The 53,908-nt window shown below is 64.2% G+C and carries 61 protein-coding genes and 3 tRNA genes (2 of these 64 running past the window's edge); 48 read left to right on the top strand and 16 right to left on the bottom strand.

Translation table 11 applies throughout. The features are described 5' to 3' along the window. The 11 genes from ACZ1JC_RS23545 to purT form a co-directional block, all read left to right on the top strand. Window positions 1-1,876: the 3' portion of an intermembrane phospholipid transport YdbH family protein gene (locus ACZ1JC_RS23545; RefSeq protein ID WP_465137862.1), read on the top strand. 1,361 nt of this gene lie to the left of the window's left edge; the window shows 1,876 of its 3,237 coding nt (coding positions 1,362-3,237); the start codon falls outside the window, past its left edge; the stop codon is at window positions 1,874-1,876. Further along, window positions 1,873-2,160, top strand: a complete 288-nt coding sequence (locus tag ACZ1JC_RS23540; protein WP_465148438.1) for a YnbE family lipoprotein — start codon at window positions 1,873-1,875, stop codon at window positions 2,158-2,160. The genes ACZ1JC_RS23545 and ACZ1JC_RS23540 overlap by 4 nt, the downstream gene beginning before the upstream one ends. Beyond that, window positions 2,160-2,555, top strand: a complete 396-nt coding sequence (locus tag ACZ1JC_RS23535; RefSeq protein WP_465137864.1) for a YdbL family probable chaperone protein — start codon at window positions 2,160-2,162, stop codon at window positions 2,553-2,555. Before ACZ1JC_RS23540 ends, ACZ1JC_RS23535 begins: the two co-directional genes overlap by 1 nt. Window positions 2,556-3,007: 452 nt before the next feature. After that, entirely contained in the window at window positions 3,008-3,328 is a 321-nt protein-coding gene (locus ACZ1JC_RS23530) for an AtpZ/AtpI family protein (protein WP_465137865.1), read from the top strand. A gap of 54 nt (window positions 3,329-3,382) precedes the next feature. Continuing rightward, window positions 3,383-4,165 carry a F0F1 ATP synthase subunit A gene (locus tag ACZ1JC_RS23525; protein ID WP_465137866.1) on the top strand — a complete coding sequence of 261 codons (783 nt, stop codon included), beginning with the start codon at window positions 3,383-3,385 and terminating at the stop codon, window positions 4,163-4,165. A gap of 42 nt (window positions 4,166-4,207) precedes the next feature. Then, on the top strand, window positions 4,208-4,432 hold the full coding sequence (locus ACZ1JC_RS23520; protein ID WP_142632765.1) for a F0F1 ATP synthase subunit C: 225 nt from the start codon (window positions 4,208-4,210) through the stop codon (window positions 4,430-4,432). A gap of 101 nt (window positions 4,433-4,533) precedes the next feature. Further along, window positions 4,534-5,028, top strand: coding sequence for a F0F1 ATP synthase subunit B family protein (locus tag ACZ1JC_RS23515; RefSeq protein ID WP_465137867.1), 495 nt, complete (start codon window positions 4,534-4,536; stop codon window positions 5,026-5,028). After that, window positions 5,021-5,596 (top strand): F0F1 ATP synthase subunit B family protein, encoded by a 576-nt coding sequence (locus ACZ1JC_RS23510; protein ID WP_465137868.1) that lies wholly within the window; start codon window positions 5,021-5,023, stop codon window positions 5,594-5,596. The genes ACZ1JC_RS23515 and ACZ1JC_RS23510 overlap by 8 nt, the downstream gene beginning before the upstream one ends. Before the next feature lie 196 nt (window positions 5,597-5,792). Then, complete coding sequence (locus ACZ1JC_RS23505) at window positions 5,793-6,623, top strand: hypothetical protein (RefSeq protein WP_465137869.1); 831 nt, start codon at window positions 5,793-5,795, stop codon at window positions 6,621-6,623. Window positions 6,624-6,909: 286 nt separating this feature from the next. Beyond that, entirely contained in the window at window positions 6,910-8,271 is a 1,362-nt protein-coding gene (gene mgtE, locus ACZ1JC_RS23500; RefSeq protein ID WP_465137870.1) for a magnesium transporter, read from the top strand. A 190-nt stretch (window positions 8,272-8,461) separates the two neighbouring features. Continuing rightward, entirely contained in the window at window positions 8,462-9,628 is a 1,167-nt protein-coding gene (gene purT, locus ACZ1JC_RS23495) for a formate-dependent phosphoribosylglycinamide formyltransferase (protein ID WP_465137871.1), read from the top strand. Between the two features lie 175 nt (window positions 9,629-9,803). Here purT and ACZ1JC_RS23490 read toward each other — a convergent pair whose 3' ends face one another. The 7 genes from ACZ1JC_RS23490 to aroA all read right to left on the bottom strand — a co-directional run bounded on the left by ACZ1JC_RS23490 (window position 9,804) and on the right by aroA (window position 16,069). After that, window positions 9,804-10,352 (bottom strand): nucleoside 2-deoxyribosyltransferase domain-containing protein, encoded by a 549-nt coding sequence (locus ACZ1JC_RS23490; RefSeq protein WP_465137872.1) that lies wholly within the window; start codon window positions 10,350-10,352, stop codon window positions 9,804-9,806. A gap of 16 nt (window positions 10,353-10,368) precedes the next feature. Further along, on the bottom strand, window positions 10,369-11,127 hold the full coding sequence (gene gloB, locus ACZ1JC_RS23485) for a hydroxyacylglutathione hydrolase (RefSeq protein WP_465137873.1): 759 nt from the start codon (window positions 11,125-11,127) through the stop codon (window positions 10,369-10,371). Window positions 11,128-11,504: 377 nt separating this feature from the next. Continuing rightward, window positions 11,505-13,220, bottom strand: a complete 1,716-nt coding sequence (gene rpsA / locus ACZ1JC_RS23480; RefSeq protein ID WP_465137874.1) for a 30S ribosomal protein S1 — start codon at window positions 13,218-13,220, stop codon at window positions 11,505-11,507. Between the two features lie 240 nt (window positions 13,221-13,460). Next, window positions 13,461-14,084 (bottom strand): (d)CMP kinase, encoded by a 624-nt coding sequence (locus ACZ1JC_RS23475; protein ID WP_465137875.1) that lies wholly within the window; start codon window positions 14,082-14,084, stop codon window positions 13,461-13,463. A gap of 42 nt (window positions 14,085-14,126) precedes the next feature. Then, window positions 14,127-14,345, bottom strand: coding sequence for a hypothetical protein (locus ACZ1JC_RS23470; protein WP_465137876.1), 219 nt, complete (start codon window positions 14,343-14,345; stop codon window positions 14,127-14,129). A 77-nt stretch (window positions 14,346-14,422) separates the two neighbouring features. Beyond that, the gene (locus ACZ1JC_RS23465; protein ID WP_465137877.1) at window positions 14,423-14,689 is read right to left on the bottom strand and encodes a CBU_0592 family membrane protein; all 267 of its coding nucleotides are present in this window, start codon (window positions 14,687-14,689) and stop codon (window positions 14,423-14,425) included. Window positions 14,690-14,746: 57 nt separating this feature from the next. Beyond that, a complete protein-coding gene (gene aroA, locus ACZ1JC_RS23460; RefSeq protein WP_465138510.1) occupies window positions 14,747-16,069 on the bottom strand; it encodes a 3-phosphoshikimate 1-carboxyvinyltransferase in 1,323 nt (440 codons plus the stop codon). A gap of 204 nt (window positions 16,070-16,273) precedes the next feature. Here aroA and ACZ1JC_RS23455 point away from each other — a divergent pair, with 204 nt between their 5' ends. The 5 genes from ACZ1JC_RS23455 (at window position 16,274) to rimM (ending at window position 19,675) form a co-directional block, all read left to right on the top strand. Then, window positions 16,274-16,594 (top strand): TIGR02300 family protein, encoded by a 321-nt coding sequence (locus ACZ1JC_RS23455; protein WP_465137878.1) that lies wholly within the window; start codon window positions 16,274-16,276, stop codon window positions 16,592-16,594. A gap of 378 nt (window positions 16,595-16,972) precedes the next feature. Beyond that, a tRNA-Ala gene (locus tag ACZ1JC_RS23450) sits at window positions 16,973-17,048 on the top strand. 200 nt (window positions 17,049-17,248) lie between these two features. Beyond that, a complete protein-coding gene (ffh, locus tag ACZ1JC_RS23445) occupies window positions 17,249-18,688 on the top strand; it encodes a signal recognition particle protein (RefSeq protein ID WP_465137879.1) in 1,440 nt (479 codons plus the stop codon). Between the two features lie 30 nt (window positions 18,689-18,718). Continuing rightward, the gene (rpsP, locus tag ACZ1JC_RS23440; RefSeq protein ID WP_086493416.1) at window positions 18,719-19,147 is read left to right on the top strand and encodes a 30S ribosomal protein S16; all 429 of its coding nucleotides are present in this window, start codon (window positions 18,719-18,721) and stop codon (window positions 19,145-19,147) included. An 18-nt stretch (window positions 19,148-19,165) separates the two neighbouring features. After that, complete coding sequence (gene rimM, locus ACZ1JC_RS23435) at window positions 19,166-19,675, top strand: ribosome maturation factor RimM (RefSeq protein WP_465137880.1); 510 nt, start codon at window positions 19,166-19,168, stop codon at window positions 19,673-19,675. Between the two features lie 53 nt (window positions 19,676-19,728). Here rimM and ACZ1JC_RS23430 read toward each other — a convergent pair whose 3' ends face one another. Continuing rightward, window positions 19,729-20,046 carry a hypothetical protein gene (locus tag ACZ1JC_RS23430; protein WP_465137881.1) on the bottom strand — a complete coding sequence of 106 codons (318 nt, stop codon included), beginning with the start codon at window positions 20,044-20,046 and terminating at the stop codon, window positions 19,729-19,731. Between the two features lie 102 nt (window positions 20,047-20,148). Between ACZ1JC_RS23430 and ACZ1JC_RS23425 the strand changes: the two genes are divergently transcribed. The 4 genes from ACZ1JC_RS23425 to ACZ1JC_RS23410 all read left to right on the top strand — a co-directional run bounded on the left by ACZ1JC_RS23425 (window position 20,149) and on the right by ACZ1JC_RS23410 (window position 22,929). Beyond that, window positions 20,149-21,063, top strand: coding sequence for a LysR substrate-binding domain-containing protein (locus ACZ1JC_RS23425; RefSeq protein WP_465137882.1), 915 nt, complete (start codon window positions 20,149-20,151; stop codon window positions 21,061-21,063). Window positions 21,064-21,124: 61 nt separating this feature from the next. Next, window positions 21,125-21,871, top strand: coding sequence for a tRNA (guanosine(37)-N1)-methyltransferase TrmD (gene trmD, locus ACZ1JC_RS23420; protein WP_465137883.1), 747 nt, complete (start codon window positions 21,125-21,127; stop codon window positions 21,869-21,871). Continuing rightward, window positions 21,868-22,236 (top strand): 50S ribosomal protein L19, encoded by a 369-nt coding sequence (gene rplS / locus ACZ1JC_RS23415; RefSeq protein ID WP_465137884.1) that lies wholly within the window; start codon window positions 21,868-21,870, stop codon window positions 22,234-22,236. The genes trmD and rplS overlap by 4 nt, the downstream gene beginning before the upstream one ends. A 420-nt stretch (window positions 22,237-22,656) precedes the next feature. Then, window positions 22,657-22,929 (top strand): HU family DNA-binding protein, encoded by a 273-nt coding sequence (locus ACZ1JC_RS23410; protein WP_465137885.1) that lies wholly within the window; start codon window positions 22,657-22,659, stop codon window positions 22,927-22,929. Window positions 22,930-23,059: 130 nt separating this feature from the next. Here ACZ1JC_RS23410 and ACZ1JC_RS23405 read toward each other — a convergent pair whose 3' ends face one another. Then, the gene (locus ACZ1JC_RS23405; RefSeq protein ID WP_465137886.1) at window positions 23,060-23,896 is read right to left on the bottom strand and encodes a hypothetical protein; all 837 of its coding nucleotides are present in this window, start codon (window positions 23,894-23,896) and stop codon (window positions 23,060-23,062) included. Window positions 23,897-24,032: 136 nt separating this feature from the next. Further along, window positions 24,033-24,848: a TrmH family RNA methyltransferase gene (locus ACZ1JC_RS23400; RefSeq protein ID WP_465137887.1), complete on the bottom strand. Its 816-nt coding sequence runs from the start codon at window positions 24,846-24,848 to the stop codon at window positions 24,033-24,035. A gap of 173 nt (window positions 24,849-25,021) precedes the next feature. On the opposite strand from ACZ1JC_RS23400, the gene ACZ1JC_RS23395 reads away from it, so the two are divergent. From ACZ1JC_RS23395 to ACZ1JC_RS23385, 3 genes are all read left to right on the top strand, one after another. Then, window positions 25,022-25,107: transfer RNA gene (locus tag ACZ1JC_RS23395), tRNA-Tyr, on the top strand. A 173-nt stretch (window positions 25,108-25,280) separates the two neighbouring features. Beyond that, window positions 25,281-26,030 (top strand): phosphatidylserine decarboxylase, encoded by a 750-nt coding sequence (locus ACZ1JC_RS23390; protein ID WP_395394313.1) that lies wholly within the window; start codon window positions 25,281-25,283, stop codon window positions 26,028-26,030. Next, window positions 26,027-26,866 (top strand): CDP-alcohol phosphatidyltransferase family protein, encoded by an 840-nt coding sequence (locus tag ACZ1JC_RS23385; RefSeq protein ID WP_465137888.1) that lies wholly within the window; start codon window positions 26,027-26,029, stop codon window positions 26,864-26,866. The genes ACZ1JC_RS23390 and ACZ1JC_RS23385 overlap by 4 nt, the downstream gene beginning before the upstream one ends. Here the strand turns inward: ACZ1JC_RS23385 and ACZ1JC_RS23380 are convergent. Continuing rightward, a complete protein-coding gene (locus ACZ1JC_RS23380; RefSeq protein ID WP_465137889.1) occupies window positions 26,796-27,068 on the bottom strand; it encodes a hypothetical protein in 273 nt (90 codons plus the stop codon). The two genes, ACZ1JC_RS23385 and ACZ1JC_RS23380, sit on opposite strands and share 71 nt — an antisense overlap. A gap of 727 nt (window positions 27,069-27,795) precedes the next feature. Here ACZ1JC_RS23380 and rpsB point away from each other — a divergent pair. After that, window positions 27,796-28,548 carry a 30S ribosomal protein S2 gene (gene rpsB / locus ACZ1JC_RS23375; protein WP_142632790.1) on the top strand — a complete coding sequence of 251 codons (753 nt, stop codon included), beginning with the start codon at window positions 27,796-27,798 and terminating at the stop codon, window positions 28,546-28,548. Window positions 28,549-28,667: 119 nt separating this feature from the next. Further along, the gene (gene tsf / locus ACZ1JC_RS23370) at window positions 28,668-29,591 is read left to right on the top strand and encodes a translation elongation factor Ts (protein ID WP_465137890.1); all 924 of its coding nucleotides are present in this window, start codon (window positions 28,668-28,670) and stop codon (window positions 29,589-29,591) included. A 76-nt stretch (window positions 29,592-29,667) separates the two neighbouring features. Here tsf and ACZ1JC_RS23365 read toward each other — a convergent pair whose 3' ends face one another. Then, window positions 29,668-30,276 (bottom strand): NAD(P)-dependent oxidoreductase, encoded by a 609-nt coding sequence (locus ACZ1JC_RS23365; RefSeq protein WP_465137891.1) that lies wholly within the window; start codon window positions 30,274-30,276, stop codon window positions 29,668-29,670. Between the two features lie 54 nt (window positions 30,277-30,330). Here ACZ1JC_RS23365 and ACZ1JC_RS23360 point away from each other — a divergent pair, with 54 nt between their 5' ends. The 11 genes from ACZ1JC_RS23360 to rpmE all read left to right on the top strand — a co-directional run bounded on the left by ACZ1JC_RS23360 (window position 30,331) and on the right by rpmE (window position 40,555). After that, window positions 30,331-30,774, top strand: a complete 444-nt coding sequence (locus tag ACZ1JC_RS23360) for a winged helix-turn-helix transcriptional regulator (RefSeq protein ID WP_465137892.1) — start codon at window positions 30,331-30,333, stop codon at window positions 30,772-30,774. A gap of 132 nt (window positions 30,775-30,906) precedes the next feature. Then, a complete protein-coding gene (pyrH, locus tag ACZ1JC_RS23355; protein WP_395327081.1) occupies window positions 30,907-31,629 on the top strand; it encodes a UMP kinase in 723 nt (240 codons plus the stop codon). 3 nt (window positions 31,630-31,632) lie between these two features. After that, the gene (gene frr / locus ACZ1JC_RS23350) at window positions 31,633-32,190 is read left to right on the top strand and encodes a ribosome recycling factor (protein WP_465137893.1); all 558 of its coding nucleotides are present in this window, start codon (window positions 31,633-31,635) and stop codon (window positions 32,188-32,190) included. Window positions 32,191-32,221: 31 nt separating this feature from the next. Then, window positions 32,222-32,911: a polyprenyl diphosphate synthase gene (gene uppS, locus ACZ1JC_RS23345; protein WP_465137894.1), complete on the top strand. Its 690-nt coding sequence runs from the start codon at window positions 32,222-32,224 to the stop codon at window positions 32,909-32,911. Further along, on the top strand, window positions 32,898-33,683 hold the full coding sequence (locus tag ACZ1JC_RS23340; protein WP_465137895.1) for a phosphatidate cytidylyltransferase: 786 nt from the start codon (window positions 32,898-32,900) through the stop codon (window positions 33,681-33,683). The genes uppS and ACZ1JC_RS23340 overlap by 14 nt, the downstream gene beginning before the upstream one ends. A gap of 7 nt (window positions 33,684-33,690) precedes the next feature. Beyond that, window positions 33,691-34,851, top strand: coding sequence for a 1-deoxy-D-xylulose-5-phosphate reductoisomerase (locus tag ACZ1JC_RS23335; protein ID WP_465137896.1), 1,161 nt, complete (start codon window positions 33,691-33,693; stop codon window positions 34,849-34,851). 49 nt (window positions 34,852-34,900) lie between these two features. Further along, window positions 34,901-36,289, top strand: coding sequence for an RIP metalloprotease RseP (gene rseP / locus ACZ1JC_RS23330; RefSeq protein WP_465137897.1), 1,389 nt, complete (start codon window positions 34,901-34,903; stop codon window positions 36,287-36,289). Between the two features lie 172 nt (window positions 36,290-36,461). Then, entirely contained in the window at window positions 36,462-39,116 is a 2,655-nt protein-coding gene (gene bamA / locus ACZ1JC_RS23325) for an outer membrane protein assembly factor BamA (RefSeq protein WP_465137898.1), read from the top strand. Further along, window positions 39,116-39,721 (top strand): OmpH/Skp family outer membrane protein, encoded by a 606-nt coding sequence (locus ACZ1JC_RS23320; protein ID WP_465137899.1) that lies wholly within the window; start codon window positions 39,116-39,118, stop codon window positions 39,719-39,721. The genes bamA and ACZ1JC_RS23320 overlap by 1 nt, the downstream gene beginning before the upstream one ends. A gap of 18 nt (window positions 39,722-39,739) precedes the next feature. Further along, a complete protein-coding gene (fabZ, locus tag ACZ1JC_RS23315; protein WP_395394329.1) occupies window positions 39,740-40,192 on the top strand; it encodes a 3-hydroxyacyl-ACP dehydratase FabZ in 453 nt (150 codons plus the stop codon). A gap of 135 nt (window positions 40,193-40,327) precedes the next feature. Beyond that, window positions 40,328-40,555, top strand: a complete 228-nt coding sequence (rpmE, locus tag ACZ1JC_RS23310; protein ID WP_465137900.1) for a 50S ribosomal protein L31 — start codon at window positions 40,328-40,330, stop codon at window positions 40,553-40,555. Window positions 40,556-40,676: 121 nt separating this feature from the next. Here the strand turns inward: rpmE and ACZ1JC_RS23305 are convergent, their stop codons facing one another. Continuing rightward, window positions 40,677-41,030: a PilZ domain-containing protein gene (locus ACZ1JC_RS23305; RefSeq protein ID WP_465137901.1), complete on the bottom strand. Its 354-nt coding sequence runs from the start codon at window positions 41,028-41,030 to the stop codon at window positions 40,677-40,679. Between the two features lie 269 nt (window positions 41,031-41,299). Between ACZ1JC_RS23305 and ACZ1JC_RS23300 the strand changes: the two genes are divergently transcribed. Continuing rightward, entirely contained in the window at window positions 41,300-41,857 is a 558-nt protein-coding gene (locus ACZ1JC_RS23300) for a superoxide dismutase family protein (protein WP_465137902.1), read from the top strand. 52 nt (window positions 41,858-41,909) lie between these two features. On the opposite strand, the gene ACZ1JC_RS23295 is transcribed toward ACZ1JC_RS23300, so the two are convergent. Continuing rightward, window positions 41,910-42,542 (bottom strand): prolyl hydroxylase family protein, encoded by a 633-nt coding sequence (locus ACZ1JC_RS23295; RefSeq protein WP_465137903.1) that lies wholly within the window; start codon window positions 42,540-42,542, stop codon window positions 41,910-41,912. A gap of 198 nt (window positions 42,543-42,740) precedes the next feature. Here ACZ1JC_RS23295 and ACZ1JC_RS23290 point away from each other — a divergent pair. From ACZ1JC_RS23290 to ACZ1JC_RS23240, 11 genes are all read left to right on the top strand, one after another. Next, a tRNA-His gene (locus tag ACZ1JC_RS23290) sits at window positions 42,741-42,817 on the top strand. 138 nt (window positions 42,818-42,955) lie between these two features. Beyond that, window positions 42,956-43,684 carry a heme ABC transporter permease CcmC gene (ccmC, locus tag ACZ1JC_RS23285; RefSeq protein WP_465137904.1) on the top strand — a complete coding sequence of 243 codons (729 nt, stop codon included), beginning with the start codon at window positions 42,956-42,958 and terminating at the stop codon, window positions 43,682-43,684. Window positions 43,685-43,688: 4 nt separating this feature from the next. Continuing rightward, window positions 43,689-43,829 (top strand): hypothetical protein, encoded by a 141-nt coding sequence (locus tag ACZ1JC_RS23280; protein WP_465137905.1) that lies wholly within the window; start codon window positions 43,689-43,691, stop codon window positions 43,827-43,829. Continuing rightward, window positions 43,829-44,296 (top strand): cytochrome c maturation protein CcmE, encoded by a 468-nt coding sequence (gene ccmE, locus ACZ1JC_RS23275; RefSeq protein ID WP_465138511.1) that lies wholly within the window; start codon window positions 43,829-43,831, stop codon window positions 44,294-44,296. The genes ACZ1JC_RS23280 and ccmE overlap by 1 nt, the downstream gene beginning before the upstream one ends. Beyond that, the gene (locus tag ACZ1JC_RS23270; protein WP_465137906.1) at window positions 44,293-46,269 is read left to right on the top strand and encodes a heme lyase CcmF/NrfE family subunit; all 1,977 of its coding nucleotides are present in this window, start codon (window positions 44,293-44,295) and stop codon (window positions 46,267-46,269) included. Before ccmE ends, ACZ1JC_RS23270 begins: the two co-directional genes overlap by 4 nt. Then, on the top strand, window positions 46,266-46,832 hold the full coding sequence (locus ACZ1JC_RS23265) for a DsbE family thiol:disulfide interchange protein (RefSeq protein ID WP_465137907.1): 567 nt from the start codon (window positions 46,266-46,268) through the stop codon (window positions 46,830-46,832). Before ACZ1JC_RS23270 ends, ACZ1JC_RS23265 begins: the two co-directional genes overlap by 4 nt. Beyond that, entirely contained in the window at window positions 46,829-47,251 is a 423-nt protein-coding gene (locus tag ACZ1JC_RS23260) for a cytochrome c-type biogenesis protein (protein WP_465137908.1), read from the top strand. The genes ACZ1JC_RS23265 and ACZ1JC_RS23260 overlap by 4 nt, the downstream gene beginning before the upstream one ends. Then, entirely contained in the window at window positions 47,248-47,937 is a 690-nt protein-coding gene (locus ACZ1JC_RS23255; RefSeq protein WP_465137909.1) for a tetratricopeptide repeat protein, read from the top strand. The genes ACZ1JC_RS23260 and ACZ1JC_RS23255 overlap by 4 nt, the downstream gene beginning before the upstream one ends. 165 nt (window positions 47,938-48,102) lie before the next feature. Further along, window positions 48,103-50,058, top strand: a complete 1,956-nt coding sequence (locus ACZ1JC_RS23250; protein ID WP_465137910.1) for a potassium transporter Kup — start codon at window positions 48,103-48,105, stop codon at window positions 50,056-50,058. A gap of 247 nt (window positions 50,059-50,305) precedes the next feature. After that, window positions 50,306-51,280 (top strand): TonB family protein, encoded by a 975-nt coding sequence (locus tag ACZ1JC_RS23245; RefSeq protein WP_465137911.1) that lies wholly within the window; start codon window positions 50,306-50,308, stop codon window positions 51,278-51,280. A gap of 107 nt (window positions 51,281-51,387) precedes the next feature. After that, entirely contained in the window at window positions 51,388-52,311 is a 924-nt protein-coding gene (locus tag ACZ1JC_RS23240) for an HAD family hydrolase (protein ID WP_465137912.1), read from the top strand. Between the two features lie 13 nt (window positions 52,312-52,324). Here ACZ1JC_RS23240 and ACZ1JC_RS23235 read toward each other — a convergent pair whose 3' ends face one another. Both ACZ1JC_RS23235 and ftsY read right to left on the bottom strand, forming a co-directional pair. Beyond that, the gene (locus tag ACZ1JC_RS23235; RefSeq protein WP_465137913.1) at window positions 52,325-52,978 is read right to left on the bottom strand and encodes an inner membrane-spanning protein YciB; all 654 of its coding nucleotides are present in this window, start codon (window positions 52,976-52,978) and stop codon (window positions 52,325-52,327) included. Continuing rightward, window positions 52,978-53,908 carry the 3' portion of a signal recognition particle-docking protein FtsY gene (ftsY, locus tag ACZ1JC_RS23230; protein ID WP_465137914.1) on the bottom strand. 11 nt of this gene lie beyond the right edge of the window, so only the last 931 of its 942 coding nucleotides appear in the window; its start codon lies beyond the right edge, outside the window; its stop codon occupies window positions 52,978-52,980. The genes ACZ1JC_RS23235 and ftsY overlap by 1 nt, the downstream gene beginning before the upstream one ends.

The following is a 53,908-nucleotide window of genomic DNA, read 5'->3' as shown; positions in this document are numbered from 1 at the left end:
TGGTCGCCTCGCGCTCAGCGTCTCGATGCCCGAATACCGGGCCGGCGATGCGCGCCTTGCGCTGCCACAACTCTCGCTGCTCCAGTCCGCCGATGGCGCGATCACTTTCGCGGGAGAGGCACGCCTTTCGGGCGCCCTGCCGGGCGGAAAGGCCGATGGGCTGGTCATGCCGGTGGAGGGGCGCTGGGCGGCGGACGGGGCAGTGCTGCTCTGGCCGCGATGCACCACGGTCGCGTTCGACCGGCTGGCACTGGCCAATGTGACGATCGACAAGCGCAAGCTGTCGGTCTGCCCGGCCAAGGGGCGACCCATCATCGCGAGCGACGCACGCGGGCTTTCGATCACCGCCGGCTTCCCTGCGCTGGACGTGACCGGCCGCATGGGCGGCACCCGCATCCGCGTGGCGAGCGGCCCGCTGGGCTATGCGCAGTTTCCCGGAAAGCCGGGCGCGCTGACGGCCAAGGCGGTGTCGGTGGAGCTGGGCGCGGCGGATGCACCCTCGCGCTTCCGCATCGCCCACCTTGATGCGACCATCGGCAAGGAGATAGGCGGCGCTTTCGACGAGGGCGACGTGATGCTGGCCGCCGTGCCGCTCGATCTGCATCAGACCGCCGGGCACTGGCGCTATGCTGGCGGCGTCCTGGCCGTGGACGATGCGCACTTCACGCTGGTCGACCGCCAGCAGGCGCCGCGTTTCCAGCCGATGATCGCGCGCGACGCCACTTTGCGGCTCCAGAACGGCACGATCACCGCGCAGGCCCTGCTGCGGGAGCCGAAGAGCGATCGTGGGGTAGTGCGCGCCGATATCGTGCACGACCTCAATGCCGCAAAGGGGCATGCCGACCTCGCGGTGGACGGCATCGTGTTCGACAACAAGGTGCAGGCCGAAACGCTTTCGCCGATGCTGCTGGGCATCGTCTCCAACCTCGACGGCACGGTGCGCGGCACTGGCCGGATCGACTGGAATGGGGACAGGGTCACCAGCCACGGCCGTTTCTCCACCGATGCGCTGGCCTTCGCCGCGCCGTTCGGGCCGGTGAAGGGGCTGTCTGGCGATGTGGTCTTCACCGACCTGCTGGGCATGATCACCGCGCCGGACCAGAAGCTGAAGATCGCCTCCCTGAATCCGGGTATCGAGGTGACGGACGGCGTGCTCTCGTTCCAGATGGAGCCGAAATACCTGCTCCGCATCAATGGTGCGCAGTGGCCGTTCATGGACGGGCAGTTGACGCTGGAACCCGCGACGATGACCATCGGCGCGTCGGAAACGCGGCGCTACAAGCTTACCGTCAAGGGCCTGAACGCCGCGACGTTCGTGCAGCATCTGGAAGTGGGCAATGTCAACGCCACCGGCGTGTTCGATGGTGAACTGCCGCTGGTGTTCGATGAGAACGGCGGCCGGATCGACAATGGCTACCTGCGCTCACGCGCGCCGGGCGGCAATGTCAGCTATATCGGCGCGCTGACCTACAAGGACCTGTCGGCGATGGGCAACTTCGCCTTCGGGGCGCTGAAGTCGGTCGATTACAAGCAGATGGAGATCGGTCTCGACGGATCGCTCTCCGGCGACATTCTCACGCGGATCAGCTTCGACGGGCTCAGCCAGGGGGCGGAGGCTTCGAAGAACTTCATCACCAAGCAAGTGGCGAAGCTGCCGATCCACTTCATCGTCAATATCAAGGCGCCGTTCATGAGCCTGTTCGGCAACATGCGCTCTCTCTACGACGCCACCTACATCAAGGATCCGCGCCTGCTCAGTGTCGAGGCGGCGATGCAGGCGAAAGCGAAGGCTGCCGCAGCGGCGGCAGCGGCAAAAACCACGGTTGATCCCACGCAACACACCATTCAGCCTTCAGACAGCGAGAAAAAACCATGATCGGCCCGCAATTGACCGGAAGCGTTCCGGCTGCGACAAGCCCGGCGATGAAGTCTATCGCCCACTCTTTTTCGCAGCATATCGCCCCCCGGTCCGGCAGGCGCGCCGTTCGCGCCGCGGGGATGGTGGCGATTTTCGTCCCGATGCTGGCGGGCTGCATTCAGGTTACGGCGCCCGACAAGCCGATCGTGATCGAACTCAATGTCAACATCCGTCAGGAAGTGATCTATCAGCTTTCCGCAGACGCGGAAAAGACGATCAAGGACAACGAAGGCGTATTCTGATGACCAAGACCCGTTTCAGCAATTCCGTCGCCCTGATGGGTGCAGTCGCGCTGGTTCTCGGCGCAGCAGGTGTCGCCGTGGCGCAGGAAGCCCGCGATCCGGCCTATGCCGCCGCGCGCGCCGCCGGGCAGGTGGGTGAACAGCGCGATGGTTACCTTGGCGTCGTCGGTGGCCAGTCAGCCGCCGTGCAGGCGATGGTGCGTGACCTGAACAACAAGCGCCGCGCGATCTATACCGATAAGGCAGCCGGCAAGGGCACGATCGAGGAATATGCCTTCGCCACGGCCTGCCGTCTGATCTCGCAGACCAGCCCGGGGGAGAAGTATCAGGCCCCCGATGGTTCGTGGCAGACCCGCACGGCCGCGCCGCCCCAGCGCGATCCGCGCTGCCCGTAACGTCGCTCCTGCAGTCTCGACCCGTTTTCGGGCCGGTATCACCAGAGGTGGTGCCGGCCCGAGTTATTTGTAGGGTGCGCCCGTTACATCCATGACGAGTGGGTCGGAGCCGTGCAGAGGGCAGCGCAGTGATCTGCGCCTCCCGTCTCGCTGGCGGGACACTCTTTCACTCTTTCGACAGGGTTGTGACGGGGCTCTGACAGCATGATTCGCAAATCATCGTTGACGAATGGCACCACGCATCGCCCTTGCGCTTTTCCTTTTCCTGGCGAATGCTGTGCCGGCACGGGCACTTGGGCCAAAGGCTTATTGCGCGGGAATGCGTGTGAACAAGAGGCGCCGGCAGCGCCCGGCCAAGGTTGACTCGGGATAAGCCCCACCCTAAGGGGGCGGCGCCCTCGGCAGGGAGCCGTTGAACGCGTCAATCGTCCTTTGATGGAGGAGGACCTGACATGAACGACGAGCCTTCTGCACGGGATCCCGTTGGCGAGGATGCGCGCCTGGAACGGCTCGACGAAAGGCTGAAAGCCCTTCGCGGCCGTGAAGAGCAGCGCAACAAGCCCAACGCAGGCACGGAAACGGACGATTCCTATCGCGCCGGTAACCGTGTTCTGGCCGATCTTCTCGGCGGGGTCATCGGCGGCCTGTTCATCGGCTGGGTGATTGATCACTTTGCCGGAACATCGCCCTGGGGTCTGTTGGTGATGTTGTTCCTTGGAATATTCGTCGCCTTCAGGAATATCATACGGAATTCGAACCAGCGCCCGGATTGACCCAAAGGGGGGTGGATTAGGGCGCTGTCGTTCATTGGCGACAGGGATATTCGCGTGGCTGCCGAAGCTAAGCTCGATCCGATGCACCAGTTCCAGCTGGAAACGCTGGCCGGTGCGAATTGGAACATTGCCGGATACAACATCGCCTTCACCAACAGTGCGCTGTGGATGGCGATCGCAACCGTGGTGCTGATGGTGTTCGTCGCCGGCGGCATGAAGCGCCAGCTGGTGCCCGGCCGCTGGCAGATGGCGGTGGAAACCTTCACCGGCTTCATCGACGGCATGCTGGCCGCCAACGTCGGCCCCGGCGGCAAGAAGTACGTTCCGTACATCTTCTCGCTGTTCATGTTCATCCTCTTCGCGAACTTCCTGGGCCTGCTGCCGCTCGGCGTCCTGGGCATGCACGCTTTCACGTTCACCAGCCACTTCTCGGCCACCGGTGTCCTGGCGGTGCTTTCGTTCGCGATCGTTCTCATCGTGGGCTTTGCCAAGCACAAGCTGCACTTCTTCTCGCTGTTCGTGCCGCACGGTACGCCGGTGGTGATGATCCCGCTGATCTTCGTGGTCGAGCTGATCTCCTTCCTCGTGCGTCCGTTCAGCCTTGGTCTTCGTCTCTTCGTCGCGATGATGGCCGGCCACGTGCTTCTTGAAGTGCTTTCGAGCTTCGTGATCAGCTCTGGCAACGCCGGTATCGGCCTGTTCGCCATCGCCGGTCTGCCCAGCTTCATCCTGATGATCGGCATCTGCGCGCTTGAGCTGCTGGTTGCCGGTATCCAGGCCTACGTTTTCGCTCTTCTCACCTGCGTCTATCTGAACGACGCCGAGAACCTTCACTGATTTTCAGTCTCTTATTAGACTTTTCCAAAGGGAGTTTTTGTAATGGAAGCAGATGCTGCAAAGCTGCTTGGTGCCGGTCTTGCTGCGATCGGTTGCGGCCTCGCCTCGATCGGCGTGGGTAACGTTTTCGCGAAGTTCCTCGAAGGCGCGCTGCGCAACCCCGGCGCTGCCGACGCCCAGCAGGGCCGTCTCTTCATCGGCTTCGCGGGCGCCGAACTTCTCGGCCTGCTCTCGTTCGTCGTTGCCGCGCTGCTGATCTTCGCCTGATCCAGCGCACTGATCCGATCCGGCCGCGCGAACCCTTTGGTGCCGCGGCCGGGCCACCGGATGCAAGATTTTTACCGGCTACCTCGGGACAGGGCTGACACATGCCTCAGATCGCACAGCTAGGCGAATATTACGCCAGCCAGATCTTCTGGATGCTGATCTTCTTCGCCATCACCTTCTTCGTCGTTGGACGCGGCATGGTGCCCAAGGTGATGGATACCGTCGCATCGCGCGACAAGCAGATTGCCGAGGACCTCGCCACCGCCGAAAAGCTGCGCGAAAGCGCCGACGCGGAAGAGGAAGCCTGGCGCACGCGTGAAAACGCGAACCGCGCCGAGGCCCAGGGCCTCATCGCCGCGGCCCGTGGCAAGGCCGGCGCCGCCACCGCGGACCGTCTGAACGCCGCGCAGGTCGGCATCGACGCCGATCTGGCCGCCGCCGAAAAGCGCATCGACGAGGCGCGCCGTTCGGCCGCTGCCGAGATCGAGAGCGTTGCCGCCGACGCCGCGCGTGATATCGTCAGCCGCGTTGCCGGCCTCTCGCTGGACGAGACCGCCGTGCGCAGCGCCGTGAAGGAGAGCCTCGCTCATGGCTGAGAACACTGCCGCTGAATCGGGCGCCGCACCCGTCGCTCACGAAGCCGCCGGCAATCAGGCGCACACCGCCGTCGAGCACGCGGAACCCGCGCTGCTGGGCGTTGCCCCGCCGGTTGCCGTCGTCAGCACTTCGATGCTGGTGCTCATCCTGATCATGATCTGGAAGGGCGTGCCCAAGCTGATTTCGGGTGGTCTGGATTCGCGGATCGCTCAGATCAAGGCGCACCTCGAAGAGGCCAAGACCCTGCGTGCCGAGGCGGAAGCCCTGCGCAAGGAATATGCCGACAAGATCGCGAACGCCGAAAAGGACGCCGCGGCCATGCTTGAGCACGCTCAGCATGAAGCCGAAGCGATCGTCGCTAAGGCTGAAGCCGACACCACCGAACTGATCGCCCGCCGTCACAAGATGGTGGAAGAGAAGATCTCGGCGCTGGAATTGGCCACGATCACCGACCTTCGCCGCAAGGCCGCTGCTGCTGCCGCGCTGGCCGCCGGCGATCTGATCAAGGCCAACCACTCGGCCGATGCCGACAAGGCACTGGTCGACAAGGCGATCGCCGGGATCTGATCCCGCCGCCTGCCGGTAACCGGACAAGATAAAGCCCTCGTGTTCGCACGGGGGCTTTTTTCATGTCGGTCTGACGCCATCCGGGGCGATGAAATTGATGTAATCGCGGCAAACGCAGGATCCCGTTAAGTTGACAATTACCCCGCCTCCTTATTGAGCGAGGGCAGGCCCATCGGGCTTGCAACAAGGGGGAAACATGAAAATTGCTGCGACTATCGCGGCCGGCTTGATGCTGGTCGCAACACCGGTGCTTGCCGCCACGCATCCGCTGAGCAAGCAGGACGCGCTGCAACTGACCCAGCTCGGGCTGGGAGACGACGCCATCGTCGCCAAGATCAATGCCGACAAGGTGGACTTCGACCTTTCGACCGACGACATGATCGCGCTGCGCAAGCAGGGCGTCTCGTCCGCCGTGATCGCGGCGATGATCGCCAATCGCTATCAGGCAAAGGCAGAGCTTTCGCTCGATTCGCCCGATCCCCGCGTGCCGCATCCGGCCGGGCTCTATGCGCTTCAGGACATCGGCGGCCCGCACATGAAGCGGATGGAGCCGACCGTCACCAACCAGGCCAAGACAGGGGGCATCCTGGGCTACGCGCTCACCGGCGGCATCGCCTCGATGAGCGTGAAGGCGGCGATCCAGAAAGAGACGTCGATCGTGCCGGTGTCGCGCCAGCCGCGCTTCTACTTCTTCTCGGCTGAATCGAACGGCAGCGATGCCAGCGCATGGGCCAGCGGCACCAACACTGTGGTCGCATCGCCGGCCGAACTGACGCTCGTTCACCTTACCCGCAAGGACGGCCGCCGCGAAGCCCGCGTCGGCAGCATGAACATTGCCGGCGCCAAGTCCGGCGTGATGGACAAGGATCGCATCGAGTTCCGCCACGAACTGGTGCGTCCCGGCGTCTACAAGGTCGAACTCGCGCAGCCGCTTGAGCCCGGCGAATATGGCTTCATCTACTCGCTGGCCGGCGGCGGTTCCTCGGGTGCGATGACCGCGCGTATCTTCGATTTCACCGTGCAGTGACGAAGGATTGACCCGGTTGATCCGGGTCGGATCGAGAGGGCCTCCGCGCAGCTGCGCGGAGGCCTTTTTCGTGCCGTAACGGGAACGTGTCGCAGTCATGTGCAATCGAGGTTGACCTTGGCGCGGTTTGGGATCAGAGCGGCGCCCGCACGGCCAATCGTGCCGCGCAAGTTTCAGGAAGCGAGGACATGTCAAGCGACAGTTCCAGTAGGACCGCACGCCCCAAGGGCGCTGGCTAGTTCTCGCTGGCCATCGTCCGCCCGGGTCGTGCGGACGAAAGGTTTGAATGATGGTGAACGACCTGCTCGCCGGCGTGATGGCCGGCCCCCGGCCCGTGAAGCGCGGGCTCTACATTGCCGATATCGTCGAGATGCTGGAGGCACTGTCTCCCGCCGAGGCGGCTGCCAAGCTGGGCCGCATGGCGGACGTGCGCGCCGTGGCGGCGCTGGACCGGCCGGAATTCTCCTGCGCCCCTGAGGTGCTGGAACTGCTGCCGTTCCCGCGCGCGGTCCGGCTCGTCTCGCAAATGGCGGAAGACCGCGCGGCCGACGTTCTGGCGGAAATGGACGAGGATCTGGCTGCGCGCTTCCTCGCCGCGCTGGCGCCCGATGTGCGCACCTCGCTCTCCAAGCTGCTGGCATGGCCGGAGGATAGCGCCGGCGGCATGATGACGACCGAGTTCGTCGCCGCGCCCGCCGATGCCACCGTCGGTGATGTGCTGCGCCTGATCCGCACGGTCGAACGCAGCCGCGAGACGGTCTATTCGGTGTTCCTGGTCGACAAGGCGGGGCGGCTCGAATCGACCATTTCGCTGCGCCGCCTGATCGCCGCAGAGCCTGACGATCCCGCGCTCGATCTCGGACGCGACCGCGAACCCGTGGTCGTCGCGCCCGATACCGATCGCGAGGAAGTGGCGCACCTGATCCGCCGGCACGACCTTCTGGCGCTGCCCGTGGTGGACGAGGAGGGCCGTCCGCTCGGCATCGTTACCGTGGACGACGTGCTCGACGCGCTGGTCGAGGAGCATACCGAGGATGTGCAGAAGTTCGGCGGCGTGGAGGCGCTGGACAAGCCCTACCTCGAAACCGGCTTCTTCGCGATGATCCGCAAGCGGGCAGGGTGGCTTAGCGTGCTGTTCCTCTCCGAAATGCTCACCGCCAGCGCCATGCAACATTTCGAGGACGAACTGGCACGCGCCGTGGTGCTGACGCTGTTCATCCCGCTCATCATGAGCTCTGGCGGCAACAGCGGAAGCCAGGCGACCTCGCTGATCATCCGCGCCCTCGCCGTCGGGCAGGTGCGGCTGCGCGACTGGTGGCGCGTGGCGCTGCGCGAATTGCCGGCCGGCATGGTGCTGGGCGGTATCCTCGGCGTGGTCGGCTTCGCGCGCATCGCGCTGTGGCAGCAGCTCGGCTTCTACGACTATGGCGAGCACTGGGTGCTGATCGCCACGACCGTATCGGCCGGGCTGGTGGGCATCGTCACCTTCGGGTCGCTGGCGGGTTCGATGTTGCCCTTTGCGCTACAACGGCTCGGCTTCGACCCCGCCAGCGCCTCCGCACCGTTCGTGGCGACGCTGGTCGATGTTACGGGTCTGGTGATCTATTTCAGCATTGCGCTTGCCATTCTCTCCGGGACGCTGCTCTAGCCGCTTACGTCATTTGATCAGTCTACGCTTTCCTCCGTCATTGCGAGCGGAGCGAAGCAATCCAGAGCCGCCTAAACCGCCCTGGATTGCTTCGCTCCGCTCGCAATGACGAAGAAGCGGAAACTTCTTGTGCGGGCGAGCATGCAGAATATGGGGCAGATCTTGCCTCCAAACGAAAGGAACGGCCGTCATGGCATATACCGCGAAGATCCTGCTGCTCGGCTCGGGCGAGTTGGGGCGCGAATTCGTCATTTCGGCCAAGCGCCTGGGCTGCGAAGTCATTGCCTGCGACGCCTATGAAGGCGCGCCGGCGATGCAGGTGGCGGACGGCTTCGAGGTCTTCTCGATGCTCGACGGCGAACGCCTGCGCGCCGCGATCGAGAAGCACAAACCGGACTTCATCGTGCCCGAGGTCGAGGCGATCCGCACCGAAGTGCTGGCCGAAGTGGAGGCGGAAGGTTTCTGCGTCGTGCCGTCCGCGCGCGCCACGCAGATGACCATGAATCGCGATGCCATCCGCGAAGTGGCCGCCGTCGAACTGGGCCTGCGCACCTCGCGCTATCGCTATGCCGAAAGCCTGGACGAAGTGCTGGCCGGTGCCGAGCACACCGGGCTGCCCTGCGTCATCAAGCCGGTGATGTCCTCATCGGGCAAGGGCCAGAGCACGGTGCGCAATGCCGCCGATCTGGAGAAGGCGTGGGACTACGCCGTCGCCAACATGCGCGGCGACCGTAAGCGGGTGATCGTCGAGGAGTTCGTCGCTTTCGATTACGAGATCACCCTGCTGACCGTGCGCAGCCGTGAGGGCGTGTCGTTCTGCCCGGCGATCGGCCACCGGCAGGAGCGCGGCGACTATCAGGAATCGTGGCAGCCGACGCCGATGGCGCCTGCCGCCATTGCCGCCGCGCAGGACATGGCGCGCAAGGTGGTGGACGATCTGGGCGGCTATGGTCTGTTCGGCGTCGAGTTCTTCGTGAAGGGCGAAGAGGTGATCTTCTCCGAACTCTCGCCGCGTCCGCACGATACGGGCATGGTCACGCTGATCTCTCAGAACCTGTCCGAATTCGACCTCCATGCGCGGGCGATCCTTGGCTTGCCGATTCCGGAAGTCACGCTCCATGGCCCCAGCGCCTCGGCGGTGATCCTCGCCGATCGGGATAGCGTTTCCTTCGCCTACGAGGGGCTTTCCGATGCCTTGGCGACGCCGGGTGTCCAAGTAGACCTGCGCGTCTTCGCCAAGCCTGTAACGCGCCCCTACCGCCGTATGGGCGTTGCACTGGCGCTGGCCGGGGACACCGATACGGCGCGCCGGGTTGCGGCTGAGGCAGCGGGCAAGGTGCGGATCGTTTACAAGTGAGGTGAGGGGGCGAGCCCTCCAGCAAACGACCAAACCCTGCCCATGACGATAAACTGTATCGTCGCCCCCGCGAAGGCGGGGGCCCCGCTTCCTTTTCGCCACGCCGGCAAGAACAAGCGGGGTCCCCGCCTACGCGGGGACGACGGGGTTTTAGGACGAGGGCGAGGGTGAGCGTTTACTTCTTCCAGCCGTGAACCCGCTGGCGCACGGTCGCCAGCAGTTCCTCCATTGTCGCCACTTGCGTCACGCCATAGCGCGCGGCGGTGATGTCGACGTTGCCCTTGCGCCAGAAGCCATCGGGGCAGAGTACCACCAGCTTGCCGCCCCGCGCATGAAGGCCGAGTTCGAGCAGGCTCACCGGGCTCTGCGTGCCGGGCGTGAGGTACATGACGATCACGTCGGCACTGTCCAGCGCGGAGAGTTCCCATTCGACCTGACGGCGGAATTCCGGCTCGCTCGCCTCGGGCTTCCACGCCGGGTTCCAGTCGGGTCGGCGCGGGTTGAGGATCACCACGTTCTCGTTCGACAGGGCCTTGATCAGATCGGCCTGCCAGTCGGTGGCGCTGCCCATGTCGATGCTGCCGCCCAGGAACACGCGCGGCACGTCATGCGCGGCGGGCAGGGCCTGCGGAGAGGTGACGATCGTGCTCGATGCCATGGCTGGAGCAGCGTTCGTCAGCAGGGTGGCGAGCGCGAGGAGGGGGGCGAACTTGCGAAAGGTCATCGGGGGCTAATCGGTCTCAGAACGTGTTCTTGGCTTCGCGCAGCGCGGCGAAGGTTTCCACCGCGTCATGGCCGCCCCAGCGCGCCTGCAGGGCTGGATCGTCGGCGCGGAGGAACGGGTTGGTCAGCAGTTCGCGGCCGAGCTTGGCGGGCACGGTGGGAATGCCGGCGGCGCGGGCGCGGGTGATGTCCTCGGCATAGGCGGCGAGTTCGGCATTGTCCGGATCGGCGTGCAGCGCAAACTTTGCGTTCGACGCGGTGTACTCGTGCGCGCAGTAGAGCATCGTATCGGCCGGCAGCGCCTTGATGCGCTGGAGGCTTTCCCAGAACTGCGGCGCAGTGCCTTCGAACATGCGGCCGCAGCCGAGCGCGAAGACCGAGTCGCCCACGAAAGCGATTTGCGCTTCGGGCAGCCAGTAGGCGCAGTGGCCCAGCGTGTGGCCGCCGACGTCGAGAACTTGTGCGGTCCAGTCGCCGATCTTCACCGAATCGCCCTGATCGACACGGCGGTCGACGCCTGCGATCTTGCCGGCATCGCCTTCGGGCGCGGTCACCGTGCAGCCGGTCGCCGCCTTGATGGCGCCGTTGCCGCCGGCGTGGTCCGGGTGCCAGTGGGTGTTCCAGATCTGGGTGATCTGCCAGCCCTTGGCGGCGGCCTGCTTCAGATATTCGTCGGCATCCGGGGTATCGATGCACACGGTTTCGCCGCTGGCGGAATCGTGCAGCAGATAGCCGTAGTTGTCGCTGAGGCAGGGGAACTGGTGGACTTCGAGCATGGGGTCTCTCCTTGGCGCGGGATGTAGACCCTCGGGGCTGTTGGGGAAAGGGCAGGAGGGGACGGGTTCGCGCGGAGGCGCGGAGTTCGCGGAGAAGAGATCAAGAATTCGCGCAAAGGCGCGAAGGCGCAAAGGTGTCGCGTTTGCGGCGAAGCCGCTTTCGTCTTGTTGCCGGGCCTATGCCGACCCTTCGACGGGACGAATGCCTTCGCCAAAGCAGAACCTCTTTGCGCCTTCGCGCCTTTGCGCGAATCTTCCTTTTTCACTTTCTCCGCGCACTCCGCGCCTCCGCGCGAACCCCCAAAAAGCAAAAGCCCGCCCGGATTGCTCCGGACGGGCCTTTACTGATTCACCTCGCGGTGAAGCCCAGAACGTTCTTACGAACGGTTCTTGAGGGCCTCGCCGAGGATGTCGCCGAGCGAAGCGCCCGAGTCCGACGAACCGTACTGTTCGACAGCTTCCTTTTCTTCGTGAAGCTGGCGAGCCTTGACCGAGAAGGTCGGCTTCTTCGAACGGTCGAAACCGGTGACCATGGCGTCCAGCTTCTGGCCGACCTGGAAGCGGTCGGGGCGCTGTTCGTCGCGGTCGCGGCCGAGGTCCGAACGCTTGATGAAGCCAGTGGCGCCATCGTCGCCAGCCTGGACTTCCAGGCCGCCGTCGCGAACTTCGAGAACGGTGACGGTGACGACTTCGTTGCGGCGCAGCGAGCTACCACCGGTCGAAGAGGCAACGCCGCCAGCGGCCGGAGCGCCACGCTCAAGCTGCTTCATGCCGAGGCTGATGCGTTCCTTCTCGACGTCGACGTCGAGAACCACGGCCGAAACCTGCTCGCCCTTGCGGTGCAGAGCCAGCGCGTCTTCGCCCGAGATGCCCCAGGCGATGTCCGACATGTGAACCATGCCGTCCACGTCGCCGTCGAGGCCGATGAACAGACCGAATTCGGTAGCGTTCTTGACTTCGCCTTCGACGGTCGAACCAACGGGGTGCTTCTCAGCGAAGGCTTCCCAGGGGTTCTGCTGAGCCTGCTTGAGGCCGAGCGAGATGCGGCGCTTGTCCGAATCGACTTCGAGCACGACCACTTCGACTTCCTGCGAGGTCGAGACGATCTTGCCGGGGTGGACGTTCTTCTTGGTCCAGGACATTTCCGAAACGTGGACAAGGCCCTCGATGCCGGCTTCCAGTTCCACGAACGCACCGTATTCGGTGATGTTGGTGACGGTGCCGGTGAGCTTGGCGCCCACGGGGTACTTGACGGCTGCGCCTTCCCACGGATCGCTTTCGAGCTGCTTCATGCCGAGGCTGATGCGCTGGGTATCCTGGTTGATGCGGATGATCTGCACCTTCACGGTGTCGCCGATGGCGATCACTTCGCTCGGGTGGTTGACGCGCTTGTAGCTCATGTCGGTGACATGGAGCAGGCCGTCGATGCCGCCGAGGTCAACGAACGCACCGTAGTCGGTGATGTTCTTGACGACGCCTTCGATAACCTGGCCTTCGCTCAGCTTGTCGATCAGCTCGCTGCGCTGTTCGGCGCGCGTTTCTTCGAGAACGGCGCGACGCGACACGACGATGTTGCCGCGGCGACGATCCATCTTCAGGATCTGGAAGGGCTGCGGCACGTCCATCAGCGGGGTGACGTCGCGCACGGGGCGGATGTCGACCTGCGAGCCGGGGAGGAACGCAACGGCGCCGTCGAGGTCGACGGTGAAGCCGCCCTTGACGCGGCCGAAGATCACGCCTTCGACGCGCTTGCCTTCACCGAATTCGTTTTCGAGCTTGTCCCAGGCGGCTTCGCGGCGTGCGCGGTCGCGCGACAGCATCGCTTCACCGTCGGCGTTCTCGACGCGGTCGACGTAAACTTCGACTTCGTCACCGACCTTGAGACCATGCTCACCTTCGCCACGGGCGAATTCGCGCAGGGCAACGCGGCCCTCGCTCTTCAGACCCACGTCGATGACGGCCTTGTCGTTTTCGATGGCGGTGACGGTACCCTTGACGACGCGGCCTTCGAAACCGTCGTCGGCAACGCCGCCGAGCTGGTCGTCAAGCATCTTCGCGAAATCGTCGCGGGTGGGATTGGCAGAAGTAGCCATTAAAGGTTGATTCCTGTTTAGTTTTTTCCGGCCTGGCGGTTTGATCCGCCGGTCTTTCCTCCGCGCTTCGCACCATTGCGAAACCCGGGCCAAAAGGGCCGACCGCCGTGGGGGCCGAATGCCGTCCACGGCGTCCTTCAAACCTTGCGGTTCTCCAGACCGGCGGCCCCTACGCGCATGAGGGGCGAAATGCAAGGAAATAGGCCGATGCGACGCGGTTTCGTCGCATTCTTCGGCCGGTCAATCCTGCTTCAGCGCATCCACCGCGGCGATGGCGGCGGCGATCGCTTCCTCGCGCTTCAGTTCCGAGGTGTCGATCTCGATGGCATCAGGGGCGGCCATCAACGGAGCGTCTTTGCGATTGCGGTCGCGCTCGTCCCGCGCGGCAAGGTCGGCAGTGATCTCTTCCAGGGTGACCTCGCGGCCATGGGCCTGCATTTCGAGGAAGCGGCGCTGGGCGCGTGCTTCGACCGAGGCGACGACGAACAGCTTGGCCTCGGCCTCCGGCGCGATCACCGTGCCGATGTCGCGGCCGTCGAGCACCGCGCCGCCGGGCTGGGTGGCGAAGGCGTGCTGCCGTTCGTAGAGCGCCTGTCGCACCGTGGGGTGGATCGAGACGCGGCTTGCCAGCCCCCCGCTGGCTTCGGATCGCAGTTCGGGGTCTTCCAGCAGGCCTTCGGGGAAGGCGCAGGCGGCAAGGGCGTCCACGGGATCATCGGGGTTGCCGCCGTCAAGGAAGCACTGACGGCCGACCGCGCGATAGAGCAGGCCGGTGTCGAGGTGGGGCAGTCCGAAATGGTGGGCGAGGGCCTTGGCAATCGTGCCTTTGCCCGAAGCGGTAGGTCCGTCTACGGCGATAATCATCCGGGGCTCATGGCCCCTCAGGCCGGGCTAGGCAAGTGGCGGTCAGGCTTCCGGGGTGGTGAGTTCGGGGCTGTCCGCACCATAGATCTCGATCAGTTCCTGCTCGAAACGCCCGGAATCGCGGGCCAGCCAAGCCACCATGACCACTGCGAGGCCAAGGCTGGCGCCGATCAGCGGCAGGATCAGGGTAAGCGTGGCCAGCAGGGGCAGGGGCAGCGCGCCCAGATATCGGCGCAAGCTGGGCGCCCGATTCGATTCCATGACAGCCTCCTTTCAAGCCGGAGGCTATGCCCATGATCCTTGTCGAAAGGTAACCGGATGAATCGGGATGCGCCGTTTCACGTGCTTTCGCGGCGCGAAAGGAAGGCCTTCATCAGCCCCCAGCCGGCCACGATGGCCCATAGCCCTTCCATCGCGATCGAGGGCAGGTTCACGTTCACCATCAGCGAAATCAGCAGCAGCACCGCGCCTACGAAGTTCAGCCCGTGCTGGAGGTAGCGGTTCGGGTTGTCCTCATAAGTGATGTAGGCATAGGCGATGATGCAGAACGCCGTGCCGGTGAAGCCAAGGGTGTTGCTGAGCCATTCCGGCAGGTCGAGGATCATGCGGGCTCCCGTCAGCGGGCGGCGTCCGGGACGGAGCTGCCCGCTGCGAGAATGCCCTTATCCGGCGAGGCTGGCCAGCAGGTCCTCGAAATTGGGGAAGCTGGTGGCGATCGGGCGGGTGTCGTCCACTTCCACGCCGCCGCTGCTGACGAGACCGGCGATTGCCATCGACATGGCGATGCGGTGGTCAAGGTGGGTGGTGACTTGCGCGTCGCCGGCAGTGCCGGGCAGCGGGGCGCCGCCGGTGCCGGTGATGACAAGGCCGTCCTCGCGCTCCTCGATCTTCGCGCCGGCCAGCGTCAGGGCGGCGGCCATGGCGGCGAGGCGGTCCGATTCCTTCACGCGCAGTTCGTCGAGGCCGCTGGTGACGGTGACGCCCTCGGCCAGCGAGGCGGCGACGAAGAGGACGGGGAATTCGTCGATCATGGCCGGCGCAATCGCGGGATCGACTTCGATACCCTTGAGCGCCGAGTGCTTGACCAGCAGGTCCGCCACCGGCTCGCCGCCGACTTCGCGTTCGTTCAGGAATTCGATCTGGCCGCCCATCTGGCGCAGCACTTCGACAAGGCCGGCACGGGTGGGGTTGAGGCCGACATTCTCGATCACGACTTCGCTGCCCGGTGTCACCAGTGCGGCCACGATGAAGAAGGCGGCCGAGGAGGGGTCTCCCGGCACTTCGATCACTTGCGGCTTCAGTTCGGCCTCACCCTTGATGGTGATGACGCGGGTGCCGTCGGCTTCCACGGTGACGGTGAGATCGGCGCCGAAGCCCTTGAGCATGCGCTCGGAATGGTCGCGCGTCGGCACCGGTTCGATCACGGTAGTCTCGCCCGGCGTGTTGAGGCCGGCGAGCAGGATGGCGCTCTTTACCTGAGCGGAGGCGACCGGCAGGCGGTAAGTGATCGGTACGGCCGGCGAAGCGCCGCGCACGATCAGCGGCAGGCGGCCTCCCTCGCTGGCTTCGAAGCTGGCGCCCATTTCAGACAGCGGATCGATCACGCGGCCCATCGGGCGCTTGGAGAGCGAGGCGTCGCCAGTGAAGCTGACATTGATCGGATGGCTGGCGACAAGGCCCATCAGCAGGCGGGTAGACGTGCCGGAATTGCCCATGTCCACCGGGCCTTCGGGCTGGAGCAGGGCGCCGACGCCCACGCCGTTCACCCGCCATTCGCCGTCACCGACGCGTTCGACGCTGGCGCCCATGGCGCGCATGGCGGCGGCGGTGGCCAGCACGTCCTCACCTTCCAGCAGGCCGGTCACGCGGGTTTCGCCCACGGCCAGCGCGCCCAGCATGATCGAGCGGTGGCTGATCGACTTGTCGCCCGGCACGCGAATCCTGCCCTTCAGCGGACCTGCGGGCAGGAAACGGCGGGGGCGCATGGGGGTGGTGGTGTCGTGGCTCACGGGCGTGCTTCTCTCGATACTGGAGGGGCGCAAAATCGCGGGGCTTTTGACAGCGGGTGCGGCCTATGGCAAGGCGCGCGCCCTGATGGTGCCGGGGTGCTTGATTTTGCGCGCCGGCCCTCCCATCAAGACACGGAATTCTCGCCCGTACTCTTCGGGCGCGCAGTATGAGGACATTTCATGGCAAAGCCTGAGTGGGGCGCCAAGCACGGCTGCCCGAAATGCGGCACCCGCTTCTACGACCTGGGCAAGGACGACCCGGTCACCTGCATCGAGTGCGGCCATTCGTGGCACCCGGAGCCGGTGCTGAAGTCCAAGCAGCCGATTCCCTATGAGGAAATCCAGAAGAAGGAAGTCGTCGAGACCGAGGATTCGGATCTCGCCGAAGAGGATCTGGACATCGATGAGGACGGCGATTCGCCGGACAACGACGTCGACCTCGGCGGTGACGACGATCTCGGTATCGGCGGCGGCGACGACGACGGCGATCGCGACGAGTAAGTCTCGGTACGCATCCATCAAGGAAAAGGGCGCGGCGCTTCGGCGGCCGCGCCCTTTCTTTTTGCGGCAAACTTGTCCGACCTCGTTGCTCCCGATCCCGCTCAGGCTGAGCCCGTCGAAGCCCCCTGCGGCGTAGCGCCGGGCTTCCATCCTTCGACAAGCTCAGGATGAGCGCGGTGGGTGTCGCCATTGGGTATAAGGGGCGCTGGATTGCTTTTCTGGCCTCCATCCGAAAAATAACGGGCGTGTGAAAATTTCCTCTTGCCAGTCCGGAGAACCCCATCTAGAGGGCGGCCTCCCAAGCGAAGGCAAGTCACAGCGACTGGCCGAAACGCGGGAAACGGATCGAACCTCCCGGGTCGATCCGATGAAATGATTGGGGCCTTAGCTCAGCTGGGAGAGCGCCTGCATGGCATGCAGGAGGTCAGCGGTTCGATCCCGCTAGGCTCCACCATTTCACCGAAATAGCTTTCCAAGATTGTTCGAAGACGGTTATTTCGACATATCAGTTTCGCGGAAACGCGATACGCTGGCCGACGAGGTTTCGTCCGCCGGCGTTTTTCGCATAAGGTTTCCGTCACGTCGGTCAGCGAGGTTTCGCCCACCGGCGTTTTTGGCGTTCTGGCGGCTGCGGCTGCCGAAAAGGAGTTTGGCATGTTCGACAGCCTGTCTGATCGTCTTGGTGGCGTTTTCGACAAGCTGCGTGGCCGCGGCGCGCTCAAGGAGCAGGACGTTCGCGATGCCATGCGCGAAGTGCGCATCGCGCTGCTCGAAGCCGATGTCGCGCTCCCCGTCGTGCGCCGCTTCGTCGATCAGGTTACCGAAAAGGCTGTCGGCCAGTCGGTTCTGAAGTCGGTCACGCCCGGCCAGCAGGTCGTCAAGATCGTCAATGACGCGCTGATCGAGATGCTCGGCGGTGACCAGACCGCCGAACTCGATCTTGAGGCGGTTCCGCCCGTTGTCATCATGATGGTCGGTCTGCAGGGTTCGGGTAAGACCACCAGCACTGCCAAGATTGCCCGCCTCCTGAAGGAGAAGCAGGGCAAGAAGGTCCTGATGGCCTCGCTGGACGTCAACCGTCCGGCCGCGCAGGAACAGCTTCGCGTTCTGGGTGAGCAGGTGGGCGTCGCCACGCTGCCGATCATCGCCGGCCAGCAGCCGACCGAGATCGCCACCCGTGCGATGCAGTCCGCCCGCCTTCAGGCCGTGGACGTGCTGCTGCTCGACACCGCCGGCCGTCTCCACGTCGATACCCAGCTCATGGACGAGATGAAGGCGGTTGCCGCCATCTCGAACCCCCGTGAAACGCTGCTCGTGGTCGACTCGCTGACGGGTCAGGACGCGGTCAACGTCGCGCAGTCGTTCGCCGGCGAAGTCGATCTGACCGGCGTCGTGCTCACCCGTATGGATGGTGATGCGCGCGGCGGTGCGGCACTGTCGATGCGAGCCGTTACCGGCAAGCCGATCAAGTTCGCGGGCACCGGCGAAAAGATGGAGGCCCTTGAGGTCTTCCACCCCAGCCGCGTTGCCAACCGCATCCTCGGCATGGGCGATATCGTCTCGATCGTCGAAAAGGCGGCCGAAGCGGTCAAGGTCGAGGAAGCCGAAGCGCTGGCCAAGCGCATGGAGCAGGGCAAGTTCGACATGAACGACCTGCGCACCCAGCTCAGCCAGATGCAGAAGATGGGCGGCCTTGGCGCTCTGGCCGGCATGATGCCGGGCATGAAGAAGGCCAAGGCGGCAATGCAGGCTTCCGGCATGGACGACCGCGTGCTGCTGCGCATGGATGCGATCATCGGTTCGATGACGCCGAAGGAGCGCGCCAATCCCGCGCTGCTGAACGCCAAGCGCAAGATCCGCGTCGCCAACGGTTCGGGCACCAATGTCCAGGACGTCAACAAGCTGCTGAAAATGCACATGGAGATGTCCAAGGCCATGAAGCAGATCAAGAAGATGGGCGGCCTCAAGGGGCTGGCCGCGATGTTCGGCAAGGGCGGCCTCGATGCTGCCATGCCCGGGCTGGGTGGCGGCCTTGGGGGCGGCGGTATGCCCGGCCTCGGTGGCCCCGATCTTAGCAAGTTTCTTAAGAAGTAATTTTTGAAGATTTGAAGGAAAGGTAGAGCAATGTCCGTTTCGATCCGTCTGTCGCGCGGTGGCGCGAAGAAGCGTCCTTACTACAAGATCGTCGTCTCCAACTCGCGCGCTCCGCGTGACGGCAAGTATCTTGAGCAGGTCGGCACCTACAACCCGATCCTCGCCAAGGACGACGAAAACCGCGTGCGTCTGGTCGAAGACCGCGTGCGTTACTGGCTCGGCGTTGGCGCCCAGCCGACCGACCGCGTTGCCCGCCTGCTCGACAAGGCCGGCATCAAGGAGCGCGCCGCTACCGTGAACGCCAAGAAGGGCGAGCCGGGCCAGAAGGCCAAGGACCGCGCCGAGGAAAAGGCCGAGAAGCTGCGTGAAGCTGAAGAAGCTGCAGCCGCTGCTGCTGCCGCTCCGGCCGCTGAAGAAGCTCCGGCTGAAGCAGCTGCCGAGGAATCGACCGAAGCCTAAGCTTCAGGTTAGATCCAGATGGCTGGTCAAGACCGCCCCGTCACGCTTGCTGCCGTTACCGGCGCGCACGGCGTGACGGGCGAGGTTCGCCTCAAGCTGTTCGGTGAAGGCGTGGCGGCGCTCAAGCGCTACCGCGCCTTTAACGATTCCACTCTGACGCTCGCCAAGCTGCGCGATGACGGCAAGGGCGGTGCGATTGCGCGTTTCGAGGAAGTGCCGGATCGCACGGCTGCCGAGAAGCTGCGCGGCACCGCGCTCACCGTGTCGCGCGCGTCGATGCCGGAACTGGAGGAAGGCGAGTACTATCACGCCGACCTGCTGGGCCTGCGCGCCGTCTCCGACGCGGGTGACGAACTCGGCATCTGCATCGGGGTAGAGAACTTCGGTGCCGGCGATGTGATCGAGATCGAGCGTCCGGTGGGCGAGGACGGGAAGCGGCGCCGCTTCATGGTGCCGATGACCCCCACCGCCGTTCCCGAGTGGGATCACGAACGCCTGGTCATCAACGCCGCCTTCGCGGAAGAATAAAGGAAAGGCCGCCCTTCGGGGCGGCCTTTCTGCTTTCAGGTTCTTGTGAAGTTTCAGGCGAGCGCCGCCCTGATGCAGATCTCGTTGGCCTGCTGCGGGCAATCCAGCGCGGTTACGAGCGGCGCCACCATAGCCAGCGTTGACCCTGCCAGAACCCCGGCGAGGATGCCGATCCCTGTCAGTCGGGCCCGGCGGGCCAAAGGGCATTCCTGCGAGGCAGGGTGCCGGTTCTTGTCGTCTGGGTCCTTGCGCTGCCAGCCGCGCAGGCCACTGCCAATGGCGGCGAAGAGCTTGCGGGCCAGGCTATCGAAATCTTCGGAAAACCGGTCATGGCCGGCATTCCACTGCTGCATGAAGTGTTGATCCTGCATTGTCCGGTTCCTCCATCGGATGAGAAGGAATCTGCTTGATCGAGCGTCATTTCGCCAACAAAGCCTCTGGCAAGGGTTATAAGGCTGGCTTATCATCTCGACATGGATCGCCTGCCGCCCCTTGCCGCCATCCGCGCTTTCGAGGCTGCCGGCCGCCACGAGAATTTCTCGCGCGCGGCGGAGGAACTGGGGATGACGCAGGCGGCGGTCTCCTACCAGATCCGCCAGTTGGAGGACCGCGTCGGCAAGCCGCTGTTCGTGCGCGAAAAGGGCAGGGTGCATCTGTCCGATGTCGGGCGCCGTCTGCTGCCCTCCCTGACCGGCGCCTTCGCGTCGATGACCGACGCCTTCGCAGCGGTGTGGAGCGAAGATGAGGACGTGCTTTCGCTCAACGCCTCGGTCTCCATCGGCGCGACGTGGATCAGCGAGCGGATCGGCCGGTTCCAGTTGCGCCATCCCGATCTGGCGGTGCGCATGTCGCTCAGCAACGAAGTCGTCGATCTGGCGACCTCACCCTACGATGCGGCGATCCGCGTCGGCTACGGCAAGTGGGATGGTCTCCGGGCCGAATTTCTCTTCCGCCAGCACTTCTCTCCGATCTGTGCGCCCGTCTTCCTCGAAAAGAATCGCATCGAAAAGCCGGAAGACCTCCTGGCAGTTGAGCGCTTCGCGCCGAACGACCGCTGGTGGGCAGGCTGGTTTGCCGCCGCCGGGATCGGCACGCCGCCACCGCCGCGCACCGGCATCGTGTTCGACAACCAGCTTCAGGAGGCGACGGCGATGCGCGAAGGGTTCGGCATCGCGTTGATGTCTCCCCTATTCTGGCGCGCCGATCTGGAAGCGGGGCGGCTCGTCCAGCCTTTCGACACGCTCTACTATCCCGGCCCGGCGCAATGGCTGATCCATTCGGAAAGCCGCGTGGGCGTGCGCAAGATAGAGCGCCTGCGCGAATGGCTGCGAGAGGAGGTCGCCGCCGATCGTGGTTTCCTGCCTGCGGAGGTATGGGAACCACTCTGAAGGGCGTAAATCCGGCGCTTTCCTCTTGCCGCCACCGCCGAATTGGGCTTTGCGCGGGGGCATGACTTTCAACGCCACCGTCCTCACCCTCTATCCGGAAATGTTCCCCGGCACGCTTGGCATCAGCCTGGCGGGCAGGGCATTGGCGGAGGGGAAGTGGGTCATGAACCCCGTCCACATTCGCGATTTCACCACCGACAAGCACCGCACCGTGGACGACACGCCCGCAGGCGGCGGCGCCGGCATGGTGCTGAAGGTGGACGTTCTGGCCGCTGCGATCGACCATGCCCGCTCGATCAACCCCGATGCGCCGATCATCGCCATGACGCCGCGTGGGAAGCCCATTTCGCAGGCCCGCGTGCGCGAACTGGCGGACGGCCCCGGCGTCACCATTCTGTGCGGACGCTTCGAAGGTTTCGATGAGCGCATCTTCGAAGGCCGCCAAGTGGAAGAGATGTCGGTCGGCGATGCGGTGCTTTCGGGCGGCGAACCCGCGGCAATCCTGCTGTTAGACGCTTGCATTCGGCTGCTTCCCGGCGTAATGGGCGCGGCTTCCAGCGGGACCGAGGAATCGTTCGAGGACGGTCTTCTCGAATACCCGCAGTTTACCCGGCCCACCGAGTGGGAAGGGCGCACGATCCCTGAAGTGCTGCGATCGGGGGATCATGCGAAGATCGCCGCCTGGCGGAAACGACAGGCGGAGGAAGATACACGGTCACGCAGGCCGGACCTTTGGGAACGTCGCAGTGACGTTCGGGGCCAGTCTGCCTCTGGTGCGCGGCGCAAAAACGAGGACTTAGGTTCATGAACCTGATTCAGCAGATCGAGGCCGAGGAAATTGCCAAGGCCGCCAAGGATATCCCGACCTTCCGCCCGGGCGACACCGTCCGCGTCGGCGTGAAGGTGGTTGAAGGCACCCGTACCCGCGTCCAGGCTTACGAGGGCGTGTGCATCGCGCGTTCGAACCGTGGCATGGGTTCGAACTTCACCGTTCGCAAGATGAGCTTCGGTGAAGGCGTGGAGCGCGTTTTCCCGCTCTACTCGCCGAACATCGATTCGATCACCGTTGTCCGTCGCGGCGTCGTGCGTCGTGCGAAGCTGTACTACCTGCGTGGTCGTACCGGCAAGCGCGCCCGCATCGCCGAGCGCCGCGTCAACGAAGTCAAGGCGTAAGCTTTGGCCGATTGCTCCACCTGAAAGGGCGGGGCAGCCAGAAAGGCGGTTCGATTTATCGAACCGCCTTTTTTTGCGTCTGCAGGCAATACGACTATCCCCATGCGGAAAATTCACCCCCTCTCATTTCATGAGGCGAATCAGCGCAGATAGTGGGTGGAGCGCTCTGGAATCACAGGGGAAAGCCTGCCCTGACCGGGCGCTTGGGCCTGCGGGCCGGTTCTCCGCCGGGTATCTAGGCATCGCAATTGTCGAAAACGTCATCTGAGTGGCGGAAAAACACGATAAACTGCGCGTTTCGGCCTTGTTTAGGCTTTGACAGCGTCGGCAAAAACCGCTCAATTCCGTGCCGCTCAGAGGCGAATCCTAAATTATCCCATCACATCCTGTTTCCACTGAAAGGTTAGGGGGTACCCAATAATGAACAAGAACGATCTCATCGGCGCGGTCGCAGACTCGAGTGGCCTTACCCGCAGCGACGCCACCAAGGCAGTGGAAAGCGTTTTCGAAGCCATTTCGGGCGCGCTGAAGAAGGGCGATGAAGTTCGCCTGGTCGGTTTCGGCACCTTCTCGGTTGCCAAGCGCAAGGCTTCGACCGGTCGCAACCCGCGCACCGGCGAACCGATGGAAATCAAGGCTTCGGCTCAGCCGAAGTTCAAGGCCGGCAAGGGCCTGAAGGACGCTGTCAACTAAGCAGCTGTTCCGGCGGCCTGTCACGCCTCGCAGGCTGAAGTAATTACGCCGCGCCAACCATAAGGTTGGCGCGGCGTTTTTGCGTCTGGAAATGGGAAGGGTCGCCCGATCGACGCCCCGTTGGATCGGATCAGGGCTTCAGCTTGATCAGCGCCGTGGGCGCGGCAGGGGTGCGGGCATTCACCGCCCAGGTGAGCACGTGGCCGTTGGGGCCGCTCTGCGGGCCTTCATCGGTATTGTTGGCCAGGATCTGGCCATCGGTGGTGATCGCGAATGTGCCGTCCGCCTCGGCCGTAGTGTCGGCATCGGCTGCATCGCTTCCGCTCGCCAGGCCGGACAGCATCGATCCCATCATGTTGCCCGATCCCTTGGACGGGCCGAATGCGGGGGCATCCACCCGCACGCTGCCATCCTGCCGCAGCGAGAGCTGGACGAAGGCATTGGCCATCGGGAAGCCCTCTATGGTCGGGAAGGCGAAATCGTGGTCCAGCTTGCCCTGCAGCTCGAAATCGACATCGAAGCGGCCGTCGCCCTCATAGATTGCCTTGGTCCACCCAACCTGACGCCGCAGCTTGGCGGCCAGTTCCTCGCCCGCGCGGGGATCGTTGGGGTCGATTCCGCCGAGCAGCGCCTTGGCGGCCTCTGCATCGCTCTTTGCCTTTTGCGCGCGCGATTCCTCCCATGACTTCTTCTGGTCGGCGAGTTCGTCCTTGGTGCAGGCGCGCTCGTCATAGTTGTCGTCATGGCAGGCATCGGGCTCGAATGCGGTCTCCTTGGACTTCTGCAGGGGGATCATCACGATCTCACCGGTATAGGCGAAGCGGAAGCTGCGATCGTTCCTGAGGTCCAGCTGGGAGGAAAACTTGCCGGGCACGAAAATGCAGGCGGCGGCCAGCATCGCCAGTGCCGTTACGGCAAGGCCGGCCAGCAAGCGTCGTTGCGGATTGCGCCGTTCGGTCGATGTCATGTCGTTGCCCCCTGTACTTGCCCTGCGTGCTTGCCCCGTGTGCTTGCGATGATCGCAGGCGATTGTCTTTGGCGATGCCGGGGAGGGAGCATCCCACGACGCCCCCTCCTGTCGATAGTGCGTGCGGCCCCTCGAATCAGTCGCCGGGTCTGGTGGCCACGGCGTAGAGCGAGATGGCGGCGGCATTGGAGACGTTCAGGCTCTCCATCGCCTCGTTGATCGGCAGCTTGGCGATGGCGTCGCAGTGCTGGGCGATATTGTGGCGCATGCCATCGCCTTCGGCACCGAGGACGAGCGCGACCGGGCCGGCGGGGAGGGCGTCGCCCAGCGTGGTTTCCGTGTTCCCGTCCAGGCCGATTCGCCAGTAGCCGGCCTCGGCAATCTCTTCGAGCGCGCGCGCAAGGTTCACCACGCGCACCCAAGGCAGGATTTCCAGCGCACCCGATGCGCTTTTCGCCAGCGTGCCCGATTCGGGCGGGGCGTGACGGTCCTGCGTGACGATGGCGCAGGCGTTGAAGGCAACGGCGGAGCGCATGATGGCGCCCACATTGTGCGGGTCGGTCACCTGATCGAGCACGACCACCGGGCGCGAGGGATCGCCATCAAGAACGTCGTCGATAAAAATGTCGTCCAGCGGTTCGCATTCGAGGACGAGGCCCTGATGCGGCGCATCGCGCGCGACGAGTCGGGCCAGGTCGGCGGGCTGTGCCCACTCTACGGGGAAGTCGGAGGGAAGTTCGCCATCGAGAGATTCGACTCCCTCTCGAGTTGCCCACAGCTTTCTATGGGTACGATCGGGGTTCTTCAGCGCCGCTTCCACGGCGTGACGGCCCCAAAGGCGCACCATTCCCGTGCTGGCACGACCGCTGCCGCGCCCGTTCTTCATACGGCCGGCGCGCCCGCGCAGCGCCTTTCCGGGCTTTCCGCCGTCCCGGTCGCTACGATTGCTCATGAAAAATATCCTTTTCGAAAAATCTGTGCCGCTCCTGCCAGTACCCCCATTGACAGGCAAGGCCAGGTTCTACATAGGCGCCCTCCTCGGCAGCGAGGCACTGGCAACGGCGCTTCGAAACACTGCGGGTTCCGCTCCTTCGGGGTCGGTTTTCCGCCGCCAGCAACTGGTGTGGACAGGTGGCCGAGTGGTTAAAGGCAGCAGACTGTAAATCTGCCCGTGCAAGCGTACGCTGGTTCGAATCCAGCCCTGTCCACCACCAGATGCTCTCTCGGCAAGAGCCTTCCCTTCGGGGCCACCCTCCATCGTCGGTCAAGTTGCACGAACTCCTTGAGAGTGCGCTGACATTCGTGCCCGTATCTTTCCCCGGCCGGGAACGGATCGCGGTCCCCCGGCATTGCGGGAGCGGTGCACTGTCATTAGAGGAAGGCGATGCCCGGAGACATTCTTGATAATCAGGGACGCGGTGAAGCGTCCTGGAACTGGCCCTCGATTCATCCCGAAGGTCGCAAGTTCGGCGCCATCGCCGGCGTAGTCGCGCTCGTCGCGTGGTTGCTGGTCGGCCCGTGGGTCGGTTGGCCGCTCGCGGTGCTGACGCTCTGCGTACTGGCCTTCTTCCGCGACCCCGTGCGCGTGACGCCGCAGGACGACCGATTCGTTGTCGCACCGGCGGACGGTCTGGTCACGCTGATCGGCAAAGTGCCGCCGCCGCGCGAACTGACCGTGGAAGACGGCAGCGGATCGCAGCCGATGTCGACCGAGCCGGTAACGCGCATCTCGATCTTCATGAGCGTGTTCGATGTGCACATCAATCGTGCGCCGATCGGCGGCACCGTGCGCCGGGTGATCTACATCCCCGGCCGCTTCATGAATGCCGATCTCGACAAGGCGAGCGAAGAGAACGAGCGCCAGCACATCCTGATCGAGCGTGGTGATGGCCAGCGCATCTGCTTCACGCAGATCGCAGGGCTGGTGGCGCGCCGCATCGTGCCGTTCGTGAAACCCGGCGACATCATCGCCGCCGGCCAGCGCATCGGCCTGATCCGCTTCGGCAGCCGCGTCGACGTTTATCTGCCTGCCGGTACAGAGCCCAAGGTGCTGATGGGCCAGCGCATCGTCGCCGGCGAAACCGTGCTTGCCGAAATCGGCGCAGCACCGGTGATCGAGGGTATTTCGCAGTGATCGACGAGTCCGGCGACCTCAGGATGGCCCGGTTGCAACGCCGCGGCCGCCTTGGCGCCGGGCTTTCGGTGCGGGCTTTCGTGCCCAATGCGATTACGGCCGCGGCGCTGTGCTCGGGCCTGACCGGCATTCGTTTCGCGATCGGCAACGATTATGAGCGGGCGGTTTACGCGGTTATCCTGGCGGGCGTGCTCGATGGGATCGATGGCCGCGCGGCGCGGATGCTGAAGGCGCAGACGCGCTTCGGTGCCGAACTGGACAGTCTGGCCGATTCCATTTCGTTCGGCGTCGCACCGGCGCTGATCGTCTATCTCTGGTCGCTGCATCAGCTTCCCAGCCTTGGCTGGATCGCTGCGCTCGCGTTCGCGATCTGCTGCGTCCTGCGGCTTGCCCGCTTCAATTCGCGGATGGATATGCTGGACCAGCCGCACAAGCAGGCCGGTTTCCTGACCGGCGTTCCCGCACCGCTTGGCGCAGGGCTCGGTTTCCTGCCGCTCTATCTGTGGATCGCCAGCGGCGAACCCATCTTCGCCAACCCGGTTCTGGTTGGCGTGTGGATGGTGCTGATGGCTTTTCTGATGATTTCCAACCTGCCGACGCTCAGTTGGTCGCGGATGCGGCCGCCGGCAAGCTTGCGCCTGGTCGTCATAGCTCTGATCGGCATGACCGTGGCGGCGCTCTGGCTTGAGCCGTGGTGGACGCTGGGCGTCATCACCATCGTCTATCTCGCGCTGATTCCGATCGGCATCTCGACTTACCTGAAGGTCAGGCGGCGAGTTCCCCGCACGGCCAGTCCAGCCCCGGACGCTGCAGCGTCTGCGCACGGCGACGTGTAACGCGATCGCGGCGCAGGGTGCCGAGCGTCGGCACCGTTACGCGTTCCACCATGGCCCAATGAATCGTCAGCGTTTCCGGGCAGGCGGCAAGCCGGGCCGGAAGCGCGAGCGCGCTGTGCCCGTAGCGGCGAAGCGTCGCCATGATCGCCAGTGCCGAGGCCAGCGCGGTGAGGGCGAAGAGGCAGGCAGCAAATGCAGTCATGATCAATCCTTTCGAGCCGTCGACGCCGATGCGGCGGGAGTCCCGGCTTGTGGAAAACCGACTCTTGTTCTATCAATGTTCCGTCTAGACATTTGTTCTCTGTTTGTTCGATCGCTGTCAAGACGAAAATGCCGAACCGCTAAGCGGCTGTAAGCACGCTGCTTTTTAGGGCGTTGCCGGGGCTTTCCGGCCAGGGCGGCAAAAATTGACCAATAGTGTGTCATAATGGGTCGGTTTTGCGCCGCGACGCCCTGTTCTCAGGGAAGGGTTCGGTCTTCCTTCCCGGATTGCTGATGGCGGGATCCATTTCGTTCACTTCATGAGCCCATGCGCCGATGGCACCGAAGCTGCACGGGGCAGGGCTTCAATCTCCGGCGCTCGGGGCCTTGTTTGAATTTGCGGGTTGCCTTGGTGTGCCGGTGATGTGCCGGCCGCATGTGGGCTTCTCTGTGGAAAAGCTGTGAGGAGCATGTGGTTTCACCGGGATAACCGGCGTGCGACGGCCCGGTGGCAGGCTGCGTTCGGCGGAACGATGCGATTGGGGCTGGATTTCCCGGGCGAACGGGACTAAGGGCGGCCCCGCTTGAAGCAGGGATCGAATTCGCGGTCTCTCGCGATTCGGGCAATCCACATGGGAAGCACACATACCGGTGCCTTTGGCGGCCAGAGTCTACGGACTTCCGCCTGGTTCCAGCTTCCCAGAGGTCAAACCGGAAGGAATTACCTTATGGCGGCACCTGTCGTCACCATGCAGCAGCTCATCGAAGCCGGCGCTCACTTCGGTCACCAGACCCACCGCTGGAACCCGCGCATGAAGCCGTATATCTTCGGCGCGCGCAACGGCATCCACATCATCGACCTTTCGCAGACCGTGCCGCTTTTCGCGCGCGCTCTCGAATTCGTGCAGGCCACTGTTCAGGCCGGTGGCAAGGTGCTGTTCGTCGGCACCAAGCGCCAGGCTCAGGAGCCGATCGCTCAGGCCGCCCGCGCTTGCGGTCAGCACTACGTCAACCACCGCTGGCTGGGCGGCATGCTCACCAACTGGAAGACCATCTCGGGCTCGATCAAGCGCTTCAAGGCTCTTGAAGAGCAGCTTTCGGGTGACACCGCCGGTCTCACCAAGAAGGAAGTCCTTCAGCTGACGCGTGAGCGTGACAAGCTTGAGCTGTCGCTCGGCGGTATCCGCGACATGGGCGGCATCCCGGACGTGATGTTCGTGATCGATGCCAACAAGGAAGCGCTGGCGATCAAGGAAGCCAACGTCCTCGGCATCCCCGTCATCGCCGTGCTCGACACCAACGTCGACCCGAACGGCATCGCGTTCCCGATCCCGGGCAACGACGACGCCAGCCGCGCCGTGCGTCTGTACTGCGACGCGATCGCTCAGGCTGCCACCAAGGGCGGTCGTGACGCGCTCGTCCAGAGCGGTGCCGACATCGGCGCCATGGACGTGCCGGTCGAGGAAGCTGTCGAGGCCTGATAGGTCCGGCGACGACTTTTTCGTCATGGAATTGTCGCGCGCCGGGTCCAATGGGCCTGGCGCGCATCCATTTTTAGGCCACAGCAATGTGGTTCGACCCAAGCAAGAGGATTTGAGCGATGGCTTACACCGCCGCTGACGTGAAGAACCTGCGCGAGCGCACCGGCGCCGGCATGATGGACTGCAAGAAGGCTCTGGACGAAACCGGTGGCGATCTCGAAGCCGCTGTCGACGCGCTGCGCGCTCGCGGTCTGGCCGCTGCCGCCAAGAAGTCCAGCCGTACGGCTGCCGAAGGTCTGGTTGGCGTTGCCGTCACCGGCACCAAGGGCGTTGCCGTCGAAGTGAACTCGGAAACGGACTTCGTTGCGAAGAACGACCAGTTCCAGGACTTCGTCCGCAAGACCACCGAAGTCGCTCTCGGCGTTGCCGGCGACGATGTGGAAGCCCTCAAGGCTGCTGCCTATCCGGGCGGCGGCACCGTTGGCGACGCGCTGACCAACAACGTTGCGACCATTGGCGAGAACCAGCAGGTTCGCCGCATGAAGACCGTCGAAGTCGCTCAGGGCCTCGTCGTTCCCTACATGCACAACGCTGCCGCTCCTGGCCTCGGCAAGATCGGCGTTCTCGTCGCTCTCGAATCGGAAGCCTCGGCTGACGTTCTCGAAGCCCTCGGCAAGCAGATCGCGATGCACATCGCCGCTGCCTTCCCGCTGGCCCTTAACGCCGACGATCTCGACGCCGAGCTGATCGCTCGCGAGCGCAAGATCGCCGAAGAAAAGGCCGCCGAATCGGGCAAGCCCGAAGCCGTGCAGGCCAAGATGGTCGATGGCGCGATCGCCAAGTACGCCAAGGAAAACGCTCTGCTTTCGCAGGTCTTCGTCATGGACAACAAGACGCCGATCCAGCAGGTCGTCGATCAGGCCGGCAAGGACGCCGGTGCCAAGATCGTGCTGAAGGACTACGTCCGCTTCCAGCTCGGCGAAGGCATCGAGAAGGAAGTCACCGACTTCGCAGCCGAAGTGGCTGCTGCTGTCGCAGGCTGATCTTTCGGGACACCGAACATGAAAAGGGCCGGGGAGCTTTGGCTTCCCGGCCCTTTTTCTTTGCCCGTTCGGTAGATCAGTAGGCCGCCGTAAACCGTGCGCGGCTGTGCTTGTGGGCTTCCAGTTCGTCGACCATGGCGATGGTGTAATCGGCGAAGCTGATCTTGCTCTCGCCCGCCTCGTCGGTGACGAGCTGGTCGGTGCCCGGGCGGTAGGTGCCGGTGCGCGGCCCTTCGAAGATCAGCGCCGCGGGGGAGAAGAACGTCCAGTCCACGTCGTCGACCTGCTTCAGCGCGTCCAGGAACGTGATCCCGCCCATTGCGGCGCCTTTCCAAGCTTCAGGGAAGTCCGGCGTGTCGATCACGCGCACGCCCGGCGCGACTTCAAGACTGGCGGCACCGCCGGTGACGAGCAGGCGAGGTACGCCGGCTTTGCGGAGGGCAGCAAGCAGCGTTTCGGCGGGCACGTCGAAGTGCAGGGCGCTGATAACGGCGTCGCTACCGGCAATCAGTGCGGCGAGTGCTTCGGGATCGGAGGCGTCGCCAGCCTTGGCGGCAACACCGTCGGTCACGGCGATCTTTTCCGGATTGCGCGCGATGGCCAGCACTTCGTGGCCGCGCGCCGCTGCTTCCTTGGCGATTTCCGATCCGGCGCGGCCGCTGGCGCCGAGGACTGCAATCTTCATATCGATTCTCCACTAGGTATCCAATGGTGACCAAGTGTGTTATCGAATGTGTTCATGCAAGAAGGCACCTTGATCGCACCGGGTTACGCCGAGGAAACCACCGACACTTCCGAGCCGCGCGCGCCGGACGTCTACGCCGCCAATTGCCCAACGCGGCAATTGCTCGACCGCGTAGCCGACAAGTGGAGCGTGCTGATCCTCTTGACGCTCGGCAAGGGCGAAATGCGCTTCAATGCGCTGAAGCGACGGATCGATGGGATTTCGCAGAAGATGCTCAGCCAGACGCTACGCTCGCTGGAGCGCGACGGGCTGGTCTTGCGGCATGTGGTGCCGACCGTGCCGGTGACGGTCAGCTATGCGATCAGCCCGCTGGGCAGCGAATTGCTGGGGGCCTTGCAGGCGATGATCGACTGGGCCGAAGCGCGCATGAGCGCGGTGGCGCAGGCGCAGCGGATTTACGATGCGCGAGAGCGGGAATTGGCTGGCATCTGGAATTGACCGCGTTTTCGGCGGGCGTTCGATGGAGCCTTCGTTGCGCCGATCCACGCTCATCCACAAGCCAACCCCTTGGCAATTTCGGCGCGCGCTCCTAAAGCCGGGGCCATCCAGCCCCCGAGGAGAAGTGCGGCCATGAGTTCATCCCCCTACAAGCGCGTCCTCCTCAAACTGTCGGGCGAAGTCTTGATGGGGAACCAGCAATTCGGGATCGATTCCGATTTCGTTGCGGAACTGGCCAAGGAAGTGAAGGCCGCGAAGGAAACCGGCCTTGAGATCTGCCTCGTCATCGGTGGGGGCAACATCTTCCGCGGCATGGCCGGCGCCGCGCGCGGCATGGACCGTGCGCAGGCTGATTACATGGGCATGCTGGCCACCGTCATGAACGCGTTGGCCATGCAGAACGCGCTCGAACAGCTTGGCGTTCATACCCGCGTGCAGTCCGCCGTGCAGATGGACCAGGTCTGCGAGCCGGTGATCCGCCGCCGCGCAGAGCGACATCTGGAAAAGGGCCGCGTGGTGATCTTCGCTGCCGGCGTGGGCGCGCCTTACTTCACCACCGATTCGGGCGCCGCGCTGCGTGCCGCCGAAATGCAGTGCGATGCGCTGCTGAAGGGCACCAGCGTCGACGGCGTCTACGACAGTGACCCGAAGAAGAATCCGGACGCCAAGCGTTACGATACTGTCGATTACGACACCGTTCTTGCAGACAACCTGCAGGTAATGGACGCATCCGCCGTTGCGCTCTGTCGCGACAACAATATTCCGATCGTCGTGTTCTCGATCCGCGAGAAGGGCAATCTTGCCACGGTTCTCGCCGGGGGCGGAACCAAGACGATCGTGCAGAAAGGAGCCTGAACCATGGCGAAGTATGACAAGGCGGATCTCGAACGCCGCATGAAGGGCGCGATCGATGCGCTGAAGCACGATCTTTCGGGCCTGCGCACCGGCCGCGCCAACACCGCGCTGCTGGAGCCGATCATGGTCACCGTCTATGGTGCCAACACGCCGATCACGCAGGTCGCCACGATTTCGGCACCCGAACCGCGCATGCTTTCGGTGCAGGTATGGGACAAGTCGAACATCGGCCCCGTCGAAAAGGCGATCCGTTCGGCCGGGCTCGGCCTGAACCCGATCAATGACGGCAACACGCTGCGTCTGCCGATCCCCGACCTGACCGAGGAACGTCGCAAGGAACTGGCCAAGCTGGCCAGTTCCTATGCTGAGAAGGCCCGCGTCGCCGTGCGCAACGTGCGCCGCGACGGGATCGAGAACCTGAAGGCGGATGAGAAGAAGAAGGAAATCTCGGAAGACGAGCGCAAGCGCGGCGAGACCGACGTGCAGAAGCTGACCGACGACATCATCAAGCAGCTTGACGAGGAATTCGGCCGCAAGGAGAAGGAAATCCTCGGCAAGTGAGGCTGTTCGGCCGCGCTTGGGGGAATGTCTGATGGCCAAGAGTGAACCGGCACGCGTGCGCCACGTTGCCATCATCATGGATGGCAACGGCCGCTGGGCGAAGAAGCGTCACCTTCCACGCGCGCTGGGTCACCAGCGCGGCGTGGAGGCGGTGCGCCGCGTCGTGCGCGGGGCCCGCGAACTGGGGCTGGAAGCGCTGACGCTTTACGCCTTCTCTACCGAGAACTGGCGTCGTCCGGAGGAAGAGGTTTCCGACCTCATGAGCCTGATGAAGCGCTTCATTCTTTCCGACCTGGATGAGTTCGCTTCTGCCGGCGTGCGGCTGAAGATCATCGGCGATTACAAGGCCTTCAAGCCGGATGTCGTCGAGCTGGTCGAAGGCGCGGTGGCGCGCACCGCGGGCAATACCGGTACGACGCTGGCAGTAGCGCTGAACTACGGTTCGCAGGACGAGATCGCCCGCGCCGCCACAAAGGCGGCAGCGAAGGGCCCGATCACGCCGGAAACCATCGCGGCGGAACTGGATACGGCGGACCTGCCGCCGCTCGATCTGCTGATCCGCACCTCGGGGGAAGTGCGCCTTTCCAACTTCCTGCTGTGGCAGGCGGCCTATGCCGAGATGCTGTTCACCGATGTGCTGTGGCCGGACTTCAATGTCGACCATTTGCGCGATGCGCTGGAAGAATTCGCGCAGCGGGAGCGTCGTTATGGCGGACGGTGATCCGACCAAGGGGCAGTCCGGCAAGAAGTCCGACCTGGGCGTGCGCACGGTTTCGGCCGTGGTCATGCTCGCGGTTGCCGGCGGCGCGCTCTGGTTGGGCGGCGCGGTGTGGACGGCCTTCGTCTGCGCGGTGTCGCTGGGCGTGCTGTGGGAATGGGTTCGCCTGTCGCGCAGCGCGATGCGCGATCCGATGCATCGCGGCCTGATGAACTTTGCCGGCATGTTCTATGTCGGCGTTGGCGCAGCGATGCTGCTGTTTCTGCGTAATCCGGCTTTCAGCCTGGGGCCGGTCCTGACCGTGGTAGCCACGGTGATCGGCGTCGACGTCGGTGCCTATTTCACCGGTCGCACCTTGGGTGGCCCGAAGATCGCGCCCGCCATCAGTCCGTCCAAGACCTGGTCGGGCCTGCTGGGCGGCGTGCTGGGTGCGACGCTGGTGCTGTTCGGCGCGGCGCGCTTCTGGCAGGAAGGCCTGACCTCCATTCTGGTGCAGGGCAATGCGGCCGATGCCCCGAACTGCATGGGATCGCAGCCGTGCTGGTATCTGACGGCCGACCCGCTTCCGCTGGTTGCCTCCTGCCTGCTGACCGGGCTGTTCGTGGCCGTCTGCGCGCAGGCGGGCGACTTTTTCGAAAGCTGGCTGAAGCGCCGCGCGGGCGTAAAGGATTCGGGCAATTTCATTCCCGGCCATGGCGGCTTCTTCGATCGCGTGGACGGGCTGCTGGCAGTGCTGTTCCTGCTGGCGCTCATGATCCTGCTGCAGCCGAGGTAAGCGTGCGATGACGACCCAGCGCACCATCTGCATTCTTGGCGCCACCGGCTCCGTCGGTGCGTCCACGCTCGACCTTGTGCGGCGGAACCCGGCCGAATGGCACGTCAGTGTGCTGACCGCCCATTCCAACGTGGACGAGCTGGCGAAGCTGGCGCGCGAATTCGCCATCGACCTTGCGGTCGTGGCCGATGAGGCGCGGCTGCCTGCGCTGCGCGAGGCCTTGTCCGGAACCGGGATCGCCACGGCGGGCGGACCGCAGGCGCTGGTGGAGGCCGCCGCGCGGGGCGCGGACATGACCGTGGCCGCCATCGTCGGCTGCGCGGGCCTTGCGCCGACCATGGCGGCGATCGAGCAGGGCAAGGCGATCGCGCTTGCCAACAAGGAAGCGCTGGTCTCTGCTGGCGAAGTGATGATGGCCGCCGTCGCCCGCCATGGCGCGACGCTGCTGCCCATCGATTCGGAACACAATGCGATCTTCCAGTGCCTGCAGGGCAACGACATCGCGCAAGTCCGCTCCATCACCCTGACGGCCAGCGGCGGCCCGTTCCGCGAATGGACATGGGAACGGCTTCAGGCGGCGACCCCGGCCGAGGCGGTGAAGCACCCCAACTGGGACATGGGCGCGAAGATCAGCGTCGATTCGGCGACCATGTTCAACAAGGGCCTCGAACTGATCGAGGCGTACCATCTTTTCCCCGTCGGGCTCGATCGTCTGCGCATTATCGTCCATCCGCAGTCGGTCGTGCATTCGATGGTCGAATATCGCGATGGGTCGACTCTGGCGCAGCTGGGCCCGTCCGACATGCGCGTGCCGATCGCCTCGGCACTGGCCTGGCCCGCGCGCATGGATACCCCTTGCGCACCGCTGGACCTTGCCGCGATCGGCGAACTCACTTTCCGCCAGCCTGACGAAAATCGTTTCCCGGCAACGCGTATTGCCCGGGCGGCGGCCGAGGCGGGCGGGGCGATCCCGGCCGTGCTCAACGCCGCCAACGAAGTTGCCGTGGCCGCATTCCTTGCCGGTCAGATCCCGTTCACGCGGATCGCCGCACAAGTGGAGGATGTGCTCGGCGCCTATGCGCCGCCCGCGCCCGCCTGCCTTGACGACGTACTGGCGGTTGACGCGGAGGCCCGCGCGAGGGCAAGCATGGTAGCGGGACCCGCTTGAGCCGGTAATCGGTAGCCAGTTGGCTCGGGTCCGATGGAGTTTGCCTGACTTGACCGGATCGCCCAATCTGCTGACGACGATCTTCGCATTCCTGTTGCTGCTCGGCCCGCTGGTACTGGTGCACGAACTGGGCCACTACCTTGTAGGCCGCCTGTTCGGCGTGAAGGCCAATGCCTTCTCGATCGGGTTCGGCAAGGAGTTGTTCGGGTGGACCGACCGGCGCGGTACGCGCTGGAAGCTCTCCGCCGTGCCCTTGGGCGGCTATGTCCAGTTCGCTGGCGACATGAACCCTGCCTCGGCGCCGAGCGCGGCGGATGACGGGCTGACGCCGGCGGAGCGGGCGCAGACTTTCCATGTGAAGCCGCTGTGGCAGCGCGCGCTGATCGTCTTCGCCGGGCCGCTGACCAATTTCCTGGTCTGCGTGCTGATCCTGGCAGCTTTCGCATGGGCGAATGGCAAGCTTGTCGCCGATCCTGAAGTGGCAGGGTTCTCGTCGCATTCGGCCGCGCAGGCGGCAGGCGTCGAGGTGGGCGACCGCATCGTGACCATCAACGGGGCGGCGATCGAAAGCGCATCGGATATCGGCCAGCATACCGATTTTTATCCCGGCAAGACGGTGAAGGTGGCCGTGCTGCGCGATGGCGCGACGCTGACCTTCCCGGTCAAGCTGGCATCACAGGAAGTCAGTGATGAATTCGGCAACAAGGCGACGCTGGGCGATCTCGGCATCGATTTCGCCGCTCCGGTAGTCAGCGGCTTTTTCGGCAGCGATTCGCCCGCCCGATCGGCCGGCATGCAAGTCGGCGATCGCATCGTTGCGGTCGGAGAGACCGGCGTCACCAGTTTCCGACAGGTCCAGGACCTGATCGTCGGTATCCCCGGCAAGGCGATCACGGTCACCGTGATGCGCGGGGACGAAGCGCATGTTTTGCCATTGACCGTGGCCAGCCAGACGGTGGTGGGCGAGAAGGGCGTGAATCAGACCGTTGGGCGCATCGGCGTCCAGTCGGGCATCGGCCGGCTCGAAAAGGTCGGCCCGGTAGAGGCCTTGGGCCTGGGGGTCGATCGCAGCTTCATGATCATGGGCAACATGATCACCGGAATTCGGCAGATTTTCACGGGCGATCGGTCTGTTCGGGAACTCGGCGGCCCGATCAAGATCGCGCGCTATTCGGGCGAGCAGTTCAGCCTGGGATGGGGCGCTTTCACGTTCTTTGCGGCCATGATCTCGATTAACTTGGCATTCATCAATCTCCTGCCAATCCCGGGCCTGGACGGCGGGCACCTGGCTTTCTACGCAGCCGAATTGGTGCGTCGCAAGCCGCTGGACGTGCGCAGTCAGGAATGGGCGATCCGCACCGGGGTGGCATTCGTGCTGGCCTTGATGCTGTTCGTCACGGTCAACGATCTGGCTTCGCTTCCGATTTTCGGGGGATAGCCTGGAGAAATCTTCCAAGATCATATTTCTGCCGGGATTGACTGCTTGATCGGACGCCGTCCATCGGGCAGACGGGCGCGATTGCCTGCCGGGGAGGCAGGTGCCTGGCGGATCACTCTGTAGAGCCTCGCGTAAGCGCATACGGGAACTTGCTTGAATGATGGGATGGGAAATGGGTCGCAGCTTTGACGCTCGCCGCGCGCCGCAGCTTGCTGCCATGCTGCTGGGAACCACGATCCTTGCAGGCGTGCCCACGGTCGCTTTCGCGCAGAAGGCGGCCAGCGCGCCAAAGGCTGTCAGCGCGCCCAAGGCGGCCGCTGCTCCGGCAACGCCGGTGGCCGCTCCGGCAGTGGCCGAAGTGGGGGAGACGATCCAGACGATCCAGGTGGTCGGCGCGGAACGTCTGGAGCCGCAGACGGTGCTTTCGTACATCCAGCTGCGCGTCGGCCAGTCCTACACCAAGGCTGCCGCGGACGCCGCGCTGAAGGATCTTTACGCGACTGAGCTTTTTGCCGACGCGCAGATCGCCAACGACAACGGCGTCGTCACCATCACGGTGAAGGAAAACCCGGTCGTCAACCGCATCATCCTTGAAGGCAACAAGCGCATCAAGGACGACAAGATCCTGCCGGAGATCAAGGTCGCCCCGCGTCAGATCTTCACGCGATCGAAGATCCGCGCCGACGTTGCCCGCATCATCGAGCTCTACAAGCGTCAGGGCCGCTACGCCGCGACGGTCGAGCCGAAGATGGTCATGCTGGACCAGAACCGCGTCGACATCGTCTTCGAGATTACCGAGGGCGACAAGTCCAAGGTCCGCCAGATCAACATTCTGGGCAACGAACAGTTCTCCGATGGCGAACTGCGCGCGCAGATGGTGACCAAGCAGGCGCGTTTCAGCCGCCTCTTCAGCTCGAACACCACTTACGATCCCGATCGCATGGCGTTCGACCAGCAGAAGATGCGCCAGTTCTACCTGACGCAAGGCTATGCCGACTTCCGCGTGGTTTCGGCCGTGGCCGAACTGACGCCGGACAAGAAGGACTTCATCATCACGTATGTGGTGGAGGAAGGTAAGCGCTACAAGTTCGGCGACGTGAAGGTCGAAAGCCAGCTGCGCGATTTTGACGGCGACAAGCTGGCGAAGAACCTGACGATCCACAAGGGTGACTGGTATAACGCCAAGGCGGTCGAAGACACCATCGACGGCCTGAACGACACTGCCGGCGCGTTCGGCTACGCCTTCGCCGACGTGCGTCCGCAGTACGATCGCGACAAGGACAACCTCACCATGGGGCTGACCTTCGTGATCCAGGAAGCGCCGCGCGTCTATGTCGAGCGGATCGACATCAACGGCAACACGCTGACGCAGGACAAGGTGGTCCGCCGTGAATTCCGTATTGCCGAAGGCGATGCGTTCAACTCGCTGCAGGTCAAGCGCTCCACCAACCGCATCAAGTCGCTCGGCTACTTCCAGGAGAAGTTCGAGGTCGAGCAGAAGCCGGGCAGTGCGGACGACCGCATCATCCTGGAAGCCAACGTGGAAGAAAAGCCCACCGGGCAGCTGCAGCTTTCGGCCGGTTTTTCCAGCCTTGAACGCTTCATCTTCCAGGCCTCGATCCAGCAGCGCAACTTCCGCGGTCGCGGCCAGACGGTGGGCATCTCGGGCAGCTATTCGTCCTATTCGAAGTCGGTAGAGGCGAACTTCGTCGAGCCGTACCTGTTCGACAAGAACGTCTCGCTGGGCGTGGACATCTATCGCCGCGACTACAACAACTTCAACTACGTCAATTCCGATCGCAATACGAACTACGAGCAGACGACGACCGGTTTCCAGGTTCGCGCCGGCGTACCGCTGACCGAATATCTGACCGCGATCGGTCGCTACACGCTCAACTATGATGACGTGTCGCTCGATAAGTCGCAGTTCTACACCTACAACTCCGATGGCACGTATACTTGCGATCCGATCAAGGCGAGCCGCTACTTGTGCGATGCCATCGGCAAGCGCCTGAGTTCGATCCTCGGCGGATCGCTGATTTTCGATACTCTGGACAATCGCGTTCGCCCAACGCGCGGTCAGACCGCCGCCATCAACTTCGACATCGCCGGTCTGGGTGGCGACGTGAAGTATGCGCGCCTGCGCGCCAACGCTGCGAAGTACTGGCCGCTGGGCAAGGGCTTCATCTTCTCGCTTTCGGGCGAAGGCGGGATCATCAAGGGTTGGGGTGGCGACGATGTCCGCCTGACCGATCGCTTCTTCCTGGGCGAGCCGCAGATTCGCGGCTTCGGTATCCGCGGCGTTGGCCCGCGCGTTATCCGTCGTTATCTGGCGGACAACGACGGTGACGGCGTTTACACCGATCAGACCAGCAAGACCGATGACGCGCTGGGCGGCAACTATTACTACATGAGCCGCGCCGAACTGGAGATTCCGCTGGGTTCGGGTGCCCGTGAAATGGGCCTGCGTCCCTCCATCTTCGTCGACGCCGGTGCCGTGTGGGGTGTCAAGAAGCCCGATCTCTACGACTGTAAGGCGGGCTGTATCCCGACTTATACGCAGACCGCGGCCGATGGTACGACCACGATCGTCACGGATCCGACAAATACGCTTACCGGTCAGGCGAACGTTGCAACGGGCGACTACCTGTACCACTTCTCCGAAACCTTCGTGGGCGACTCCTGGCACCCGCGCGTCGCTGTCGGTTTCGGCGTAAACTGGAACTCGCCCTTCGGGCCGTTCCGCATCGATATTTCGAAGGTCCTCCTCAAGGAGGACGGCGATGATACCAAGACCTTCACTTTCAACGTGGGAACGCAATTCTGATGACCAAGATTCTCAAGTCCGCCGCACTGGCCTCGGGCCTGGCTCTTGCCGCTCTTGCCACGCCGGCTTTCGCGCAGGCCGTTCCGGCATCGAAGGTCGCCGTTGTCGACCTCGACCGTATCGCCAAGGAATGCAACGCCTGCAAGACTGCCAACCAGCAGCTGCAGGGCCAGATCCAGGCTTTCGAAGCCCGCCGCAACCAGCTTTCGACCCAGCTTCAGCCTGAAGCGCAGGGCCTGGAAACCGCTGTGAAGGCACTGAACGGCAAGCAGCCCGACGCCGCGCTGCAGGGCCGCATCCAGGCCTACCAGCAGAAGGAACAGCAGGCCGGCCAGGAACTGCAGGGCCAGCAGGTGCAGATCCAGCGCAACCAGGCCTATGTCGGCCAGCAGATCCAGCAGCAGCTGCAGGGCCTGTACAAGCCGGCGATGACCAAGCGCGGCGCCAACGTGCTTGTCGAAGTCGGCCAGACCCTGGCCTATGACCCGGCGCTCGACATCACCACCGACGTGCTGACCGCGCTCAACGGCGCGCTGACCACGATCAACACCACTGCTCCGGCCGCGCAGCAGGCGCCGCAGCAGCCGGCTCCTTCGGGCCGCTAAGGGCAGGACGGGCAGGCGATGAGCGAGTCGACTGAATTCGTGTACGACACCGCGAAGATCCTGGCGGCGCTGCCGCATCGCTACCCGATGCTGCTGGTCGACCGTGTAGTCTCGTTCGATGAGAACGAGATCCACGCGGTCAAGGCCGTGAGCTTCAACGAGGACTTCTTCCAGGGTCACTTCCCCGGTCGTCCGATCATGCCCGGCGTGCTTCAGATCGAAGCGCTGGCGCAGGCGGCGGGTATTCTGGCCATCGAATCGCTCGGGCTCGCCGGCAGCGGCAAGCTCGTCTATTTTATGGCGATCGAGGAAGCGAAGTTCCGCAATCCGGTGACGCCGGGCAACTTGCTCGACCTGCGCGCAGGCTTCGTTCAGAAGCGTTCACGCGTGTGCAAGTTCTGGGGCAAGGCCTCGATCGGCGACAAGGTGACTTGCGAAGTCAACTTCACCGCGATGATCGCCGACGCCTGACGGGGCTACCCGACTGGGCTGGGGGAGGGCTCAGGCTCTCCTCTTGACCCTTGCTTTTTCGGGGTCTCCCGTGTAAGGGCGCCGCTTTCCCAAGCAGGCCGGTCGGAACCGGCCATATGCGAAGAGAGATACGACATGAAGGCCGATACGCATCCCGACTACCACATGATCACCGTCCAGATGACCGACGGCACCACCTTCCAGACCCGCTCGACCTGGGGCAAGGAAGGCGACACGCTGGTTCTGGACATCGATCCGACCTCGCACCCGGCCTGGACCGGCGGCAAGGCCCAGCTTCAGGACGGCGGCCGCGTGGCCCAGTTCAACAAGCGTTTCGGCGGCCTCTCGCTCAAGAAGAACTGAGCGCGAAGCAAGCTTCACGAACACGAAGAAGGCGGCCCTTGCGGGCCGCCTTTTTTGTTTGTCCGAATGGGAAGGGCGATGTCGGCCGGAGCAGTGCCGGCCTTTCATCAGCGCTGAGGGCTTAGCCGGCGATGTCCATCAGGGCGTGCCATTCGCGGGCATCGGCCGGAACGGCGTGCAGAAACTCCATCCCCGCCAGATCGCCGCGCACCCAGCGAACCACAGCCTTCAGTGCGGGGCCACCCGCCATGCCGATGCTGACGAATGCGCCTTGTCGCAGCCAATCGGCACTGCTCGAAACGCAGCAGCCATGCAGAGAAACGTCGGCCAGGGCGGCTTCGGCGCTCTCGCCGCGCGACGATTCGATCCTGGCCCTATTGCGTACGGCGTGACGGTGTTCACGGCGTCTTTCGTCCGCGGCGATTTCCTGACGCATCTGGGCGCTCGAGTAGAGTCTGGCGAGCGGGGCATTCATGCAGTTTCGTCCTTGATGACCGTTCTTCTGGGGCGACCGGTTTTCCGATACGGCATTGTGGCACGCGATCGTTAACTTCGGATCACTGCGGAGTTCCGCTCGATATCGGTGTGCGCTGTCGAGGCTGATTTTGTCTGTTGCGAACGGCTCGCAGGCAATTGCCTTTCACGTCCCGGGGGTTAGTCTGCGCGGCAACGGCAGAGGGGCGCGGGCCGTGGTTGGCGTCCGGCCGGGAGAAGGGCCCTTGCGGGCCGCAACGGAGAATTGCCATGCACCGATCCCCCAATCGATCATTCCGCCTTCCTGTCGCGCTGAGTCTTGCCGTGCTCGCCGCCGGCCCGGCAATGGCCGCCGATGCGCCAGCTGCCAGCTCGCCAATTCAGGCGCAGGTCGTCGGCCTCGACGGGAAAGCGCTGGGCACTGTGACGGTTCAGCAGACCCCTGCCGGCGTTCTGGTGACCACCGATCTGAAGGGCCTGCCCGCAGGCGATCACGGGTTCCATTTCCATGAGAAGGGACTGTGCGATTCGGCTGCCAAGTTCACGACGGCCGGCGGCCACTTCACGGCAGGCGATCCGGTGCACGGGCTGATGTCGATGGGCGGCCCGCATGGCGGTGACATGCCCAACCAGCATGTCGGCCCCGACGGGGTGCTCAAGACTCAGGTGCTGAACACCGGCGTGACCATTACGCCGGGTGCGAAGTCGATCGTCGATGCCGATGGCACGGCGCTGGTGATCCATGCCGATCCCGATGACTACACCAGCCAGCCGGCCGGCAATGCCGGTGGCCGAATTGCATGCGCGGTGCTCAGCGCGCCGAAGTGATCCTGATTCGGGGGGAGGGCATGGCTCTCCCCCACGTTCTTAACCCTGGGGCCTAACCCCAAGGCCGTTCGCGGTACCACTGCGTGATCACGTACTTGCGGCCCTTGCGCACTTTCATCGCATGGTGGAGCGTCGCGGCGTTGAGGCTGCCGTCCGCCCGGCGGTTGTTCCAGGCGACCAGCTTGCCGCGTTCCGGCTGGATCAGTTTGTCGATCACCTTGAAGCGCGTGGCGCCGCCAGCTTCCACATCGTTGAGATAGACCATGAAGGTCCAGGTGCGCTGGCCGGCCACCGCGCAGTATTTCTCAAAATCGGAATTGTTCGGCTCGAAGTAGTCGGTGTGCGCCTTGAACTCCTGGCCGACTTCGTAGCGTTGCCCCTGCAGCGGTTCGGCATGGGGAACGGCGATGCCGGACAGTTCGGCCATCTTCCCGGCCAGCGCGGCCACCGCTGGTGCCTGCGAATCGAGGTCGCAGGTTGAACTGGTGCGAAACACATCGTCCCCATTGTAGTTTGCGATCGTAGAGGGGCGATGCTGCGCCTCGATCATGGCGACCAGTTCGTCGCACTCTGCGGCGGTGAGGAATTCGCGCTTCACGAACAGGTCGAGCCGCGATGACGGGAACCGCTGGATGCCGGGAACGGCCAGCAGGATGTCGGGAGATGATTCGCCGGGAGCCTTCATGGGGCGGACCCTAGCGGCGGCAATGGCTCCGGAAAATTGCAGGACTTGCGCGGTGCTCGGATTTTTTCCCGCCCTTCATGCATTTTTGCTTTGCAAGGAGGCGCAGCTTGTGCAAATGGCGCGCCTCCGCACCGGTTGCCGCACAGCGCTCCGGTCGGTATCTTCGAAGTGCAGCCGAAAAGCTGGCTTCCCAGTGTGGCGATTGTAGCTCAGTTGGTTAGAGCGCCGGTTTGTGGTACCGGAGGTCGTGGGTTCGAACCCCATCAATCGCCCCATTTCTTCCAGATCGAAATTCCTCCCGGCGGTCCACCAAGCGATGGCCGGTCGAGTGAATGATCCGGTGGGTGATAAGCCCCGGTCCAAGATCAAGTCCCCTTGTTCCTTTTGACGCGCTCTATAGAAGCGCCACTGTCATGCATGGCTTTGCAAATCCTGCCCGCTTCCTGCGCATCGCCCGCTGGCTGATGCCGCTCTGCATGGGTGCCGGCGCGGTGATCGCGGCGGTCGCGCTGGGCTGGGGGCTGTTCTTCGGGCCTGCCGAGCGGCTGCAGGGCGAAACCGTGCGCATCGTCTATCTTCACGTTCCCGCCGCCTGGCTGGGCATGGCGGGCTGGATGGCGATCGCCGGGGCAAGCTTCACCGAACTGGTCTGGCGCCATCCGCTTGCGGGCATCGCCGCACGCGCGGCCGCGGTGCCCGGCGCGGTGTTCACCGCCGTATGCCTGATCACCGGTTCGCTCTGGGGCCGGCCGGCCTGGGGCACATGGTGGGTGTGGGACGGGCGGCTGACATCGATGCTGGTGCTGCTGTTCCTCTATTTCGGCTGGATGGCGCTTTCGCAGGCGAGCGAGGCGGCGGACGGCGGGCAGAACAAGGCGCCTGCGATCTTCGGCCTGGTGGGGGCGGTGAACATTCCGATCATCCACTATTCGGTGATCTGGTGGCAGAGCCAGCATCAGGCGCCCTCGATCACGATGGGCAAATCGGCCATGGCGGGGGCCTTCCTCTATCCACTGCTGTTCTCGATGCTGGGCTTCACGCTGCTGTTTGCCGGCGTGGTGCTGGCCCGCATGCGTGCGATCCTGGCCAACCAGCAGGCCGAGGCACGGCTGCGGCGCAAGGCGCTCTCGGAAGGATACTGATTTCATGCGCGAGGCGATGGACCCCTGGACCTTCGTGGTCGCCGCCTATGTCGTGGGGGTGGGGGCGGCGCTGGCGATGGTCGGCTGGTCGCTGCTCACGATGAAGCGCGCCGAAAAGCGCCGGGACGAGGCGAGGAAGCGCTGATCGTGGCGGAGGGAACGCGAATCAAGGCCAAGCATCAGCGGCTCGTGCTGCTGGTCATCGCGCTGGTGGTGCTGCTGGCGGCCGCGCTGCTAGCCGCATGGGCGCTGCGCAATCAGGCGAGCTATTTCTACGTACCGAGCGAGATCATGGCGAATCCGCCGGAGGCCGATCGGGGGGTGCGCCTTGGCGGCATGGTGGAACGCGGATCGCTGCGTACCGAGGCGGACGGCGTGACCATCGCCTTCGTCGTCGGCGACGGCAAGGCGCGCGTGCCGGTCACCTTCAAGGGCATCGTCCCTTCGCTTTTCGTGGAAGGATCGGGCGTGGTTGCCGAAGGGCACATGGGCGTAGACGGCACGTTCGTGGCCGACAATCTGCTGGCCAAGCATGATGAGAATTACGTCCCGCGCGAGATGCAGGACATGAGCAAGGAACAGGCCCAGCAAGTGATGCGCGAAACGAAATGATCGCGGAACTGGGACTTGCCGCGCTGTGGCTCGCCGCCGCACTGGCCGGATTGCAACTGGTGGCGGGCGCGCTGGCGCTGACATCGCGCGGCGCCTCGCTGGCCGGGATCGTGCGGCCGGTGGCGGCGGTGCAGGGGCTGCTGGCGCTCATGGCGTTTCTAGCGCTGATCTACCTTTTCGCCGTCACCGATCTTTCGGTGAAGCTGGTGGCGATGAATTCGCATTCGCTGAAGCCGCTGATTTTCCGCGTTGCCGGGACTTGGGGCAATCACGAAGGCTCCATGCTGCTGTGGGTCACGGTGATGGGGCTGGCGGGCGGGCTTGTCGCGCTGGTGGAGCGCCGCCTGCCGGAACCGACCATGCTGGCGACGCTGGCGGGGCAGGCTTTCGTCAGCCTTGGCTTCTATGCCTTCCTGCTGATCGCCTCCAACCCGTTCGAGCGGCTTTCGCCCGTTCCGCAGGAGGGTAACGGCCTTAACCCGCTGTTGCAGGACCTTGGCCTCGCCTTCCATCCACCTACACTCTACCTCGGCTACGTTGGCCTGTCGGTAGCCTTCAGCTTTGCCATTGGCGCGCTGGTGACGCGTGAGGTCGGCCCTGCTTTCGCCAAGGCCATGCGGCCCTGGGTGCTGGGCGCGTGGATTTTCCTCACTCTGGGCATCACCGCCGGTTCCTACTGGGCCTATTACGAGCTGGGCTGGGGCGGTTGGTGGTTCTGGGATCCGGTCGAGAATGCCTCGCTGATGCCATGGCTGGCGGCGACGGCGCTGCTCCATTCGGTCAGCGTGCTGGCATCGCGCGATGCCTTGCGGACATGGACGGTGATGCTGGGCGTGGTGGCTTTCTCCATGTCGATGATAGGCACGTTCCTCGTCCGCTCGGGCATTCTCACCAGCGTCCATGCCTTCGCGGTGGATCCGGAGCGCGGGACGTTCATTCTGGCGCTGCTGGCGATCAACATCGGCGGCGCGCTCACCCTGTTCGGCCTGCGCGCGGCGACCGTCAGCGAAGGGGAGCGCTTTGCCGTCACCAGCCGTGAAGGCGCGCTGGTGTTCAACAACGTCATGCTCTCCGCCATTCTGGGCATCGTGCTGTTCGGCACGCTCTATCCGCTCTTGGCGGAGGCGATGGGGGCGAAAGTCTCGGTAGGCCCGCCCTACTTCAATCCGATGAGCGCGCTGTTCGCCGTGCCGATGCTGATGGTGCTGGCAGTCGGCCCGCTGCTGCGCTGGCGGCGTGACAGCTTTGGCCGCGTGGGCAAGGCGCTGGTGATTCCGGCGATGCTGGCGGTGGTGGGCGTAGTCGCGATGGTGATGCTGGGCGGCGCATCGCTGTTGTCGACGATTGGTTTCGCGCTGGGACTGGGCTTGATCTGGGCGAGTGTGCTTCCGCTGAAGGGCCGCAATCTCCGCCGCACGCCGCTGCCGATCTGGGGCATGGTGATCGCGCACTGCGGCATTGCCGTATCGCTGCTGGGCATGAGCAGTGAGAGCGCCTTTTCGGTCGAGAAGCTGGTGGCGATCCGCCCGGGCGAGGCGACTGTAGTAGGCCCATGGCAGATCAAGCTGGACGCCGTGGTTCCTGTCGCCGGCCCGAACTGGACTGCATTGGAAGCTCGGCTGCTGGTGCGTTATGGCGATGACGGCCGCGTCATCCAGCTTTCCCCGCAATCGCGCAGCTTCTGGGCGCCGCCGCAGCAGACCAGCGAATCGGCGCTGCTCACGCGCTGGAACGGCCAGCTCTACACGGTGCTGGGCGGGGAGGCGGACGCCAATAACGGGGGCGGCCGCTGGCAATTGCGTCTGTGGTGGAAGCCTTTCGTCACGCTGATCTGGCTGGGCGGGCTGATGATCGCGCTGGGCGGGCTGCTGGCATTGATCGGCCGCGTCGCCGCAGACCTGCGCCGCATCATCGCCAAGGACAAGATCGAATACCGCCGCGAACGGCAGGGCAGATCAGGAAGGTACTCGTGAGCGCCGATTCGTCTCCTGAGGCACGCGCCAAAGCGCCGCGCTGGGCCATCTGGCTGCCGCTGGTGCTGTTCGTTGCCTTCGTGGTGCTGGTGACGGTGCAGCTTCGCAATCCGGCCGACACCAATGTGGCGAGTACGCTGATCGGCAAGCCGATGCCGGCGTTCAATCTGCCGCCCGCTTTGCCGGGGCGCCCCGGTCTGGACAGCAAGGCCTTTGCCGATGGCAAGCCGCACCTGGTGAACATCTTCGCCTCGTGGTGCGTGCCTTGCGGGGTGGAGGCGCCCCAGCTTGGCGCGCTGGCCAAGGCAGGTGTCCCCATCGAGGGCATTTCGGTGCGCGACAAGACGGAGGATCTTCAGACCTTCCTGAAGATCAACGGCGATCCCTACCGCCGCATCGGCGCTGATGACGATGGCAAGGTGCAGCTGGCGCTCGGATCCTCGGGTGTGCCGGAGACCTACGTGATCGATGGCAAGGGCGTGATTCGCTACCAGCACATTGGTGACATTCGGGCGGATCAGGTGCCGATGATCCTCGAAAAGCTGGCGGAGGCGGCCCAGTGAGGGGCGTTTTTGCCGCGCTTGTGGCCTTGCTGGGTCTGTGGGCGATAGCGCCTGCGTTCGCGCAGGAGGAACAGTCCACCGCGCCCTACGCCTATCGCCAACTGGAAGATCCGGCCAAGGAGCAGAAGGCGGAGGCGTTGATGGAGACGCTGCGCTGCCTGCAATGTCAGGGGCAGTCGATCGCCGATTCGGACGCGCCGATTGCCGGTTCGATGCGTAGCCTCGTGCGCGAACGGATCGCCGCGGGTGAAGAGCCCGAGGCGATTCGTGGCTGGCTGGTCGAACGCTATGGCGATTATGTCAGCTACGCTCCGCGCGTGACGACGCTGACCTGGCCGTTGTTCGCGGTGCCGCTGGCGCTGCTGACGCTGGCCTTTCTGCTGCTGCGCAAGCGTTTCCGGCGGGGAGGGCAGGCATGACCTGGGTTTTCGTGATCCTGCTGGCGCTGATCGCCTTCGCGGTGGTGGTCTTCGTGTTCAAGGTGCCGAAGGGCGGGCGCGAGGCGGTCGCGGCGGCGCTGGCGCTGGGCGTCGCCGGTTATGCCGCGCAAGGCACGCCCGCACAGCCGGGCGCGCCCAAGGATGCCGAACAGGGCCGTTCGGGCGAGATGGGCGAATTCTTCGCGCAAGCGCGCGCCACGTTCAGCGAAAGCGGCATTCCGCCGAGCGACCGCTGGGTGGTGATCGCCGACGGCCTTGCCCGGCACGGCGAATATGCCGATGCCGCCGAAGTGCTGCGCGGAACGGTGGAGAACGAGCCGGCCGAACCCTCGAACGATCCGGATATCCGGGCCTATCGCTCGGACGCGTGGCTTTCGCTGGGCAATGCATTGGTGGCCCATGCCGAAGGGCAGCTGACCCCGGCGGCGGCCTATGCCTATCGCCGCGCCGAACGTTCCGATCCGACGGCGGCCGGCCCGCCGTTCTTCATGGGGCTGGCGCTGGCACAGTCCGGGCGCCTTTCCGAAGGCCGGGAAATCTGGGCCAAGCTGCTGGCGCGTGCACCCAAGGATGCCCGCTGGCGGCCGGTGCTGGAACAGCAGATCGGCCGGCTCGACGCCTTTATCGCCACCCAGGGCGGATCGCCCGCCGAGTCCGCCCGATGAAGCGAAATGCATCGGGGCGGTGACGCGATCAGATTTGGGGACAGCGCTGTCAACACGGTGATCCACCCACTAAGTATCGTTGCCTGCCCCAAGCCATGCTGCTAACGGCGGGCGCTTGTCGCGGCATGAAAACATGGTCCGACAAGGCCATTACGGGGCGCTGGAATGAGTGATGCAAGTTCGGATACCGCTGAGGTCCCGACAGTGATCGATCCGGCCACAGGCCGGAAAACGCCTGTCGGGGGGCATGGGTCCGGTAATATCACGAAGCTGGCGCTGGGCGCCGTCGGTGTCGTTTTCGGCGATATCGGCACCAGCCCGCTTTACGCTTTTCGCGAAACCTTCGTCGGCCCGCACCCGCTGGCGATCGACGAGTTGCACGTCCTGGGCGTGGTCAGCCTGATCTTCTGGTCGATGACGCTGGTCGTCTCGGTCCAGTACGTCGGCATCCTGATGCGTGCGGACAACAAGGGGCAGGGCGGCAGCCTTGCACTGGTGGCGCTGATTTCGGGCGCGATCCGCAAGTCGCGCTATGGCCCGCTGGTCGTGCTGCTGGGCGTCTTCGCCACGTCGTTGTTCTACGGCGATTCGATGATCACGCCGGCCGTTTCGGTGCTTTCGGCCGTTGAGGGTCTGACCGTCGTCGAATCGCGCCTGTCTCCGCTGGTCCTGCCGATCGCGCTGGTGCTGCTGGTGGCGCTGTTCATGATCCAGAAGAGCGGCACGGCCAAAGTGGGCGCGGTGTTCGCGCCGGTGATGGTGACCTATTTCACCGTGCTGGCAGTGCTGGGCATCTATCACCTTGTGCAGATGCCGCACGTGCTGGTGGCGCTGAACCCGTGGTACGCGGTCCAGTTCTTCATGACTGACAAGATGCTGGGCTTCCTGGCGCTGGGCTCTGTCGTGCTGGCGGTAACCGGGGCCGAGGCGCTCTATTCGGACATGGGCCACTTCGGGCGCGGCCCGCTGCGGCTTTCGTGGTTCGGCTTCGTCATGCCGTGCCTGCTGATCAACTATTTCGGCCAGGCGGCGATGATCCTCGGCCTGGACGATGCCGCGGCGGCAGAGGCGATGGAGAACCCGTTCTTCCACCTCGCCCCTGAAAGCCTGCGCCTGCCGCTGGTGATCCTGGCGACTTGCGCCACGTTCATCGCCAGCCAGGCGGTGATTTCCGGCGCATTCTCGATCACCCATCAGGCGATGCAGTTGGGCTTCATCCCCCGCCTTTCGACCCGCCACACCAGCGAGCACGAAGTCGGTCAGATCTACATCCCCTTCGTCAACTGGGCGCTGATGACCGGCGTGATCGTGCTGGTGCTGGTGTTCCAGAACTCGTCCAACCTCGCCTCGGCCTACGGCATCGCGGTAACGGGGGCGATGCTGATCGACACCTGTTTGATGACGGTGTTGCTGTTCGTCCTGTGGAAGTGGAAGCCGTGGCAGGCGATTCCGGTGATCGTCACCTTCTTCGTGGTGGACGGCGCCTACTTCGCGGCCAACGCCACCAAGATCAAGGACGGTGGCTGGTTCCCGCTGATGATCGGCGGCATCGCCTTCACTTTGCTGACGACGTGGAACAAAGGCCGCCGCCTCATGCGCGAACGCATGACCGAGGCTGCGCTGCCGCTCAACGTCTTCGCCAAGAGCGCGCACGGTTCGGCTGCGCGCGTGCCCGGCACGGCGATCTTCATGGCCTCCACCAATGCCGGCGTGCCTTCGGCGCTGCTGCACAACATCAAGCACAACAAGGTGCTGCATGAACGCGTGGTGGTGCTGACGGTCGAAGTGCAGGACGTGCCCTATGTGGAGCCGGCAGAGCGCTATTCGATGACCGATCTGGGGCAGGGCTTCTACCGCATGACGCTGCGCTATGGCTTCATGGAAGAGACCGATGTTCCCGCCGCTTTGGCCCATTACGAAGTCTGCGGTGGCCCGTTCGAGATGATGAAGACCAGCTTCTTCCTCTCTCGCCAGACGCTGGTTCCCTCGGCCAAGCCGGGCATGGCGATCTGGCGCGAAAAGCTGTTCGCGTGGATGATGCGCAACGCCGCCAGCGCCATGGAATTCTTCCGCCTGCCGACCAACCGCGTGGTGGAACTGGGCAGCCAGCTGGAAATCTGAAGGGAACGGGCAAAGCCGTCTCATTCGACTTTGTCCTGTCTTTCCGACCTGTTAGCTTCGCGCCAACACGGCAGGAGTGGCTGGCATGGCGGTTAGAGGTTGGTTGCCATCGGTATTGATGCTCGGCCTTTCGGCGGCGGCGTCGATGGCTCAAGCGACACCGCCGGCGCCCGTCGTCGATTCGGCACCCGGGACTCGGCGCCTTTTGACAACGTGGATGCCGGGCCCGGTCAGGTGCGATGGGGGCGTGACCGTCGCGGGCGATCCCGTTCGCAGGCCGCTAAACACCCTGACCTGGGGCGCGCGGGTCGATCCTCCCGCCGCATCCGGTTCGGTGACGCTGCAATTCGATATAGATCCGACCGGGCGTGCGATTTCGATCCGCGACAAGGGCGCGTTCGGGGATTTCGGTCCAGCCCTTGCGGCCAGCAAATTCCCGGCGGCGGCGCAGCGAGGATGTTCGATTACCTACACCGGGACGGCCCATGCGGTGGATGAAGCGGCCGTTGCCGACCTTGTTTCCTATTCGATTTCTCCGATTTCCGGTCCTCTGCCGACCGAAGGCTGGGCGCGCATTCGGTTGGACGGGAATTGCGCAGAAGCGCCCCGGCCGCAGCCGCTGCTGCGGGCCTATCCTGACTTTCGGCATATGGCGGGAACCCCTGGAGTGAGGGATTGGGTCAGCATCGCTTACGATAACGATGCGAACGGCAAGCCGATTCACGTCCGTCCGTATCAGAGCAACGGCAATGCCGCGCTGGAGCGTGCCGCGTTAAAGGCGGTAAGCGATTCGCGCTTCTCGGGCGGGCAACGGACGGGGTGTTCCTTTCCCTACTGGCGGGCGCCGCTGAACCTTCCGGCGCCGATGATCCCGGACAAGGCCGCTCTGGGTGCCGATGGCGCCGCCTGCCCGGAAGATCGCAAATGGGCGACGCCGCCCCTCAGGCGGTATCCCGATGCCTATAGCCGCCGAAGGATCGAGGGCTGGGCGGTCGTTCGTTACGATGTCGCACCCTGGGGTGAGATCGGCAACGTTGCCGTGGTTGCCGCGCAGCCTTCGGAGCAGTTCGGCATTCAGGCCGTGCAAAACCTGCGAACGGCGAAATTCGCGCCTTCTGCGCAAGGGGCCAGCGGCTGTGTCGAACGGATGAAGTTCGTCATGCCCGCCGATGGCGGAGCGGACGATGCATTGGCCCGTTCCGCCGGCGATCTGGCCGAATAGCCCGGCTGACTACAGGAAAATTCCTGAGATATCGCTGATGGGCCTGATGCCGGTGATGTGCCGGTATGGCTAATGTCCCGGTCAGGACCACCTGAAGGGAGTAGCGCATGACAGATCCGCTGCCGAGTTGGCGCGAAGGCGCGGCCAAACAGGCCATCGTTTCCTTCGTGGAAGCGATAACCCAGGAGGGCGGCGGTGATTTCCTGCCGCCTGCGGAGCGTATCGCGACCTTCGACAATGACGGGACGCTGTGGTGCGAACAACCGCTTCAAGTTCAGTTCTTTTTCGCCAACACGCTGCTGCAGCGGCTTGAAGAAAAGGATCCCGGCCTTCGCACGCGGCAGCCGTTCAAGGCTTTCTTCGATCATGACCGGCAGGAAATTATGGCGCTGGGCAAGCGCGGCATTCTTGAGGCTGGCGCGAGTGCCCATGCCGGCATGACGGAGGACGAATTCGCGGCATTCGCCAAGGAATGGTTGGCAACGACCCGCCATCCCAAGTTGGGGCGCCTGTTCACCGAATTGGTTTATCAGCCGCAACTCGAATTGCTGGATTACCTCCGTGCCAGCGAATTCCGTATCTTCATCGTTTCCGGGGGCGGGCTCGACTTGATGCGCGGATTTTCAGAGGAGGTTTACGGCATCCCGCGCTCGCAAGTGATAGGCTCGTCCGTGAAGACAAGGCTGGAACAGCGAGACGGGGTATCGGAACTCGTCAAGATCGCGGAATTGCAGAGTTTCGACGACAGAGAAGTGAAGCCGCAGAATATCGCGCTGCATATCGGTCGCCGGCCGGTGCTGGCCTTCGGCAATTCGGACGGGGATCTGGCCATGCTCAGCTATACGCGCAGTGGCACCGGCAGGCGATTGGCGCTGCTGCTTCATCATGATGATGCCGAACGCGAATTTGCGTACGACCGGGAATTTCATCTCAGCCCCTTGGGAGAGGCGCTGGACAGGGCTGACGAACTGGGTTTTCAACTCGTCAGCATGAAGCAGGATTGGGGCCGGGTCTTTTCCGATCCCGCTTGAAAAACTCCGCCGCTCAATCGTGTGGCGGGTTCTCGATCACTTCTTCCTTCCAAGCCTCGCCCATGCCGTGCTTCAGCACCATAGGCAGCTGCGAGAAAGTGAAGACGAAGGACAGCACGGTGAAGCCCCAGAGCTTGGCCTGAAGCCATGCATCGAAGCTGACGGTGAAGACCAGCAGCGTGTTCAGCACGGCCAGAAACAGGAAGAACCACGCCCAATTGCGGGAAAGCTTCAGCCAGCCTTCGTCGCTAAGTCCTTCGAACGCGGACTGCAGCAGGTATTTCAGCATGGGCTTGCCGCGCCAGAGGCCGACGAACAGCACGCCCGCGAACATCAGATAGACGGCGGTGGGCTTGATCTGGATCCAGAAGGCATCGTGGAAGATCACGGTGAGCGCGCCGAAGCCCACAATCAGCACCGTGGTCAGCCAGAGCATCGGCGAGATATGGCCCAGCCGCCACTTGGACAGGCCCAGCGCGATGACGGTCGCCACCATGAAGGCAATGGTGCCCTGGATGACGGCAGCGACGGTCGCCATCGGATTGCTTTCGCCCGCCGGTGAGAAGTGCTTGTAAGCCAGGAAGAAGACCAGCAGCGGGCCGAAATCGACGACGAGGTTGATCCAGCTCGATTTCGGCTTCTGGGGGGCGGTCGCTTCGGTGTTCATCAGGCGATCCCTGCAATCACGCGGGCCAGCAGGTCCGGGTTGAAGGGGCGCAAGTCGTCGATCTTCTCGCCCACGCCGATGGCATGGATGGGCAGGCCGTACTGCTCTGCCGCCGCGACAAGGACGCCGCCGCGCGCGGTGCCGTCCAGCTTGGTCATGATCAGGCCCGAAACGCCCGCCACTTCCTTGAATATCTCGATCTGCGAGAGCGCGTTCTGGCCATTGGTGGCGTCCAGAACCAGGACGACATCATGTGGCGCCTCCGGATTGAGGCGGCCGAGCACGCGGCGGATCTTGGAGAGTTCGTCCATCAGTTCGCGCTTGTTCTGCAGGCGGCCGGCGGTGTCGACGATCAGCGCGTCGATGCCCTGTTCGGTGGCGGCCTTGACCGCATCGAACACGATCGAGGCCGGATCGCCGCCCTCCGGGCCCTTCACCAGCGGAATGCCCAGACGGTCGGCCCAGACGCCCAGCTGGCCTATCGCGGCCGCGCGGAAGGTGTCGCCGGCGGCGAGCATGACCGAATAGTCCTGCTCCTGGAACAGGTGCGCCAGCTTGGCGATGGTCGTCGTCTTGCCCGATCCGTTGACGCCAATCACAAGGATCACTTGCGGGCGCGGGAAGGCCACGACATCCAGCGGCTTGGCCACCGGGCGCAGGATTTCCGCAATCTCGCGGGCGACCACTTCCATGATCGCGCGCTCATCGGCGTCGCGTTCGAAGCGTTCACTGGCAAGGCGCGCACGGATGCGGGCGGCGGCGCGGGGGCCGAGGTCCGACATGATCAGCGCATCCTCGATATCGTCGAGCTGCGCTTCTTCAAGCGTGGTCTTGCCGACGATGCCGGAAAGGTTCTCGCTCAGGCGTTCGGTGGTCTTGCGAAAGCCGCCGAACAGGCGGTCGGACCAGTCGCGCTCAGCCTGCTGGCTG

The organism is Sphingomonas sp. BL-S-28 (genome assembly GCF_055521515.1).
This window is presented reverse-complemented; position numbering and strand designations above follow the sequence as displayed.

Coding starts and splice junctions, on each gene's coding strand:
- ACZ1JC_RS23540 (WP_465148438.1), top strand. CDS start 1,873: ATGATCGGCCCGCAATTGACCGGAAGCGTTCCGGCTGCGACAAGCCCG.
- ACZ1JC_RS23535 (WP_465137864.1), top strand. CDS start 2,160: ATGACCAAGACCCGTTTCAGCAATTCCGTCGCCCTGATGGGTGCAGTC.
- ACZ1JC_RS23530 (WP_465137865.1), top strand. CDS start 3,008: ATGAACGACGAGCCTTCTGCACGGGATCCCGTTGGCGAGGATGCGCGC.
- ACZ1JC_RS23520 (WP_142632765.1), top strand. CDS start 4,208: ATGGAAGCAGATGCTGCAAAGCTGCTTGGTGCCGGTCTTGCTGCGATC.
- ACZ1JC_RS23515 (WP_465137867.1), top strand. CDS start 4,534: ATGCCTCAGATCGCACAGCTAGGCGAATATTACGCCAGCCAGATCTTC.
- ACZ1JC_RS23510 (WP_465137868.1), top strand. CDS start 5,021: ATGGCTGAGAACACTGCCGCTGAATCGGGCGCCGCACCCGTCGCTCAC.
- ACZ1JC_RS23505 (WP_465137869.1), top strand. CDS start 5,793: ATGAAAATTGCTGCGACTATCGCGGCCGGCTTGATGCTGGTCGCAACA.
- mgtE (WP_465137870.1), top strand. CDS start 6,910: ATGATGGTGAACGACCTGCTCGCCGGCGTGATGGCCGGCCCCCGGCCC.
- purT (WP_465137871.1), top strand. CDS start 8,462: ATGGCATATACCGCGAAGATCCTGCTGCTCGGCTCGGGCGAGTTGGGG.
- ACZ1JC_RS23490 (WP_465137872.1), bottom strand. CDS start 10,352: ATGACCTTTCGCAAGTTCGCCCCCCTCCTCGCGCTCGCCACCCTGCTG.
- gloB (WP_465137873.1), bottom strand. CDS start 11,127: ATGCTCGAAGTCCACCAGTTCCCCTGCCTCAGCGACAACTACGGCTAT.
- rpsA (WP_465137874.1), bottom strand. CDS start 13,220: ATGGCTACTTCTGCCAATCCCACCCGCGACGATTTCGCGAAGATGCTT.
- ACZ1JC_RS23475 (WP_465137875.1), bottom strand. CDS start 14,084: ATGATTATCGCCGTAGACGGACCTACCGCTTCGGGCAAAGGCACGATT.
- ACZ1JC_RS23470 (WP_465137876.1), bottom strand. CDS start 14,345: ATGGAATCGAATCGGGCGCCCAGCTTGCGCCGATATCTGGGCGCGCTG.
- ACZ1JC_RS23465 (WP_465137877.1), bottom strand. CDS start 14,689: ATGATCCTCGACCTGCCGGAATGGCTCAGCAACACCCTTGGCTTCACC.
- aroA (WP_465138510.1), bottom strand. CDS start 16,069: ATGCGCCCCCGCCGTTTCCTGCCCGCAGGTCCGCTGAAGGGCAGGATT.
- ACZ1JC_RS23455 (WP_465137878.1), top strand. CDS start 16,274: ATGGCAAAGCCTGAGTGGGGCGCCAAGCACGGCTGCCCGAAATGCGGC.
- ffh (WP_465137879.1), top strand. CDS start 17,249: ATGTTCGACAGCCTGTCTGATCGTCTTGGTGGCGTTTTCGACAAGCTG.
- rpsP (WP_086493416.1), top strand. CDS start 18,719: ATGTCCGTTTCGATCCGTCTGTCGCGCGGTGGCGCGAAGAAGCGTCCT.
- rimM (WP_465137880.1), top strand. CDS start 19,166: ATGGCTGGTCAAGACCGCCCCGTCACGCTTGCTGCCGTTACCGGCGCG.
- ACZ1JC_RS23430 (WP_465137881.1), bottom strand. CDS start 20,046: ATGCAGGATCAACACTTCATGCAGCAGTGGAATGCCGGCCATGACCGG.
- ACZ1JC_RS23425 (WP_465137882.1), top strand. CDS start 20,149: ATGGATCGCCTGCCGCCCCTTGCCGCCATCCGCGCTTTCGAGGCTGCC.
- trmD (WP_465137883.1), top strand. CDS start 21,125: ATGACTTTCAACGCCACCGTCCTCACCCTCTATCCGGAAATGTTCCCC.
- rplS (WP_465137884.1), top strand. CDS start 21,868: ATGAACCTGATTCAGCAGATCGAGGCCGAGGAAATTGCCAAGGCCGCC.
- ACZ1JC_RS23410 (WP_465137885.1), top strand. CDS start 22,657: ATGAACAAGAACGATCTCATCGGCGCGGTCGCAGACTCGAGTGGCCTT.
- ACZ1JC_RS23405 (WP_465137886.1), bottom strand. CDS start 23,896: ATGACATCGACCGAACGGCGCAATCCGCAACGACGCTTGCTGGCCGGC.
- ACZ1JC_RS23400 (WP_465137887.1), bottom strand. CDS start 24,848: ATGAGCAATCGTAGCGACCGGGACGGCGGAAAGCCCGGAAAGGCGCTG.
- ACZ1JC_RS23390 (WP_395394313.1), top strand. CDS start 25,281: ATGCCCGGAGACATTCTTGATAATCAGGGACGCGGTGAAGCGTCCTGG.
- ACZ1JC_RS23380 (WP_465137889.1), bottom strand. CDS start 27,068: ATGACTGCATTTGCTGCCTGCCTCTTCGCCCTCACCGCGCTGGCCTCG.
- rpsB (WP_142632790.1), top strand. CDS start 27,796: ATGGCGGCACCTGTCGTCACCATGCAGCAGCTCATCGAAGCCGGCGCT.
- tsf (WP_465137890.1), top strand. CDS start 28,668: ATGGCTTACACCGCCGCTGACGTGAAGAACCTGCGCGAGCGCACCGGC.
- ACZ1JC_RS23365 (WP_465137891.1), bottom strand. CDS start 30,276: ATGAAGATTGCAGTCCTCGGCGCCAGCGGCCGCGCCGGATCGGAAATC.
- ACZ1JC_RS23360 (WP_465137892.1), top strand. CDS start 30,331: ATGCAAGAAGGCACCTTGATCGCACCGGGTTACGCCGAGGAAACCACC.
- pyrH (WP_395327081.1), top strand. CDS start 30,907: ATGAGTTCATCCCCCTACAAGCGCGTCCTCCTCAAACTGTCGGGCGAA.
- frr (WP_465137893.1), top strand. CDS start 31,633: ATGGCGAAGTATGACAAGGCGGATCTCGAACGCCGCATGAAGGGCGCG.
- uppS (WP_465137894.1), top strand. CDS start 32,222: ATGGCCAAGAGTGAACCGGCACGCGTGCGCCACGTTGCCATCATCATG.
- ACZ1JC_RS23340 (WP_465137895.1), top strand. CDS start 32,898: ATGGCGGACGGTGATCCGACCAAGGGGCAGTCCGGCAAGAAGTCCGAC.
- ACZ1JC_RS23335 (WP_465137896.1), top strand. CDS start 33,691: ATGACGACCCAGCGCACCATCTGCATTCTTGGCGCCACCGGCTCCGTC.
- bamA (WP_465137898.1), top strand. CDS start 36,462: ATGGGTCGCAGCTTTGACGCTCGCCGCGCGCCGCAGCTTGCTGCCATG.
- ACZ1JC_RS23320 (WP_465137899.1), top strand. CDS start 39,116: ATGACCAAGATTCTCAAGTCCGCCGCACTGGCCTCGGGCCTGGCTCTT.
- fabZ (WP_395394329.1), top strand. CDS start 39,740: ATGAGCGAGTCGACTGAATTCGTGTACGACACCGCGAAGATCCTGGCG.
- rpmE (WP_465137900.1), top strand. CDS start 40,328: ATGAAGGCCGATACGCATCCCGACTACCACATGATCACCGTCCAGATG.
- ACZ1JC_RS23305 (WP_465137901.1), bottom strand. CDS start 41,030: ATGAATGCCCCGCTCGCCAGACTCTACTCGAGCGCCCAGATGCGTCAG.
- ACZ1JC_RS23300 (WP_465137902.1), top strand. CDS start 41,300: ATGCACCGATCCCCCAATCGATCATTCCGCCTTCCTGTCGCGCTGAGT.
- ACZ1JC_RS23295 (WP_465137903.1), bottom strand. CDS start 42,542: ATGAAGGCTCCCGGCGAATCATCTCCCGACATCCTGCTGGCCGTTCCC.
- ccmC (WP_465137904.1), top strand. CDS start 42,956: ATGCATGGCTTTGCAAATCCTGCCCGCTTCCTGCGCATCGCCCGCTGG.
- ACZ1JC_RS23280 (WP_465137905.1), top strand. CDS start 43,689: ATGCGCGAGGCGATGGACCCCTGGACCTTCGTGGTCGCCGCCTATGTC.
- ACZ1JC_RS23270 (WP_465137906.1), top strand. CDS start 44,293: ATGATCGCGGAACTGGGACTTGCCGCGCTGTGGCTCGCCGCCGCACTG.
- ACZ1JC_RS23255 (WP_465137909.1), top strand. CDS start 47,248: ATGACCTGGGTTTTCGTGATCCTGCTGGCGCTGATCGCCTTCGCGGTG.
- ACZ1JC_RS23250 (WP_465137910.1), top strand. CDS start 48,103: ATGAGTGATGCAAGTTCGGATACCGCTGAGGTCCCGACAGTGATCGAT.
- ACZ1JC_RS23240 (WP_465137912.1), top strand. CDS start 51,388: ATGACAGATCCGCTGCCGAGTTGGCGCGAAGGCGCGGCCAAACAGGCC.
- ACZ1JC_RS23235 (WP_465137913.1), bottom strand. CDS start 52,978: ATGAACACCGAAGCGACCGCCCCCCAGAAGCCGAAATCGAGCTGGATC.